This window comes from Sphingomonas sp. SP6 (assembly GCF_058313435.1).
This window is the reverse complement of record NZ_JBZFLG010000002.1, coordinates 335,625-393,295: the sequence shown is the minus strand read 5'-3', so window position 1 is coordinate 393,295 and position 57,671 is coordinate 335,625. Positions and strand designations below refer to the sequence as shown.

Here is a 57,671-nt window from a genome sequence, read left to right as displayed (position 1 = left end):
CCAGTGACCGGTCAGGCGGTCTCGCGCGTCGCCGCGATCAGCGTGCTCCAGCGCTCCTCCTGCCGGGCGCGGCGCGCGCTACCGCGATCGGCCATCGCCGCCGCATAGGCGTTGAGCAGCACCGCGCCGCCGCAGAGCAGCGCGATCAGCATGATGTCGAACATCGGACCCTCCTCGTCTCGCGGGTGACGGGGCCGCGTTGACGGGCGGCGCGCCGCCCCGCAATCCGTCGAAGACGAAGCTGCGACCAATCAGTGGAAGGCGGCGACCGGTGCCCCGCCGTCGTCCTCGACCGCCGCGATCCGCGGGATCAGGAACTGGACGCATGCGAGCGCGAGCAGGTACGAGACCGAGCAGACGCCGAGCAGCGGGCCATAGCCCCAGCCGTGCGCCAGGCTGACCGCGGCGAGTTGGATCAGCACGATCGACCACAGATTGCCGCAGAACGCGGCGATACCGATCGTCGAACCGACTGCGCGCGCGGGCACGACGTCGGTCGCGAGGCCGAAGACGTTGGTCGAGAAGCCCTGATGCGCGAACAGCCCGAGCCCCAGCAGCAGCGCCGCCGCCCAGGGCGAGGACACGAGCATGACGAGCGACACCGGCAGGATCAGCAGCGCGTAGATCAGCAGCGTCGTCTTGCGCGCGCGATCGAGGCTCCAGCCCGCCGCCATCAGCCGGGTCGGCAACCAGCCGCCGGTCAGCGCTCCGCCCGCCGCCATTGCATAAGCGAGCGCGACCGGCAGGCCCACGGTTCCCTGCTGGAGCCCGAACATGCGGTGGAACAGATCGGGCAGCCAGGCGAGCATGAAGAACCACACCTGGTCGGACAGCACCTTGGCCAGCGCGATCGCCGCGGTCTCACGGCGACGGAACAGGTCTCGCCAGCGGATCGGGGCCGGGCGCTCGCCGCTCGTCTCGACCGCGGGGACGCGGATCATGAACCAGAAGGCGACCCAGATGAGGCCGAGCCCGCCGGCCAGCAGGAACGCCGCCTGCCAGCCGAACGCGACCGCGAGCGCGGGGATGACCAGGGGAGTGACGATCGCGCCGACGTTGGGCGCGGTGTTGCCGATGCCGAGCACGACCGAACGCTCGCGCGCGCTGAAGTAGGTCGCCGCCGTCTTCACCGCCGCAGGCGTCCCGATCGACTCGGCCGCCCCCAGGACGACGCGGCTGGCGATGAACCCGCCGAAAGTGCTGACGAAGGCGTGCGCCATCCCAGCGAGGCTCCACACCGCGACGCCGAGCGCGAAGCCGCGCCTCAGCCCGACCCGGTCGATGAACCAGCCGGTGCCGAGGAACGCCACCGCGGCGGAGACCTGGAAGGCGGACAGCATGTTCGCGTAATCGCCGTCGGACCAGTCGAACTCGCGCTCGAGCGTGGGCTTGAGGAGCGCGAGGATCTGGCGATCGACATAGTTCAGCATTACCGCGGCGAAGACCAGGGCGACAATGCCCCAGCGGGCGCGAGTGGGGTGGGCGGGCATGTCCTCTCCTCTGTGATAGCGTTGTCACAGACACGAGCGTCGCGCTAGGGTGAACCGATGACGACCGAACGTCCACGCCCCGTCGCCGCCGATCTCTTTGGCGACATCGAGCCGAGCCCGTCGGCGACATGGCATGCCACGATCCCCGGCGTCGCGGTCGCCGCGATGGGGACGCTCGCGGCCGGGTTCGTGTCGGATCATTACGGTGCGCCGCTGACGCTGATGGCGCTGCTGTTCGGGCTGTCGCTCAACTTCCTGTCGGCCGACGCGCGGCTGACGCCGGGACTGGCGTTCGCGTCGCGCTCGCTGTTGCGTTGGGGAATCGTGCTGGTCGGAGTGCGGGTGACCTTCGCGCAGATCGCCGCGCTCGGGCCGGTGGCGCTCGCCGCCGTGGTGGCGATCGTCGCGCTGACCATGGCCGCGGGGCTGCTGGCCGCGCGGCGACTGGGACTCGGCCCGGCGTTCGGCGCGCTGGCGGGCGGGGCGGTCGCGATCTGCGGCGCGTCGGCGGCCATGGCGCTCGCGACGGTGCTCGGCGAGAAGCGCGTGGGCCAGACCCAGCTGACCTTGGTGCTGGTCGGCATCTCGGCGGCGTCGGCAGTGGCGATGGTCGCCTATCCGCTGGTCGCGCATGCGCTGGCTTTCGCCGACCTGCGCGCGGGATTCTTCCTCGGCGCGTCGATCCACGACGTCGCGCAGGCGCTGGGCGCCGGCTATTCCTATTCCGACGCGGCGGGCCAGATCGCCGCCATCGTCAAACTCACCCGGGTGGCGCTGCTGGCGCCGGTGCTGGCGATCGTCGCCGCGTTCCTGCCGCGCGGCGAAGGCGGGCGGCGGCAGGGGCTGCCGTGGTTCGTGGTCGGGTTCTTCGCGCTTGCGGGGATCAATTCGCTCGGCGTCATCCCCGTCCTGGCGGCGACCGCGGCGGAGCGGGCGGCGACCGCGCTGCTGGCGGTGGCCGTCACCGCGACCGCGATCCGATCACCGATGGCGCAGCTGCTCGAAGCGGGGCCGCGGCCCTTGCTGGTGATCGCCGCCGCGACGGCTGTCGCATTCGGGCTGTCGCTCGGCGCGGCGGCGCTGTTTATCGGCTGACGCGCGCGGTCGAATCGCGGATGACCAGCTCGTAATCGAGCTGTCGTCGCTCCTCCTCGCCCTCGGCGTCGCCCAGCAGCAGGTCGGCCGCATTCCACCCGAGGTCGCGCACGGGCTGGCGGATGGTCGTGAGCGGCGGCCAGACGTAGCCGGCGAGCGCATCGTCGCCGAACCCCGCGACGGAGACCTGCCGCGGCACCGCCTTCCCGGCGCGGTGGGCGGCGACCAGCGCGCCCGCCGCCATGTCGTCCGACGCGGCGAAGATCGCGGTCGGCGGATCGGCGCGCGCGAGCAGCGCGGCGGCCGCCTCCGCCCCCGAGGCGAAATCGAAGCGACCGGGCACGAACAGGTCCGCGTCGTAGGTTCCCGCCGCTTCGAGCGCCGCGCGCGTGCCGACGGCGCGCTGGATGCTGGTCGGATATTCGGGCGGCCCGGCGATGTGCGCGATCCGGCGATGGCCGAGCGCGATCAGATGCGCGGTCATCTCCGCGGCCGCGCGGGTGTTGTCGATGAACACGCAGGGGCTCGCCTCGAGATCCGCTCCCGGCGAGACGCGGACGACGCGCACGCGCCGATCGGCGAGCAGCGCAAGCACCGCCTGACTGTCGCTCGCGGGCGGGGTCAGCACGACGCCGTCGAGGTGGGTGGTGTCGACCAGCGCCTCGATATCGCCCAGCAGGCGGTCCGAGCCGCGGTCGTAGGGCTGGGCGATCATCCGCACGCCGTCCGCTTCGCAGCGGTCGCGGATGCCCGACTGCATCTCGAACACGTAATAAGGACTGGGATTGTCGCAGACCAAGGCGACCTGAAAGCTCCTGCGTCCGGCGAGCGAGCGCGCGGCGGTGCTGGGGCGGAAGCGGAGCGCGGCGACCGCCGCCTCGACCCTGGCGCGGGTCTCAGCGCCGACGTAGCGCTCGTTGTTGAGGACGCGGCTGACCGTCTTGATCGACACGCCGGCTTCGCGCGAGACGTCCTTGATCGTGGCCCGCAAGTCTCGGCAACTCCCTCGGCGCCCGCGTCGACGCCCGCCGCCGCCTGTGGCATGGCGCGGACGCTTGCCGCAACTGTTGTAGAGTAGTAATACACATGGGTCCGATGCGCCCAGACCCGTTCGACCTCGACCGTATCCGCTACAAGCACGCGCCGGCCGACGCGGGTGCGCCGCTGCCGACGTTCGACGACTGGCGCGAGCCGGCGTCGGCGACGGACGGCCGGCACGGCGGCCAGCCCCCCGCGCCGCCGCGCCGCCGCATCCGTTGGGGCCGATGGATCGTACGCGGGCTCGCGGTGGGGATCGTCCTGCTGGTGCTCGCGATCGGCTGGCTCGCGGTGACCGCTCCACTCTCCAAGTCGCTCCAGCCGCCGACCCCGCCCTCGATCACGCTGACCGCGCGCGACGGCACGCCCATCGCGCGGCGCGGCGCGATCATCGGCACGCGGGTCGACGCCGCCAAGCTGCCCGCGCACGTGCGCGAGGCGTTCATCGCGATCGAGGACCGCAGCTTCTACAGCCATTGGGGGATCTCCCCGCGCGGGATCGCGCGCGCGGCCTGGCACAATGTGGGCTCGGGCGGCGTCCGCGAGGGCGGGAGCACCATCACCCAGCAGCTCGCCAAGAACGCCTTCCTCGATTCGGACCGCACCGCGGCGCGCAAGCTGCGCGAGGTCATGATCGCCTTCTGGCTCGAGGCGTGGCTCAGCAAGAACGAGATCCTGTCCCGCTATCTGTCGAACGTCTACTTCGGCGACAACGTCTATGGCCTCGACGCCGCGTCGCGCCACTATTTCGGGCGCGCGCCGGCGGACCTGAACGTCGGCCAGGCGGCGATGCTGGCTGGCCTCGTCAAGGCGCCGTCGCGGCTGGCGCCGACCGGCAACCTGGAGGGCGCGCGCAAGCGGCAGGCGGTGGTGATCGGCGCGATGGCCGACGCCGGTTATCTCTCCAAGGCCGAGGCCGCCGACGTGCGGCCGCAGCGCGTCAAGGCGAGTCGGCCCGAGACCTTGCCCAACGGCACCTATTTCGCCGACTGGGTGCTGCCGGTCGCGCGCGACCAGGCCGGCGAGATCAAGGCGGAGGCGACGGTGAGGACCACGCTCGACCGCCGATACCAGCGGGCCGCGGAGCGGGCGGTCCGGCGTGCGGGGCTCCGCCAGGCGCAGGTCGCGATCGTCTCGATGAAGCCCGACGGCGAAGTGCTGTCGATGGTCGGCGGAAAGGATTATTCCGCCTCGCCGTTCAACCGCGCGACCCAGGCGCGGCGGCAGCCGGGCAGCGCGTTCAAGCTGTTCGTCTATCTCGCGGCGCTGCGGAGCGGGCTGACGCCGGACTCGACGGTCGAGGACAGGCCGGTGGACATCGCCGGGTGGAAGCCCAGGAACTCCGACGGCCGCTACCTCGGCACGATCACGCTGCGCCAGGCGTTCGCGCGGTCGTCGAACGTCGCGGCGGCGCGCCTGACCCAGCAGGTGGGCGTCCGCGCCGTCATCAAGGCGGCGCGCGACCTCGGCATCTCGACGCCATTGTCGAACGAGGCGACGATCGCGCTCGGCACGTCCTCGGTCTCGCTGCTCGAGCTGACCGCCGCTTATGCCGCGGTGGCGGACGGGCGCTACCCGGTCCGCCCGCGTGGCCTGGAGGCCCAGCCGGACGAACCCTGGTACCAGACGCTGACCGGGGGCTCGTCCACCCTGCCGCAGCGCATCCGCGACGAGATGCTCGACCTGCTGTCCTCCTCGGTCCGGAGCGGGACCGGTCACGGTGCCAACCTGTCGGTCTCGACTTTCGGCAAGACCGGGACGACGCAGGACAATCGCGACGCGCTGTTCATGGGCTTCGCCAACGGAGTGGTGACGGGCGTGTGGGTCGGTAACGACGACAACACCCCCAATCCGGGATTGTCCGGCGGCGGCATCCCGGCGCGGATCTGGCGCGACTTCATGACGGACGCGCTCGGCATCGCGCCGGCGGTACGGCCGCAGGCGATCGAGCAGGTCGATCCCGACGCGGAGGACCCGGTCGGCGATCTGATCGGCAACATGGTCGATCCGGTGGGCGAACAGCTCCAGCAGTTCGGCATCGACCTGCGCCGCGGTGAGGACGGGTCGATCTCGATCGGCCCCGGCGACCGCGACCGGCCCCGCCGCGAACCGCGTCGCGAGGAGCGCGAGCCCGCGCCCTCTGACGAGTCCGGCGACCAGTCCGACGACCCGGGCTGACGCCGCCCGGCCGGACATGGCATGATGCCCAGATGGCGGACATCCGAATCGGGATCGGCGGCTGGACCTACGAGCCGTGGCGCGGGACCTTCTTTCCCGAAAAGTGGCCCATCAAGCGCGAGCTGGAATACGCCTCGCGCCGGCTGACCGCGATCGAGGTCAACGGCACCTATTACAGCGGCTTCAAGCCCGCGACGTTCGCGTCGTGGCGCGATCAGACGCCCGACGGGTTCGTCTTCACGCTCAAGGCCTCGCGCTTCTGCACCAACCGCAAGGTGCTGGCGGAGGGCGGCGAGTCGATCGCGCGGTTCTGCTCGCAGGGGATCGTCGAGCTGGGAGATAAGCTCGGGCCGATCCTGTGGCAGTTCATGGCGACCAAGAGGTTCGACGCCGACGATTTCGCCGCCTTCCTCACGCTCCTGCCGGAACGGCAGGACGGGGTCACGCTGCGTCACGTGGTCCATGTGCGGCACGAATCGTTTGCGGTGCCGGAGTTCGTCGCGATGTGCCGCGTCGCCGGGGTGGCGATCGTCTATGCCGACTCGGCCGACTATCCGGCGATCGCCGACGTGACCGGGCCGTTCGTCTATGCACGACTGGAGAATGGGGTCGAGGAGGAGCCGGCGGGCTATTCGCCGCCCGCGCTCGACCGCTGGGCGGCGGCGGCGAGGACCTGGGCCGACGGCGGCGCACCGGAGGGGCTGCCTTATGTCGAGACGGTCCCGCCGACGCGGACATCCCGCGACACGTTCGTCTTCTTCATCGCCGGCGCGAAGGTCCGCGCGCCGCACGGAGCGATGGCGCTGATCGCGCGCGTCAGGGGGTAGGGGCGGGGGCCGGCGCGGGCGTCGATGCCGCAACCGGCGGCGTGACGAGCGGCATCGTCAATGCGGTGCTTTCGATCAGGTCGAGCGCGTCGCGGGTCTGGACGTAACGGCGCGCGGCCGACATCCAGCCGCCGATCGCATTCGCACCGGGCAGCCGCGATACTTCGGCGAGCGCGCCGTCGACGCGGCCCGCGCTCAGCAGCCGCCGAGCGCGGTCGATTCGCGCCGAGGAGAGCGACGAAGGCGCGCCTTCCCTCCGAAGCACCACCAGCGTGCGAAGCTCGCGCGAGAGGCTCGACAGCAGGTCGCGGTCGCCGCCGGCGCGGAGTACGTCGGCATTGGCCTCGAACCCGGCGCGCAGGTCGTCGAGCGTCTGCGGCTGGCGGGCCGACTGGATCAGCACCGCGACCGCGCGCGGCTGGGCGGCCCCGAAGCGGGCGCGGAGCTGATCTTCCAGGCTGCCGAGCGGCGCGCCGCGGTCCACCGCGCGGCGGACCGCGGCCGCGACGAGCAGCGCCTCGGCGCGCGTGGCCTGACTTGCCGCGCCCTGCGCATCGAGAGCGACTGCGGCGGTTCGGGCCTCCAGCGCCGACAATTGCGTGGCGAGGCCGGTCTCACGCGCGGCGAGCGCCGATGGGTCGATCGCCGCCGTCTGCGGCACGACGGGGGCGGGTTGCGACGGGACGAAGGCGGCGGCGCGCGACGGTGTCTGCTCGGCGGCGGTCGGCTGATGGACGAACCATCCGCCCGAGCGCTGCACCGCATAGGCCATCAGCGCGACGCCGAGGACCAGCGCCAGAACGACGAGCGTGGCGAGCACGCCCCACCGCGGTCGGCGCGTCGCGGCGTCGGATCGGCGGTCGCTCATGCCTTATTATCCCCGGCCATGCGGGGCGGGTCAATCGCGAGCGCGAGCGCGGCTTCGATCATCGCCGCGTCGTCGGGCGCGCCGGCGACGCGGGCGGCGCCCCAGCCCTCTGCGGCGGCGACGAGGACGGCGGTGCTGATCGCGACGATCCCCACGCCGCCGCGCGCGATCGGCGCGGCGGCGAGCGCCCGGGCGGCGCGCGCGGAGTGGAGGAGGACGATCGCGCCGGATGGGACGACGGGCGTGGCGACCGACACACTCTCGTACACGATCGCCGCCTCGACGCCTGCGGTCGCCTCGGTCCGGTCGCGCCCGGCGAGATGGAGGAGACGGGTGAAGCCCGCGGCGGCCGCTCGGGCCAGCGCCTCGCCGGCGTCATGCTCGCCCGTGATCGCGACCTGGAGGCCCGCGGCGCGCGCTGCGGCGGCCGTGCGTGGACCGACCGCGACCGCGGGGAGGTGGGCCAGCGCCGCTAGCCCCGGCCCGGCAAGCGCCGGCGCCTGAGCGCTGGTGACGAGCAGTGCGTCGAAGCGCGCGGGGTCGGGCGGGGTCCAGGCAAGGGCGCGGATCGCGAAGATCGGCTGGCGGATCGCGGTCAGCCCCGCGGCCTCCAGTCGCGCCGCGGTGGCGGCGTTCCCCGGCTCCGGGCGGAGGACGACGACCGGGCTCACCCGCGAGACCGTGCGCGGGCGCGGGAGTCTGGCGTGGATCTGATCACCGGCGTCCTATCGGCGGCAGCGCGCCCTTCGACAAGCCGCGGTCGAGGGGTTAGGGGTCGGCCATGTTGATCCTCGGTCTGGAATCCTCGTGCGACGAGACCGCGGCGGCGCTCGTCACCGACGGCCGCGAAGTGCTTGCGCACCGCCTGGCCGGGCAGGAGGCGGCGCATCGGCCCTATGGCGGCGTGGTGCCCGAGATCGCGGCGCGCGCGCATGTCGAGGCGCTCGAGCCGCTCGTCGCCGCCGCACTCGCCGACGCCGGCGTGACGCTCGGCGAGGTCGACGCGGTCGCCGCCACCGCCGGGCCGGGGCTGATCGGCGGGGTGATGGTCGGGCTCGTCACCGGCAAGGCGCTCGCGCACGCCGCCGGAAAGCCGTTTGTCGCGGTCAATCATCTGGAGGGACACGCGCTCAGCCCACGGTTGAGCGATCCCGACCTCGGCTTTCCGTACCTGCTGCTGCTCGTGTCGGGCGGGCACTGCCAATTGCTGCTGGTCGAGGGGGTCGGGGCGTATCGGCGGCTCGCGACGACGATCGACGACGCGGTGGGCGAGGCGTTCGACAAGACCGCGAAGATCCTGGGGCTCGGCTTTCCCGGCGGCCCCGCGGTCGAGCGCGCCGCCGCGCTGGGCGACTCGAAGGCGGTGCCGCTGCCCCGCCCGCTCTACCGTTCGCCCGAGCCGCATTTCTCCTTCGCCGGGCTGAAGGCGGCGGTGGCGCGGCTGGACGGCAGCCACCGTGCGGAGGATGTCGCGGCCTCGTTCCAGGCGGCGGTGGTCGACTGCCTCGTCGATCGGACGCGCGGGGCGCTCCAAAAGTCGCGCGGCGCGACTGCGCTCGTCGTCGCCGGCGGGGTCGCCGCCAATGGCGCGGTGCGGGCGGCGCTCGCCGCGCTCGCGGCGGAGCACGGCCTGCCCTTCGTCGCGCCGCCCTTGTGGCTCTGCACCGACAATGCGGCGATGATCGCCTGGGCCGGCGCCGAGCGGTTCGCCGCCGGCCTCACAGACCCGCTCGACACGCCTGCGCGACCGCGGTGGCCGCTCGATCCCCGCGCCGAGGCGGTGCGCGGGGCGGGGGTGAAGGCGTGAGGATCGGGGTTCTCGGTGCGGGAGCCTGGGGCACGGCGCTGGCGCAGGTGGCGGCGCGGGGTGGAGCGGTGACGCTCTGGGCGCGCGAGCCCGAGGTGGCGGACGCGATCCGCGAGCGCCGCGAGAACCGACTGTTCCTTCCCGGCGTGCCGCTGTCGCCGAAGATCGCGGTGACGACCGACCTCGCCGATCTCGCCGGGCATGACGCGCTGCTCGTGGTCGCGCCGGCGCAGCATGTCCGCGCCGTCCTCGTTGCCGCGCCGGTCGGAGCGACGCCGCTGGTGCTGTGCGCGAAGGGGATCGAGGCGGGGTCGAAGGCGCTCGTCGGCGAGGCAGCCCGCGCAGCCTGCCCGGAGGCGCCGATCGCGGTCCTGTCGGGTCCGACCTTCGCGCACGAGGTCGCCGCCGGACTGCCGACCGCGGTGACGCTGGCGTGCGAGGATGCGGCGCTCGGCCGGCGGCTGGCGGACCGGCTCGGCGGGCCGGCGTTCCGGCCTTATCTGTCGAGCGACGTCGTCGGAGCCGAGATCGGCGGCGCGGTCAAGAACGTGCTCGCGATCGCGTGCGGGGTCGTCGAGGGGGCGGGACTGGGCCAGAACGCGCGCGCGGCGCTGATCGCGCGCGGGTTTGCGGAGATGACCCGCTTCGGACTGGCACGCGGCGCGCGGGCGGAGACGCTCGCCGGCCTGTCGGGGCTGGGCGACCTCGTGCTGACCTGTTCGTCGACTTCGTCGCGCAACTTCTCGCTCGGCGTCGGGCTGGGGCGCGGTGCGGCGGCGGGCGACCTGCTCGCCGATCGCCGCACCGTCGCCGAAGGCGCGTTCACCGCGCCGGTGCTGGCCGAGGCGGCGCGCGACGCCGGGGTCGAGATGCCGGTGACCGACGCGGTGTGCCGCCTGCTCGCGGGCGATCCGGTGGCGGCGGTGATCGAGGCGCTGCTGGCGAGGCCGCTGCGGGCGGAGCATTCATGACCCGCTGGGCGGTGCTGCTCAAGGGGCTCAACATCGGCGGCAAGCGGCTGCCGATGCCCGAACTCAAGGCCTTCCTCGAAGCGCTCGGCGGACGGGACGTGAAGACCCTGCTCGCCTCGGGCAATGCGGTGATGACGATCGAGGAGGGCGGCGGCGCGGCGCTCGAACGCAGGCTGGAGACGGCGGCGGCGGAGCGACTGGCGCTCAGGACCGACTGGCTCGTCCGCAGCCATACCGAGCTGAGGGACGTCGTCGCCGCCAACCCCTTTCCCGACGAGGCGCTCGAGCGCCCGAACAAGCTGGTGGTGACCTTCCACCGCGATCCGTTTCCGACCGAACGCATCGCCGCGCTCGATCACGACGGACCGGAGCGATGGGTCGCGTTCGGGCGCGAGCTCTATATCGACTTTCCGGAGGGTCAGGGTGTGTCGACGCTGCCGCAGGCGATGGCCAGGGCGAAGTTCCCCAAAGTCGCGACCGCGCGCAACTGGAACACGGTACGCAAGCTGCTGGACGCGACGGGCTGAACGCCGCCCCGGACGGAGGTCCGGAGCGGCGCAAGACAGTCAGGCCTTCGCGAACGCCAGCAGATCGGCGTTGATCACCGCGGCGTGGGTCGCGGGCATCCCGTGCGGGTAGCCGGGGTAGGTCTTGTATTCGGCCCCCGGGACCAGCTTCGACGATTTCGCGCCCGAGATCGCGATCGGGACGATCTGGTCGTCCTCGCCGTGAAGGATGAGCGTCGGGACGGTGATCGCCTTCAGATCCTCGGTGAAGTCGGTCTCCGAGAAGGCGGCGACGCCGTCGACATGGGCCAGCGCGCTGCCCATCATCCCCTGGCGCCACCAGTTGCGGCGGATGCCTTCCTTCACCTCGGCCCCGTCGCGGTTGTAGCCATAGAAGGGCAGGGTGAAGTCCCAATAATATTGCGCGCGGTTGGTGGCGGTCTGCTTCCGTATGTCGTCGAACACCGCCATCGGGACGCCGTCCGGGTTGCCCTCGGTCTGGAGCATCAGCGGCGGCACCGCGCTGATGAGGACCGCCTTGGCGACGCGGCCCGGCTTGGCGCGCGCGGTGTAGCGCGCGACCTCGCCGCCCCCGGTCGAGTGGCCGATATGGATCGCGTTCTGATGGTCGAGCGCGTCGGTCAGCGCGATCACGTCGGCGACATAGGTGTCCATGTCGTTGCCGGTCGCGGTCTGGCTCGAGCGGCCATGCCCGCGCCGGTCGTGCGCCACCGCCCGGTAGCCCGCCTCGACGAAGACCATCATCTGCGCGTCCCAATCGTCTGACGAGAGCGGCCAACCGTGATGGAAGTGGACGACCTGCGCGTCGCGCGGGCCCCAGTCCTTGTAGAAGATCTCTGCCCCGTCGGACGTGGTGATGAACGGCATGGTCTGTCTCCCTTTGTCGAGATGGTACGCGGGTACGGATCAGGCGGCGTCGACCAGGACGATCTCGGCATCCTCGATCGCGGTCACGGTGATACGGGCCTCGTCGGCGATCGCGGCGCCGTCGCGGGCGTCGATGCGGACGCCGTTGATCTCGACCGCGCCGGTCGCCGGGACCAGATACGCATGGTGGCCCGCGCCGAGTTCGTATTCGGCGGCCTCCCCGGCCTTGATCGTCGCGCCGAGCACCCGCGCGTCGGTGCGGATCGGCAGCGCGTCATCATCGTTGGCGAACCCGGAGGCTAGCGTCACGAACTTGCCCGAACGATCGCCCTTGGGGAAGGGCTTGGCGCCCCAGCCCGGCGCACCCCCGCGGCTCTTCGGCTCGATCCAGATCTGGAAGATGCGGGTCGTGCCGGGCTCGCGGTTGTATTCCGAGTGGCGGACGCCCGATCCCGCGCTCATCACCTGGACGTCGCCCGCCTCGGTCCGCCCGGTGTTGCCGAGCGAATCCTGGTGGGTGATCGCGCCCTCGCGGACGTAGGTGATGATCTCCATGTCGGCGTGCGGATGCGCGGGGAAGCCGGTGCCGGCGGCGATCGTGTCGTCGTTCCACACCCGGATCGGGCCCCAGCCCATTCGCGACGGATCGTAATAGCTGGCGAAGGAGAAATGGTGCTTGGCGTCGAGCCAGCCGTGGTTGGCGCCGCCGAGGCTGGCGAAGGGGCGACGATCGATCATGGCAGTGTCTCCTGTGAAGCGGTTTGGTTGCTTCGTTGCGACAGAGATGCCCATGATCTCGGTGTTTGGAAGGATGCGGGATCGCACCTCATCGTTTCGCGAAACGTCACGAACGAGTCGTCACCGCGCCGGCTACGCTCGCGCGATCCGCTGAAGCCTTGGTCGGACCTTGAGGAAAGCGAGGTAGGCACGTTCGAGCAGCGCCAGGACCCACGGCCGCCGTGCCGCGAGCCCCAAGGGCCGGAGCAGCGGGATCGCGCGCCACATCGCCGCGAACGCCGCCGCCCCCGACAGCATCCGACCGTCCTCGCAGGCGTGGAATCGGCGGAGCAGCTCGGCGCGATCGATCGGGCACGCGCCGTCGCCGCGCGCGTCGACGAAGCGGATCGCGCCACGGCGATCGAGCCGCCGCATCAGCGCGATCTCGCGGCGGCAGAGCGGGCAATCGCCATCGTGCCAGACGGTCAGGCCGGTCATGCCCGCGATATGGAGCGCGGCGCGGCCATCCGCGCTACTCACTCCGCGTCGAACAGCGCCGCGAGCTGCTCGATGATCGTTCCGCCGAGCTGGTCGGCGTCCATGATCGTCACTGCGCGGCTATAGTAGCGCGTCACGTCGTGGCCGATGCCGATCGCGATCAGCTCGACGGTCGAGCGCTTCTCGATCCAGTCGATCACCTGGCGGAGGTGGCGCTCCAGGTAGGAGCCGCTGTTCACGCTCAGCGTCGAATCGTCGACCGGCGCGCCGTCGGAGATGACCATTAGGATGCGGCGTTCCTCGGGCCGCGCGACCAGCCGGGAATGCGCCCACAGCAGCGCCTCGCCGTCGATATTCTCCTTGAGCAGACCCTCGCGCATCATCAGCCCGAGATTGGCGCGCGCACGCCGCCACGGCTCGTCGGCCTTCTTGTAGACGATGTGGCGCAGGTCGTTGAGCCGGCCCGGCTGCGGCGGGCGGCCTGCCTGGAGCCAGGTCTCGCGCGCCTGCCCACCCTTCCACGCGCGGGTGGTGAAGCCCAGGATCTCGGTCTTGACCCCGCAGCGCTCGAGCGTGCGGGCGAGGATGTCGGCCGAGATCGCCGCGATCGAGATCGGCCGCCCGCGCATCGACCCCGAATTGTCGATCAGGAGCGTGACGACGGTATCGCGGAACTCGGTGTCGCGCTCGACCTTGTATGACAACGACGAGCCGGGCGAGACGACGACGCGGGCGAGGCGCGCGGCGTCGAGCATCCCTTCCTCCTGGTCGAAGTCCCAGCTGCGGTTCTGTTGCGCCATCAGCCGCCGCTGGAGCCGGTTGGCGAGCTTCGACACCACCGCCTGCAAGTGGACGAGCTGCTGGTCGAGGTAACCGCGCAGCCGGACCAGCTCGTCCGCGTCGCACAGGTCGGTCGCGGCGACGACCTCGTCGAACTGCGTGGTCCACGCCTTGTAGTCGGTCAGCGGCGCGAGATCGGTACTGGGGCGATTGGGGCGGACGGGCTGCATGCCCTCCTCGCCTTCGTCGCCGGGCTCGCCGTCCATGTCGTCGAACTGGTCCTCGCCCTGCTCCTGACCTTCGCCGTCGCTGTCGTCCGACTCGCGCTGCTCGCCGCGCGCCTCGGTCTGCGCCTCGCCCTCGCCCGAGTCGCTCTGGCCCTCCTCGCCCTCCTCGCTCTGCTCCCCGTCCGAGCCCTCGTCCTCCTCGCCGCCGTCGTCCGCCTCGTCGGGAACCTGGTCGCCCTCGACCAGGTCCAATCGTTCGAGGAGCTTGCGCGACAGCGCCTGAAAGGCCCGCTGATCGTCGAGCGCGAGGCTGAGCGCGTCGAGATCGCCGGCTGCCTTGTCCTCGATCCACTCGCGGATCAGCGCCAGCCCCGGCGCGGCGGCGGCGGGCGCGGCCTCGCCCGACAGCCGCTCGCGAACGAGCAGTGCGAGCGCGGTCGACAGCGGCACCTCGTCCCGGGTGCGCGCGCGGGTGATCGGGTCGCTGCGCAGCCGGACGTCGAGCGCCGTGGCGAGATTGTCGGCGATGCCGCGATAGCCCTTGGAACCCAACGCCTCGACCCGCGCGCCTTCGACCGCGTCGAACACCGCGCGGGCGACCGCCTCTGGCGGGGCCGCGCGACCGTGCATCGCGGTGTCGTGATGCTTGAGCCGCAGCGCGAACCCGTCGGCGAATCCGCGCGCCTCCGCCACCTGGTCGGCCGGCAGCGCGCGCGCGGGCATCGGCACCTTGAGGTGCTTGCCCGATTGCGTCGGCGCATCGGCGGTGAAGGCGAGCTCCACCTCGGGTTCGTCCGACAGCGCGCGCGCGGCCCCGCCGAGGACGGACTTGAAGCGATCGAGGGGGGTGTCGGTGGCCATTACCAGAGGACCTTGCAGCCGAATGCGGCGAATTCCCCATCACCTGTCATGACGGGCAGTCGTTCCACAAGGCTCTGTGCCGCAATCGCCCGATCGAATGGGTCACGATGGATGCCGGGCATCAATCCCGCTTTCAGCGCGTGCTCGTAGTGGAGGTTCAGGTGTATGAACCCGTCCTCGCGAATCGCTTCGTGGAAGCTGTCAACCCTCGCTTCCATCTCCGGCAGCTTGCCCAGTCTTACCTTGATGGCGATCTCCAGCGCCGAAACTGCGCTGACGTAGACGGTCGTGTCCGTGTCTTCCAGAAGGTCGCGCATACCAGCGGGCAGCCGGGGATCGCCGCCCCACCACCAGATCAGCGCATGGGTGTCGAGAAGGAGCTGCATTTCCCGTCAGACGATGTTCGAATACTTGCCTTCCCAAGCGTCCAGCTCGTCGTCCGGCAACGGATCGAACCAGACGGCGGAAGGGATGTTGCGCAGTTCAGGCCAACGTCCGGGCTTGCGCCGCGGACGCGCCGGATCGCTGAACGGTACCAGCTTGGCGTAGGGGCGTCCGGCCTTCGCTAGCACGATCTCCTCACCGGCGTGGGCGCGATCGAGCAGGCGCGAGAAATGGGTCTTGGCTTCGTGAACGTTCACGAACGCATCGCGCGGATCGAAATCAGCCACAGCTAGCTCCAAAAACGGACTTAGTCCGCTTAGTCCATTCCTATGTGATTCTCAACCCTTCCCCACCACGCTCTCGGGCAGGTCCTTCCCGAACACGCGCTGGTAATATTCGGCGACCAGCGGTCGTTCGGCCTCATCGCACTTGTTGAGGAAGGAGAGGCGGAAGGCGAAGCCGACATCGCCGAAGATCAGCGCGTTCTGCGCCCAGGTGATCACGGTACGCGGGCTCATCACGGTCGAGATGTCGCCGTTGACGAAGCCCTTGCGAGTGAAATCCGCGACGCGGACCATGTTCTCGACGACCTTCTTTCCCTCGGGCTTGTCGTACTCGCCCGACTTGGCGAGGACGATCTGCGCCTCGGTCGCGGCGGGCAGGTAGTTGAGCGTCACGACGATGTTCCAACGGTCCATCTGACCCTGGTTGATCTGCTGCGTGCCGTGATAGAGCCCACTGGTGTCGCCCAGACCGACGGTGTTGGCGGTCGCGAACAGGCGGAACCACGGGCTCGGGCGGATGACGCGATTCTGGTCGAGCAGCGTCAGCTTGCCCTCGGTCTCCAGCACGCGCTGGATCACGAACATCACGTCCGGGCGGCCCGCGTCATATTCGTCGAACACCAAGGCGGTCGGGGTCTGCAGCGCCCAGGGAAGGAGACCTTCGCGGAACTCGGTGACCTGCTGGCCGTCGCGCAGGACGATCGCGTCGCGCCCGACCAGGTCGATGCGGCTGATGTGCGCGTCGAGGTTGATGCGGATGCACGGCCACTTCAGCCTGGCTGCGACCTGCTCGATATGGGTCGACTTGCCGGTGCCGTGATAGCCCTGGACCATCACCCGCCGATTGTGCGCGAAGCCGGCGAGGACGGCGAGCGTCGTGTCGGGATCGAACACATAGGCGGGATCGAGATCGGGCACGCGCTCGTCCGCCTCGCTGAAGGCGGGGGACTCCATGTCGGAATCGATCCCGAACAGATCGCGGACCTTCACCATCTTGTCGGGGGCGTTCAGCAGGGTGGTCTCGCGGCTGTCGGGCTGGATGTTGGGCAGATCGGTCATAGGAGCCGCCTTAGGCTAAGCCGAGCGCTTTGCTCAACCGTTCAGGCGATCTTCTCGGGCAGGTGGAACAGATCGACGAAGCGCTGCGCCGCGGCCAGGTCGCCCGACACCGCCATGCCGACCGGCGCGCCGAACGGCGCCTTGCCGTAGATCGTCATTCGCATCGCCATCGTGTCTCCGGTGAAGGTGGCGTCGACATCGGCCGCCTCGCCGCGGGTCACGTCGACTCCGCCGCCGTCCGCGCGCACCACGAACGAATCGGCAGGGAAGCGGAATTGGACCGTCACCGGCTCCCGCGGCGCGTCCGGCTGGACGAGCGTCTGGAGCGACATCATCGCCGACACGGGCGAGAAGAACAGCATCGGATCGTGTCGATGCGAGCGCGTGGCCCAGCGGCCCATCTCGCGCATCAGCGTCTGGGCTTCCAGCCCCCATCGGGTCAGCTCATAGACCTGGACGTTCGCCGGCGAAGGCAGCTTGCGTCGGACGACGATCCCCGCGGTCTCGAGCGCCTGAAGGCGTTGCGTCAGCACGTTCGCGCTGATCCCGGGCAGGTTCGCCTTGATCTCGCCGAAACGGCGCGGACCATAGACCATCTCGCGCATGATCAGCAGCGACCAGCGCTCGCCGACGAACTCGAGCGCCAGCGAGGTGCCGCACGCATCGTCGTACCACCGCCTCGTCTGATCCGTTTCAGTCACCTTTTCTAACTTCATCGTTGCTTTTGATAACTGCATAGGGCACTCCGCGCAAGTCGAGTCGGAGGAGGGGCGGGTGACCGAGTTGAGCAGCGCCGCGGACTTGGCGGCGGCGAACCCGATCCGCTGGCCGCACGAGAGCGCCGCATACCGCACTGCGCGCAACGCCTTGCTCGCCCGCGAGATTGCGCTCCGTCGCGAGATCGAGGCGGTCGCGGCCGAGCGGCGATCGCTGCCCCCGGGGCCGCCGGCGATGGGCGACTATCGCTTCCGCGGCGCGGACGGCGAGGTCGGTCTGACGGCGCTGTTCGGCGACAAGGAAACGCTCGTCGTCTATTGCTATATGTTCGGAGCCGGTCGCGAGCGGCCGTGCCCGATGTGCTCGTCGCTGCTCTCCGCCTGGGACGGCGAAGTCCCCGACATCACCCAGAACGTCGCCTTGGCGGTGGTCGCCGGGGCGCCGATCGCGCGGCTGCTCGCGTTCAAGGCCGAGCGCGGGTGGCGGCATCTGCCGCTCTACCAAGACGCGAACGGCGACTTCAGCCGCGACTATTCCGCGATCACCCCGGACGGCGAGGACATCCCGCAGTTCCTGGTCTTCTCGCGTGCCGACGGCGCGATCCGGCTGTTCTGGGCGGGCGAGATGGGCGGCTGGACCGCCGATCCCGGTCAGGACCCGCGCGGCGCGCCCGAGCCGATGCCGCTGTGGACTATCCTGGACGCGACGCCCGCGGGCCGCGACCCGCATTGGTATCCGCGCCTCCGCTACTGAAACGAGGGAGCTTCCATGCCCAAGATGATCTTCGTCAACCTGCCGGTGACCGACGTCGCCAGGGCGACCGCCTTCTACGAGGCCATCGGGTTCGAGAAGAACCCGCAGTTCAGCAACGAGCAGGCGTCATGCATGGTGTGGTCCGACACGATCCACATCATGCTGCTCGGCCGCGATTTCTACGCGACCTTCATCACCAAGCCGATCGCCGAGACGCATGCGACAAGTGCGGCGATCCTGTGCCTGTCGCGCGACAGCCGGGCCGAGGTCGACTCGATCAGCGCCGCCGCACGGTCGGCGGGTGGCCGCACGCTCCACGATCCCGAGGAGAACGGCTTCATGTACGGGGCGGCGTTCGAGGATCTCGACGGACACTCCATCGAGGCGATGTACATGGATATGGCGGCCGCCGCGCAGGCGATGGACACCGCCGAGCAGGTGGCGGCGTGACTCGCCCGATCATCACCGCCTTCGACTGGGTGCCGCCGTTCGCCGAGGGACAGGTCCGCGACCTGCGGGTGCGCTGGGCCCTGGAGGAGGTCGGCCAGCCGTACGACGTCCTTTATCTGAGCCAGGGCGCACAGAAGGAGGCCGAGCACCGCGCGCGGCAGCCGTTCGGACAGGTGCCGACGTATGAGGAGGGCGACCTGATCCTGTTCGAATCGGGTGCGATCGTCCATCATATCGCCGCGACCCGGCCCGGGCTGCTGCCCGACGACGCGGGTGCGCGGGCGCGGGCGGTGGAATGGATGTTCGCCGCGCTCAACTCGGTGGAGCCGGCGATCATGGATCACGCCAATTGCGCGGTGTTCGAGGCGGACACGCCCTGGGCGAAGGCGCGGATGCCGCTGGTGCTGGAGCGGATCGACGCGCGGCTGGCCGACCTGTCGCGAAGGTTGGGCGACCGGGACTGGCTCGACGGCGACATGTTCACTGCCGGCGACCTGTTGATGGTCGCGGTGTTGCGGATCGTCGCCGCCGACGGGGTGCTCGACCGCCATCCGACCCTGACGGCTTATGTCGAGCGCGGGGTCGCCAGGCCGGCGTTCCGGCGTGCGCTGGATGCGCAGATGGCGGGATTCACGGGCGCGCCGCCGGCCTGGGCGCGCCAATGGCTGGAGAGGCAGCAGGCGCAGGGAGAGACCGCATGAGCTATATCGACGCGATCGTCGCCCCTGTGGCGGCGGGGGTGACGCGCGAGGACTATCGTGCCTTCGCCGCCGTCACGGCGGGCGTGTTCCTCGACCATGGCGCCACCCGTTCGTTCGACGCCTGGGCCGACGACGTGCCGCACGGCGAGGTCACCGACTTCTACAAGGCGGTCGCGATCGAGGACGGCGAGGGCCTGGCGGTCGGCTTCATCGAATGGCCCGACAAGGCGACCCGCGATGCCGGCATGGCGAAGGCGATGGAGGACCCGCGGATGCAGCCCGGCGGACCGATGCCGATCGTCGGCAAGCGGATGATCTTCGGCGGCTTCGAGACCGTCCACGACCAGAAGGGAGAATGAGCATGGGCACTCCGGAGGGAACCCCGGTCTGGTACGAGCTCGCCGTCGCCGATCCGGACGCCGCGAAGCGCTTCTACGAAGCGGTCGCGCCGTGGAGCGTCGAGGCGCGGCCTGCGGGCGAGATGGACTATCGGATGATCACGGTTACCGGCGCGGACAATGTCGGCGGGCTCGCCCGCTTCAGCCAGGAGCAGGCGCCGACGCCGGCGATGAAGCCCGGCTGGCGCGTCTATTTCGGGGTGGACGACGTCGATGCGACCGTCGCGGCGATCCGCGCGGCGGGCGGCGAGGTCCACCTGGGGCCGTTCGATCTTGAAGGCGTCGGCCGGATGGCGTTCGTCGCCGATCCGCAGGGCAATGCCTTCTACGTGATGCGCGGCGCGATCGAGGGGGCGACGAGCACGGTGTTCGCGCGCGGCGGCGAACCCGGCAAGTGCAGCTGGCACGAGCTCGTCACGAGCGACGCCGTGGCGGGCAACGCCTTCTACGGTCGGGTGTTCGGCTGGACCTATCCGCGCAGGATGCAGATGCCGGGGGAGATGGGCGACTACACCTTCATCGACTGTGCCGGGCAGGAGCTGGGCGCGACGATGAAGGCGAGCATGCCCGGCCAGCCGACCGGCTGGCACTTCTACTTCCGCGTCGCCGACATCGACGCCGCCGCCGCGGCGGTGACGGCGAACGGCGGGCAGGTCCACATGGGGCCGATGGAGGTCCCCGGCGGCGAGCGCGTCATCATGGCGAGCGATCCGGCCGGCAGCCCGGTCGGCTTCGTCGCCGGGACGGAGGCGAAGGCATGAGCGGACTCGTCACCTGCCTGTGGTTCGACCACGGCGAAGCGCGCAAGGCGGCGGAATTCTACGCTGCCACCTTCCCCGACACCCATCTCGATGGCGCGGATGCAGCGCCCGCCGACAATCCCAGCATGAAGGAAGGCGGCGAGATCACCGTCCGTTTCACCCTTCTGGGGCAGAAGTTCTTCGGCTTGAACGGCGGGCCGAACTTCAAGCCCAACGAAGCGGTCAGTTTCCAGGTCGTCACGGACGACCAGGAGGAGACCGACCGCTATTGGAATGCGATCGTCGCGGGCGGCGGTGCGGAGAGCGATTGCGGCTGGTGCAAGGACCGCTGGGGCTTCTCCTGGCAGATCACCCCGCGCGTCCTGATGGACTCGCTGGCGGAGGGCGGCCCGCGCGGGAAGGCGGCGTTCCAGGCGATGATGACGATGAGGAAGATCGACATCGCCGCGATCAAGGCGGCCCGCGAGGCTGCGTCCGCCGATGCGTAAGGTCAGGGGCAGCCTGTTCGTCTCGCTGGACGGGGTGATCCAGGCGCCGGGCGGACCGAGCGAGGATCCGACCGGCGGCTTCGCTTATGGCGGCTGGGTCGCCGGGGTGTTCGACGAGGGCGTCGGCGAGGCGATCGACCGGGTGCTGACCCCGCCTTACGATCTGCTGCTGGGACGGCGCACCTACGAGATCTTCGCCGCTTATTGGCCGTTCCACTCGGGCGGGGACATGCCGATCGCGACCGCGTTCAACGCGGCGAACAAGTACGTGCTCAGTCGCGGCGGCACCGACCTGTCGTGGGCGGACAGCCACGCGCTGTCGAGCATCGCCGAGGTCGCCGCGCTCAAGGCGAGCGAGGGGCCGGACCTGGTGATCCAGGGATCGGGGACGATCTACCCGGCGCTGCTCGCCGCCGGACTGCTCGACAGCCTGACGCTCATGATCCATCCGCTGGTGTTGGGCGAGGGCAAGCGGTGGTTCGACGACGATACCCCTGCGGGAACCCTGCGGATGACCGATCACCAGGTCTCGCCGCGCGGGACGGTGATCGCCACCTACGAACCCGCGGGGCCGGTCGAGTGCGGGACGATGGGGGATCAACCGCCCAGCGCGGCGGAGCAGGCGCGGCAGCGGCGGATGGCGGAAGGTTCGTGGTGATCGTCTATGGCCACCCCTTCGCGATGTTCGTGTGGAAGGCGCTGATCGCGCTGGAGGAGCGCGGTGTCGCCTACGAGTTGCGCATCACCGACGGCGAGCATCCGGAATATCAGGCGATCCTCGCCGAGCATCAGCCGGGCGCGCAGATCCCCGTGCTGATCGACGGTGAGCGCGTGGTGATCGAGACCAACGTGGTGATCGAATATGTCGACCGCACCGCGCCGGACGGGCCGAAATTGCTCCCTGCCGATCCGCTTGAAGCGCTGGAAGCGCGGCAGATGGCGGACGTGTTCGACGATTATGTCGCGATCAACATGCAGCGCGTCGTCTCGAACGAGCTGCGACCGGCCGAGCACCGCGATCCGTACGGCGTCGATCAGGCGAAGGCGGAGCTCGATGAAGTGTACACCTGGCTCGAACGCTGGATGACCGCGCGCGAGTATGCCGCGTGCGGGATGTTCACGATGGCGGATATCTCGGCGGCAGGGGCGCTGTTCTACGCCGACTGGGTCCACCCGATGGCGGGGCGCTTCCCGGTGCTGGCGGCGTATCGCGCCCGGCTGCTGGCGCGGCCGACGGTGGCGAAGGTGGTCGACGGGGCGCGGCCGTACCGGCATTTCTTCCCGCTGGGCGCGCCGGATCGGGATTGAGCCAACGCCCGGTGGTCACCGCATCGTGAACACCACCTGGTCGATCACCTTGCCGCCGAGGTCCGTCAGCCGGAGGCGGTGGCGGCCGGGCGGGCTGAGGATCGCTGGGCTTGACCCGGCCGCGCCGAGATCGCGCTTATCGAGCCAGAGGCGGTGCATCGACACGTCGCCGCTGGTGGCGATGGCGAGGCGCTGGCGGTCGGCGGGGATGTCGGGATCGAGCGCATAGACGCTGCCCGAGACCGGGCTGGTAATGCGTGGGCGGCGCGCTTCGATCGGCGCGGCGGCAATGGTGGTCAGCGCAGTGCCGCGGACGAACCATTCGCGGCGGGGCGGCTCCGCGCCGATGGCGAAGCGGACGGGGCGGTGCTCGACGTTCGGCGGGGCGGCGGGCGCGTCGTCGCCGCCCAAGGCCATCATCACGTCGCGCCACACCGGGGCGGCGCCGCTGGTGCCGGAGACCGCGCGCATCGGATCGCCCTCGACGTTCCCGACCCAGACCGCGACGGTGTAACGGCGGGAGTAGCCGACGCACCAATTGTCGCGCATCGCCTTCGAGGTGCCGGTCTTGGCGGCGGCCCAGAAGGGAAGGCGGAGCGCCGAATCCATCCCGAAGGTCGCGGCGCGCGCGCTCGGATCGGAGAGGATGTCGGACACGATCCAGGCGGCCGCCGGCGTGGTGATCGCGCGCGACGCCTCGCGCGGCGCGTCGGCGGTGAGGCGCAAGGGCGACCAGCGTCCGGCGTTGGCGAGGCTGCGATAGGCGTTGGCCTGTTCGAGCAGCGTCACCTCCGCCGAGCCGAGCGCGAGGCTGTAGCCGTAATAGTCGCCGTCCTCGACCAGATCCTTGTAGCCGGTGTCCCACAGCCGGTCGCGGAACGGCTCGACCCCGACCAGCAGCAAGGTGCGGACCGCGGGGACGTTGAGCGAGCCGGCGAGCGCGGCGCGGGCCGAGACCGGGCCCTTGAACTCGTGGTCGTAATTCTGGGGGACGTAGAGGCCGGAGGCGGTGTCGAGTTGGACGGGGCTGTCGTCGAGGATCGAGGCGGCGGTGAGATAGCCCTTCTCGATCGCGTCGGCGTAGAGGAAGGGTTTGAGGGTCGATCCCGCCTGGCGGTACGCGCTTGCGCCGTCGACCGCGGGGCTGGTCGAGGCCCCGCCGACCCCGCCGACATAGGCGAGCACGTCGCCGCTCGCGTTGTCGAGCACCACCACCGCCCCGTCGCGCGCGCGGGTGCCGCCGAGTCCGAGCAATTGGCGGCGCAGCGCGGCCGCGGCGAGACGCTGGAGGCGGGCGTCGAGCGTGGTGGTGATCTTGAGGCCGGGCGTCTTAAGGAGGCGGTCGGCGAGGTGGGGCGCGAGGCCGGGATCGAGCGCGAGGCTGCGGGCAGGACCGAGCATCGAGGCGGCCTGGGCCATGAATCGCCCACAGCCGTTCGTGTCGAGCGAAGTAGAGACACCTGGGCCCTTCGACTTCGCTCGAGACGAACGGAGGGTGGTGGCATGGAGCGCGCAGGCCCGCTTCGCCACCGCCTCTGCATCCGCCTTTGGCTGGGGGAGGAGCGCGGCGAGGAGCAGCGCGTCGTCGCGGGTGAGCGCAGCGGGAGTCTTGCCGAACAGCGACAGCGCCGCCGCGCCGATCCCCTGCGCCTCGCCGCGGAAGCCGGCGAGGTTGAGGTAGGCCTCGAGCACCTCGTCGCGCGACCAGCGGGCGCCTAAGGTCGAGGCGGCGCGGATCTGGCGAAGCTTGTCGAGCCAACCGCGCGCGCCGGGTCTCGCCAGATCGGGCGCGAGGAACCCCGCGACCTGCATGGTGAGCGTGCTCGCCCCGCGCGAGGGCTTGCCCTCGACCCGGTCGCGCGCCGCCCCGGCGAGCGCGAGCCAGTCGACGCCGTCGTGCTGCTCGAACCGCCGGTCCTCGGCGGCGACGATCGTCGTGCGGACGGCAGGGGAGACCTCGGCGAGCGGGGTCCACGCCAGCCGGCGTGCGGCGAAGTCGACGCGGGAGGAATCGAGCAGCGCGCCGTGACGGTCGTAGAGCCAGGCTTCGGAGGGATGCCAGGCGGCTTTGACCTGGGCGAAGCGGGGGAGCGGGGGCGGGCGGGTGAGCCAGTCGAGGGTGGCGTAGAGAAGGGCGAGGAGGAGGATGAGGGCAACACTTCGCGTCACCCCGGGCTTGTCCCGGGGTCCAGAGCCACGAACAGCGTCGCCTGTGGCTCTGGATGCCGGGACGAGCCCGGCATGACGGAGAAGGTTCACCGCCCGCCTACCTCGACATCCGCGATCGGCAGTTGCGCGCGGATGCCGGGCGAATACATCGCCTCGACCTTGCTCGCCGGCAGTCGGAAATGCCCGACGCCGTTGAGCCGCAGCATGTAGCTCGCCTGGAACCGCCCGCGCGGGACCCAGGCGTAATAGCCGCGCCACGCGTCGTTGCCGCGTTCGACATAGGCGGGGACGACGCCGACCTGGACGTCCCAGAGCTTGCCGCCGCTGTCGACCGCGCCGAACTGGACGCCGTTCCCCGCCTGCGCCTGGTCGGCGAGCAGCTTCGACTGGCCGCCGAGATCACCGACGATCGTCGCGCCCGCCGGGATCGGATCGTCGATCACCACCCAGTTGCGCTCGGCGGTGGCGTCGACGGTGATCGTCACCTTCATCACGTCGCCGCGGGTGAGGCGGCCGGGGTTGCGGCGCTGGACGATCTCGACCGAGCGCGACATCCGGTAGCCCGCGGCGAGCGGCTTCGTCAGCGGCACCGCCGCGCGCACCGCGACGTTCGCCCACGGCCCCGCCCCGCCGGACTGGCGCATTACTAGCGGCGTCTGCGTCGTGGGCAACGCGAACGAGGCGAGCCGCGCGTCGGCCGCGAGCGGCCACGCCTTCGCGATCGACTTGCCGCCGAGTGACAGCGTCGTCGTCCCGGCAATGGCGGTGGCGGGATAGACGTCCGCGAACCGCCGCACCGCGACCGCGCCCCAGGCGTTCGCCGTCGTCGTGTCCCAGCGACCCTTGAGCTGGCGCAGCGCGACGCCGACCATCAGCCGCGGCCCGTCGTCCTGCCAGCCCGGCCGCCCGACCACCGCGGCGAGCGCTTTGATCGAGGCTTCGTCCGCCGACGACATCAGCCACCAGGGCGCTTTCGACTGATCGGTCAGGTCGAGCCGCGTGCCCTCGTAGACGAAGCGCTGGCGCAGCACCGCCTCGCCCGCCTGGCGCAGGTCGCGGGCGTTGGCGAGGCCGGGGACCTTGTCGAGCGCCATGAGGTAATCGGCGAGCGTCGAGGTCGGCATCTCGCTGGCGTTCAGCCCGATCTGCCCGAGCATCGCCGGGGTCGCCGCCCCGGCGCGGGCGAGCGCGGCGAAGGCGGCGGCGCGCTGGAGGCGGACGTCGCCATACGCCTCGTGGCGGATGCGTCCGTCGAGGACGGCCTTCATCCCCTCGACCATCTTGGTCTTCGACGCCTCGGGGATCGCCAGCCCGGCCTCGCCTGCGAGGCTGAGGACATAGGCGGTCAGCGCCTCCGAGCCTTCGAGCCGGTCGCTCGGCCAGTAGCGGAGCAGGCCATCTGGAGCCTGATAGGTCGGGATTTCCGCCGCCAGGCTGGACCACGCGGCAGTGTCGCCGAGCGCGACCGCCTTGCTCATCCGTTGCTCGAAGCAGGTGTAGGGGTACGCCGCCATGAACGCGCGCACCCCCTCCATCGGCGGGGCGAGCGTGTCGGACAGCCGGACGTCGACCGAGCCGACGCCGGGGAGCGCGCCGGCGGGCGGGGCGATCGGGATGCTCGTGTCGTTCACCCGCGCAAGCGTCGCCGCCCAGGTGGTGACGGGCCAGAGCGGGACGACCGACTGGGTGGTGGTGAGCTTGTCGACCGCTTTGCCGTCGCTGCTCTTCGCCGAGACCTGCCACTTGAGCGTCCCCTCACTCGCCGGAGCGACGAGGTTCCACGCCACCGGTGCCGCGCCGCCCGCGGGAATAGTGACCGTGAGCGGTTTGCCGGTCGCGATGCGCGGGAACAGATCGACCGTCGCGGTGACGGTCATCGGCTTGTCCGAGCCGTTGCGGAGCGTGAAGCCCGCCGCATAGCGGTCGCCCGAGCGGACGAGCGGCGGCAGCCCGGCGTAGATCGACAGGTCCTGCGCGGTGCGGATGTCCGCCGTGCCGGTCCCGAATAGCTGAGCGCCGTCGGTGGCGATGGCGACGAGCTTGAACGACGACAGCGCATCGCTGAGCGGGACGGGAACGCGCGCGCGCCCGTTCGCGTCCAGTGGCACGTGGCCGCGCCAGAGCAGGACGGGCTGGAAGTTCTCGCGGTTGAGCGCGCTCATGTCCGCGCCCCCGCCGCCGCCCGCCTCCACCGCCTTGCGCCCATAATGGCGCTTGCCGACGACCTGCGTCTGCGCGGTCGCGGTGAGGACCGAGAGGGGCCGATCGCCCATCATCGCGGTCAGCACGTCCCAAGACTCGTTGGGCGCGAGCTGGAGCAAGGCCTGGTCGACCGCGACGAAGGCGACATCGGCGGCGCGCGCGGGCTTGCCGTCCGCCCCGCGCACCTCGACCGCGACCTGCGCGGTATCGCGCGCCGCATAGCGTTCGTGGTCGGCCTCCACCTTCACCGCGAGCGTGTGCGCCTCCCAGCCCACCTTCACCTTGGCGATGCCGAGCCGGTAGGCGGGCTTGGCGAGATCGACCAGCGCGGTCGGCTCGGGGGCTTCCTCGCGCGCGCCGAACAGGCCCTTGAACCAGTCCCACCAGCCTTCGTGAACGCGCCCGCGCACCGCCAGCACCGAGACGAACACGTCGGGGGCGTAGCTGCCCGGCATCTTGACCGAGACGACCGGGTCGGTGCCGGAGAGTTCGGTGACGAAGCTCGACAGCACGCCCTCGCGCTCGACCGTGACGAGCGCGGTCGCCGAGCGGAACGGCATGCGGACCTGGAACTTCGCGGTGTCGCCCGCCGCATAGGCGGTCTGTTCGGGGACGAGGTCCATCCGGTCGCCGTTGTCGCCGCCGAACCACCAATCCTCGTCGCCCGCGAGCCACACCGACTTGACCGCGCGCGCGACGTTGCCGTTCGCGTCCTCCGTCGTCGCGACGGCGTAGAGCTCGCCCGAGACGCCGGGGTCGATCGCGCAGATCGCGAGGCCCTGCGCGTCGGTGGTGGCGGTGCAGCTCGCATCAATCTTCTTGACCGTGACCTGATTGTCGTAGGCGTAGAAGCCGCCGATCAGCCGCCGCCGCGCGGTGAGGATCTTGCGGGTGTAGAGCGCGACCGCGATCCTTTGCCCCTTGATCGGCTTGCCCTGCGTGTCGAGCGCCACGAAGCGCAGGCGCAGATCGTCCTGCTTCATCAGCCAGCCGTCGGTCTTCACCCCCAGCTGGACGGCCGAGGGATAGACGGGGATCGTCTTCGTCGCGGTCAGCGTCTGGCCGTTGGCGTCCTGGTAATCCATCTCGACGGTCATGTCGGCGAGCCCGTCGAGCGCGGGGACCTCGACCGATTGGTGCGCGGTGCCGTCGCCGCCGAGCGTGGCGGGAAGCATCTGCACCGGGGGCAGCGGGGCCACGTCCTCCTCGCCGTCGCCGTTGAGCGGCTTGGTGCCCTCGGCGATCGGGCGACCGCCGAAGGTATAGCCTTCGTAGCCGTCGGGCGAGGCCGAGCGCTGCGACCAGCCGACGCGCAGGTCGACCGCGAGGTTCGACGCGCCGCCGCCCGACAGATAGCCGGCGTAGAGATCGAGCCGGATCGCTTTCGGCCGGACCGCGGCCTCCTTCGGCCCGGTCACGGTCGCGCGCATCGTCGGCAGTTTGTACTCGTCGACGCGGAACGATTGCTCGCCGTACACAACGCTATCGTCCGCGCCCCGGATCTGGACGTCGTAATCGCCCATCGGCGCGCCGGCGGGGACGGTCCACGAACTCTCGCCGATGCCGTTGGCGTCGATCGTCAGCGGCTGGTCGAACTGCGTGTCCGAGCCGCGGTGCGACAGCCGCAGCGTGCCGGTGAAGTTCGCCGGGATGCGGAAGCCGCCGCCTTCGGGCTGGCGGGCGATATGCTTCATGTGGATCGTCTCGCCCTGACGCACGAGCGCGCGGTCGAAGACGGTGTGGACGATCTCGCCCGGCGCGGAATAGCCGTAGGGCAGGTCGAAATCGTAGGGGCGGATGCCCTCGCCCCAGTCGGTCAGCGTGAAGCTCCAGTCGTCGCCGACGCTGGCCGAGACCATCAGCGCGTGGGCGCTGCCGCTCTCGCAATTCGAATAGGTCTGCGGTCCGGGGAGGCCGGCGGGGACCATCAGCCCGCCGCTCTTGTCGGTGACGCCGCGCGCGAGCTGCTCGCCGGTACAGCTGTCGGTGATCCGCACCTGCGCGTTGGCGGCGGGCTTGCCGGTGTCGAGCGTGGTCACCCAGGCGAGGCTGCGCTCGCGCCCCCATTTGAAATGGACCGACAAATTGGTGACCAGCGCCGCCGCGGCGACGTAGCGCGGCGCGTCGCGGCCGAGCAGCGCGCGGCCGAGGACCGGCGACGCGAGCTCGACGACGTAGAAGCCGGGCTGCGCCAAGGGGATGCCCACCACCTCAAAGTCGCGGCCCTTGCCGGGCAGCGCGACCGACAGCGGCTTGCCCATGCCTGCGCCCATCACCGACGTGTCGCCGGTGTGGTTGATGCGGCGGACGGTCTCTCCGGCCTTGTTGGTGATGTCCTCGATGTTCTCGTCGTCCGCCTTGTCGACCGTGCGTAGCCAGTCGGCGACCTCCTTGTCGCCCGAGACGCGCAGCGTCCGCCCGCCGATCGGCTGGGTGCGGCCCTGAAGCGCGGGCTCGACGTTGCGGACGGTGACGGGGAGGATGCCGCCTTCCTTCGCCTCGAGGATGCCGAAGGGCGCCGCGAACTTCACCAGCGGCGGCGCCTGATCGAAGCGGATCGCGAGCGGGAAGCGCTCGGCGTTCGACAGCGCGCGCCCGCTCTCGTCCTTGACGCCCGCAGGGACCTTCACCGTCGCCGCGACGCCGGGCTGGAACGGGGGCGCGAAGGCGATGTCGCTGATCGTCGCCTTCGTCTGGTCGTCCTTGTCGAACTTGGGCGCAATCTCCTTGCCGTCGGCAAGCGCGATGCGGATCGCGGCGGCGGTCGACATCGGCACCGGCGCGGAAAAGCGGACATAGGCCTTCTCGACCGGGCTGCACCCGGCGTGCGCGTTGACGCGGCTGCATTCAAAACGCGCCGCGAACGGCTTGCGGACGGTATAGTCGAAGCGCTGGTCGGCGCCGGCGGTCTTCCCCGTCGCGCCGGCGATGTTCGCGCCCCAGACAAGCGAGACATCCCGGCCCGGCGGCAGCGGGCGGCCGCACTGGAGCGCGGTGACGCTGGCGAACGCTTTCGCCCGCGCCTGGGCGTCGGCGGGCACGTCGGTGGGCAGACCCCCGGATTCAAGGAAGTTGCGCGTGATCCAGTCGTCCGCGCCCATCGCCGCGATCAGTTTGGCGGCGGTTTCGGCGGGCAGGACGCGGACGGGGATCTTCTCGCCGATGCCGTCGACCGCGCAATAGGCGTTGGCCGCGACCGAGGCGGGGGTCGCGGGCATGTTGGCGGCGACGAGGAACGCCTGATCCTCCTCGATCTCGTCGCCGCTCCCCGAGGGCAGCACCGCGCGCGCGGTGGGGCCGCCGGCGTCGACAGTGAAGGTGCGCTGGCTGGCGAGCGCGTAGCCCGCGGTCGAGCGCAGCCCGTCGCGGGTCTTGATCTCGCACTTGGTCCCGCCGGGGAGGCCGTTCGCGAACTCGTACACCCAGGTCTGCTGGTCGACCCAGCGGCCCTCGCCGCCGACGCTGCACTCGACCGTCGCGGGCGCGGGCGCGCGGGGATCGCCGAGCGGGACCATTGGCTGGCTGAAGCGAATCGTATAGCGCTCGATCGCGCCGTCCCCGACGCCCGGGGTCGCGAGGATGACCTGCGGCGATGCGTCGCCGAGCGCCGCCACCGGGGCGATGGCGAGCGCGAGCAGCGCAAGGCGAACGCCGAGCTTCATGTGATCCCTCCCCGGTGACCGGTCCACGCTAAACTGGCGGCAATCGCAGCGCCAGCGGGGATTGCGGAGCGCGCGAACCTCGGCAAGACTGTGAAAACGGGCGCGTCTTCGGGGGTTGAGCGCGGGTGGGGACGATGATCGCCGCGATCGACGCGGTCGCGCGCGAACTGATGCTGTTCGCCGCGGCGGGCTTCCTGCTGGGCGGCGTCGACGACCTGCTCGTCGACCTGGCGTGGCTGGGCGGTCGCCTGCGCGCGCGCTTCGCCCCCGACCTCTCGCTCGTCGATCTGCCACGACCGGCGACGCCGATGCGATTCGCGGTCTTCGTCGCCGCGTGGGGCGAGGAGGGCGTGATCGGGCCGATGCTGCGCGAGGCGATCCGCGCGATCGACCATGCGGATTACCGGATCTTCGTCGGCGCCTATCCGAACGATCCGGGGACGATCGGCGAGGTGCGCGCGGTCGCCGAGGCCGACGCCCGGGTGCGCCTGGTGATCGGGCCGGTCGCGGGGCCGACCACCAAGGGCGCGAACCTCAACGTCTTGTGGCGTGCGCTGCTCGCCGACGGTTGGAACGCCGACGCGGTGGTGATCCACGACGCCGAGGACGTGATCCATCCCGGCGAGCTCGCCGCGCACGAGACGGCGCTGCTCGACGCCGACGTCTCGCAGACCCCGGTCGTGCCGCTGATCGACGACAGCACGATCGCGACGCAGCTCGTCTCGGGCGTCTATGCCGACGAGTTCGCGAGCAGCCACCGAGCGACGCTGCCGGTGCGCGTCGCGATCGGCGCGGGGTTGCCGCTCGCCGGCGTGGGCTGCGCGATCCGCATCGGCGCGCTGCGACGGCTGGCGGCGGGCATGGGCGAGCCGTTCGACGCGACGAGTCTGACCGAGGATTACGAGCAGGGGCTACGCCTGGCCATGCTCGGCTGCCGCGCGCGCTTCATGCGGGTGCGCGGCACGGACGGGTCGCTGGTCGCGACCCGCGCCTATTTCCCGGCGACGTTCGCTGCCTCGACCTCGCAGAAGGCGCGCTGGATGACCGGCATCGCGCTCGCCGGCTGGGACCGGATCGGCTGGGCGGGCCCGTTCGCCCTTGCCGAACATTGGATGCGGATGCGCGACCGGCGCGCGCCATTGGCGACGCTGGTGACTGCGGCCGGCTATCTCGCCTTCGTGCTGGTGGCGGGGTCGTTCGCGCTGCACGCGGCCGCGGGCGGCGCTGCGCCGAGCGTCGGCCCCGTCCTGCGCGGGCTGTTGCGGATCGATCTTGCGCTGCTCGTCTGGCGGATCGCGGTGCGCGTGATCCACACGGTCCGCGTCTATGGCTGGGAGGAGGGCGCGTGGGCCGTTCCCCGCGCGCTGGTCGGCAACGCGGTGGCGGCGGTGGCGATCTGCCGGGCGCTCGCGCGGTACGTCCGCGTGCTCCGGGGCGGGGTGCAGCGGTGGGAGAAGACCGAGCACGTCTTCCCGGACCTGAGCGCGGAGGAAGCCCGGTGAACGGACGCGGGCGGCCGCTCTACTTCCTGGCGGCCGTGTTCGGCGGATGGACCGGCGCGCGCGCCCTGCTGCTGTGGCCGTCGTCGATCGCGCCGGCGCTGGTCCATGCGGTCGCGCCGCCAGCGGCGGCGACGCCTGCTGCTCACATGGCTTGGCCAGTTGCGTCGGGCTGGCCGAAGGTCGCGTCGCCGCCCGCGCGTTCGGATCGCAGCGCCGGTCTGGCGGTCGCCGCGTCGCCGCGGGCGGAGCGGGCCTGGTCACCCGCGATCTCGCCTTTCCGCCTCGATCCGGCCCCGATCGCCTTCGCACTTCCCGCGTCCGACCCGCTGCCGGCCGGCGTCGATCCGCTGCCGGCCGGCGTCGATCCGCCGCCGGTGTTCCGGTCGTCCCGCTGGTCGGGGAGTGCCTGGGCGATCCTGCGTCCCGACGGCCGCGCGACGCCGTTCGCGAGCCAGCTCGGCGGCAGCCAGGCGGGCGCCCGGATCGCCTATGCGCTGGGCGAGGCGCGGCGGGTGTCGGTGTACGCCCGCGCCTCGACCGCGATCGACGCGGCGGAGCGCGAGGCGGCGTTGGGGTTGGACTGGCGACCGACGCGGCTCCCGATTCACCTGGTCGCCGAGCGCCGGATCGGCATCGAGGGAATCCGCGGCGGAACGGCGCTGGGCGCGGTCGGCGGCGTCGGACCGACGAAGATCGTCGGGCCGGTGCGACTCGAGGGCTATGCGCAGGGCGGGGTGATCTTCCGCGCACGGCAGGAGGGGTTCGCCGACGGCGCGCTCCGCCTCACCGCGCCGCCGGTCGCCCGCGTCGACCTCGGGCTGGGCGCGTGGGGCGGCGCGCAGCGGGACGCCGCCCGGCTCGATATCGGCCCCACGGTCGGCGTCGCCGTCCCGATCGCCGGCCGCACCCTCCGCCTCACCGCCGACTGGCGCCAGCGCGTGGCGGGCGACGCGCGCCCCGGTTCGGGCCCCGCGGTGTCGCTGGGAGTGGACTTCTGATCCAATCCCCACCGCCGACGGTGATTTTCGCGGAGGCCCCGCCGCTTTAAGGCGTCCCCATGCACCTCTACCTCCCGATCGCGAACCTGTCGGTCAACGCGCTGGTGATCGTGCTGCTCGGCGCCGGCGTCGGCCTGCTGTCTGGGATGTTCGGGGTGGGCGGCGGGTTCCTGACGACGCCGCTGCTCATCGTGTACGGCATCCCGCCGACGGTCGCCGCCGCCTCGGCCGCGAGCCAGGTGACGGGGGCGAGCGTGTCGGGCGTGTTCGCCTATCTGCGGCGTGACGCGGTCGATATCCGGATGGGGACGATCCTGGTGATCGGCGGCGTCATGGGATCGCTGTTCGGGGCGTGGCTATTCAAATTGCTCCAGGCGACCGGGCAGATCGATACCGCGATCGCGATCACCTATGTGCTGCTGCTCGGGTCGATCGGCGGGCTGATGCTGAGCGAGGCGGTCGGCGCGATCGCGGTCGCGCGGGGGCGGCGCGCCGCGCCGGCCAAGCGCCGACGCCACCATCCGCTGGTCGCCGCGCTGCCGCTGCGGATGCGCTTCTACAAATCGGGCCTCTACATCTCGCCGCTCGCGCCGCTGATCCTCGGCTTCGCGACGGGCATCCTGACGATCCTGCTCGGCGTCGGCGGCGGCTTCGTACTGGTGCCGGCGATGATCTACGTGCTCGGGATGGCGACGGGCGTGGTCGTGGGCACCTCGCTGTTCCAGATCCTGTTCGTCACCGCCGCGGCGACGATGACGCATGCGCTGACGACCAAGGCGGTCGACATCGTGCTGGCCGCGCTGCTGCTGGTTGGATCGGTCGCGGGGGCGCAGGTCGGCGCCCGCTTCGCCAACAAGGCGCGGCCGGAGTATCTCCGGCTGGCGCTGGCGATCATGGTGCTGCTGGTCGCGATCCGGATCGCGGTCGGGCTGACGTGGCGGCCGGGGGACCTCTATTCGATCGAGGCGGGATGACGCGCGGGGCGGCCGCGGTCGCGCTCTCGCTCGTCGCGCCGGCGCTGCTGGGCCAGGCGAAGCCGGTGCTGGTGCCCGACGTGTCGCAACGGCGTATCGACATCGCCTATTCGTTCACCGGCGCCGAGCTGTTGCTGTTCGGCGCGATCCTCGATCCCGGCGGACGCATCCCCACCGGCCGGACCGACGTGGCGGTGGTGGTGAAGGGCCCGGTCCAGTCGATCCTCCTTCGCGAGAAGGCGCGGGTCGCGGGGCTTTGGGTCAATGCGGATTCGCTACCCTATCGCTCGGCCCCGTCCTTCTATGCGGTGGCGTCGTCGCGACCGATCGAGAGCCTCGTCGATGCGCGGACGCGGGCCATCTACGAGCTGGGGCTCGACAGCCTCCAGCTCTCCCCCGCCTCTGCCGCCGCACCCGAGGTCCAGTCGCGTTTCCAGCGCGGGCTGGTCGCGCTGAAGGCCAAGGCGGGGCTCTACTACGAGGCGCCGCATGCGGTCGGGATTACCGGCCGCGTGCTCTACCGCGCGCGCATCTTCATCCCGGCGCGGGTGCCGGTCGGGCGGTTCACGGCGGAGACCTTCCTGATCCGCGACGGGCATGTCGTGGCGGCGGCGGTGCGCGAGATCGAGATCGCCAAATCGGGGTTCGAGCGCTTCGTCGCGATCGCCGCCGATCGTGCCGCGCTCGTCTACGGGCTGGTCACGGTGGCGCTGTCGGTGCTGCTGGGTTGGGCGGCAGGGTGGATCGCGCGGCGGTTGTAACCATCGCAACGGCATCTTTACCGGATCGGTCCTATGCCCCCGGGTCCGAGTGACCGGGGGACTTCGTTCGTCATGATCCAGATGCCGGGATCGCACGCTTTCGCGGCCGCCGCGCACGTCGAGGCGGATGTCGCGCCCGAACTGCTGCCGATCATCGGCATGGTGCTCGAGGTGTCGGGCTCCGCCAGCCGAATCGTGCTCGATCTCGCCGCGCTCGAGGCGATGGCGGGGAACGCCGATCCGGTGCTCGTCCAGGCCGGGCAGGTCGGGAGCCAGATCAAGGTGCGGGTCGGCCAATCGTGGCTGATCGCCGGCATCCGGTCCTTGAAGCTCGCCGACGACATGGGCGACCGGGTCAGCGCGCAGGTCGACTTCCTGGGGGAGGGCGACGAGGAGAAGCTGACCGGCAAGCTCTACAACTTCCGCCGCGGCGTCACCCGCTATCCGACGCCGGGTGCGCCGGTCTATCCGGTGTCGACCGCGGACCTGAAGCAGATCTACGCCGCCGACGACCGCGCGCACATCGAGATCGGCACGGTCTATCCGACGAAGGACATCCGCGCCGCCTTGTATGTCGACGCGATGCTGGGCAAGCATTTCGCGCTGCTCGGCTCGACCGGCACCGGCAAGTCGACCAGCGCCGCGCTGATCCTCCACCGCATCGTCGAGATGGCGCCGCAGGGTCATGTCGTGATGATCGACCCGCACGGCGAATATGCCGCCGCCTTCCGCGGGAACGGCGCGATCTTCGACGTCGGCAACCTCCAGCTCCCTTATTGGCTGATGAACTTCGAGGAGCATTGCGAGGTCTTCCTGACCACGCAGGGCGCCGAGCGGCAGGTCGACGCCGACATCCTGGCCAAATGCCTGCTCGCCGCGCGCGCCAAGAGCCGGCAGGGGCAGGAGATCCCGAAGCTGACCGTCGACGCGCCGGTGCCCTATCTGCTGAGCGAGCTGACCAACCTCATCAGCCTGGAAATGGGGCGGATGGACAAGGCATCGAACACCGCGCCGTATCTCAGGCTCAAGTCCAAGATCGACGAGGTGAAGAACGATCCGCGCTACGGCTTCATGTTCTCGGGCATGCTGGTTGCGGATTCGATGGCGGCGTTCATCCAGCGCATCTTCCGCCTGCCCGGTGACGGCAAGCCGATCTCGATCGTCGACGTGTCGGGCGTACCGAGCGAGATCACCTCGGTGGTCGTCGCGGTGCTGAGCCGGATGACCTTCGATTTCGCGATCTGGAGCCGCAACGAGCCGCAGCGCCCGATCCTGCTCGTCTGCGAGGAGGCGCACCGCTACATCCCGTCCTCCGGCGAGCAGCACTCGTCGGTCGGCCGCATCCTGGGGCGGATCGCCAAGGAAGGGCGCAAGTACGGCGTGTCGCTGGGGCTGATCACCCAGCGCCCGTCGGACCTGGCCGAGGGCGTGCTGTCGCAATGCGGCACGATCATCGCCATGCGCCTCAACAACGACCGCGATCAGGCGTTCGTCCGCGCGGCGATGCCGGAGGGAGCGCGCGGCTTCCTCGATTCGATCCCGGCGCTGCGCAACCGCGAATGCATCATCTGCGGAGAAGGCGTCGCCATTCCGATCCGCGTCTCGTTCGATGGGCTGGAAGCGGCGAAGCGACCGGCATCGGCGGACCCCTTATTCTCGCAACTCTGGGGCGAGGTGGGGGACGAGGAGAACATCATCGCCCGCACGATCCAGAAGTGGCGAGCGCAGGGGCGGTAGGTCCGGACGCGGTCGTGCCGCGGCTCCGCCGGCAAGTTCCGAAACGTAGTGCCGATCGGCCGTTCCCTTCGTCCGCGCCGTCGCGCGGCTGACGAGGAGCTTCAGCGGCGGGAAACCGCACCCAGCAACCCGTCGAGCTTTGCCCGGAACGCGCGCATCGCGTCGCCCGAGAGCCGGACGACGCGCGAGAGCGAGACGCGGCGGGGGTCGATCGCGACGCCGCGGCGCATGACCTCCCAGTGGAGGTGCGGGCCGGTCGACAGGCCGGTCGAGCCGACATAGCCGATCACCTGCCCGCGCGCGACGCGAGCGCCGGGGCGGACGACGATGCGGCTCATGTGGCCATAGGCGCTCTCGATGCCGTCGGCGTGGTTCAGCTCGACGAAATTGCCGTAGCCGCCGCGCCGCCCCGCGAAGCCGACGACGCCGTCCATCGCGGCGTAGATCGGCGATCCCCAGGGCGCGCCGATGTCGACGCCCTTGTGCATGCGCATCGTGCCCAGCAGCGGGTGCATCCGGTAGCCGAACGACGAGGTGATCCGCCCGTCGACCGGCATCGCGAAGAAGCCGCGCCGTTCGTAGGTGGCGCTGCGATCGAGCCAGCCGTCGACGCCGTCGCCGTCCCAGCGGACGAGTTCGAGCTTGCGACGGCCCCGGTCGAGCCCGGCGTATTGAAGCTGGCCGATGCGGACCTCGCCGGTGGCGGCGCGCTCCTGCTCGGCGATCAGGTCGAAGCTGTCGTTCGCGTCGACGTCGCGCCCGACCGAGAGGCGGGTGGCGAGCGCCTTGATGTACGCCTCGACCAGCGTCGCGGGTGCGCCGGCGGCGCGGGCGGAGCGGTAGAGCGAGGCGCCGACGAGGCCGTGGATGCGCAGCGGCGTATGGTCGACCGCGATCGGCTGACGCTGGAGCGTCAGCGCCTCGCCCGCGCGCGCGACGGTGAGGTTCAGATCGAACCGCGCGCGGAAGGCGAGGCGTTCGAGCGGGCGGGCGACGCGGCGGTCGGCGCGACGGCCGAGCGTCAGGTCGATGCGCGTGCCGGCCGGAAGGTCGCCGAGCGCGACCGCGTCCGCCACCAGATCGGCGGCGCGCGCGGCGTCGCCGCGGCCGACGCCGGCGCGCGAGAGCAGGCTCTCGAAGCGGTCGCCGTCGCCGAGCGTCGCGCTGAGCTCGACGACCGGGCGCTCGGGCGTCTCGGCAAGGGGACGGACGAGGTCGGAGGCGGCCATCCGCCGGCCGGTCGTGGCGCCGAGCGCGAGCGGGGCGATCGCCTGGGTCCGCGCCTCCTCCAGCGCCTCGCCCGCGACCGGGACCGGAACCGCACCGGGGAGCGGGCGGGTGACCGGCGGATGGAGTGACCAGGCGGCGGCAATCAGGCCCGCCAGGGTCGCGAGGCCGCGCCACCACTCGCGGCTGCCGATCCGCGCGCCGAGATCGGGCGTCCAATCGATCCGCCAGGCGACATCGCGGGCGCGGTCGAGCGCGCCGGAGCGGGGGAGTGCGGGCGCGCGACCGATCGCCGATCCGCCCGCGGCGGCGAATTGCAGCCCCTCAGGTTCGCGCAGGAACACGGCGAACGATCCCCCCGATACGCGGCGCCGAAACACTCCCGACGTGGCGGCAAGCGTTGTGGAAGCGGGGTGCTAAAGTCAAATTAACCCGAAGCGACCCTGTCGCGCGCTGCGGCAAGGTGGTTCGGGCGCGCGACGGGCGGGGTAAGATCGTGGGGTCCGCCTCCACCGTTCGTCCTGAGTAGGGCCTGAGCGTAGCGACGGCCCGCATCGAAGGACCGCAGCCAGGTCCTTCGATACGAGCCTTCGACTTCGCTGCGCTCCGCTCAGTCTCTACTCAGGACGAACGGAGTGTGAGGGGCCAGTCCTCAGCCGGCCGCCCCGCCGGCCGCCAGCGCCGCAAGGAGCAGCAGCGCGACGATGTTGGTGATCTTGATCATCGGGTTGACCGCCGGGCCGGCGGTGTCCTTGTACGGATCGCCGACGGTGTCGCCGGTCACCGCGGCCTTGTGCGCTTCGGAGCCCTTGCCGCCGTAATTGCCGTCCTCGATGTACTTCTTGGCATTGTCCCACGCGCCGCCGCCGCTCGTCATCGAGATCGCGACGAACAGGCCCGAGACGATCACGCCGAGCAGCATCGCGCCGAGCGCGGCGAAGCCTTCCGCCTTCCCCGCGACCGCGGCGACGATGAAGTAGACCGCGACCGGGGAGACGACCGGCAGCAGCGAGGGAATGATCATCTCCTTGATCGCGGCGCGCGTCACGATGTCGACCGTGCGTGCGTAATTGGGGCGGCTGGTGCCTTCCATGATGCCGGGGTTGGAGCGGAACTGCTCGCGCACGTCCTCGACCACCGAGCCCGCCGCGCGGCCGACCGCGGTCATCCCGAACGCGCCGAACAGATAGGGCAGTAGCGCACCGAGCAGCAGCCCGACGATGATGTACGGGTTGGAGAGCGAGAAGTTGACCACCGGCACGCCCGGCGTCTGCTCCAGCCCCAGCGCGCCGGCGTAGCGCTCCAGGTCGGTCGTATAGGCCCCGAACAGCACCAGCGCGGCGAGCGCGGCGGAGCCGATGGCGTAGCCTTTGGTCACCGCCTTGGTGGTATTACCGACCGCGTCGAGCGCGTCGGTGCGGTGGCGAACGTCGTCGGGCAGCCCCGCCATCTCGGCGATGCCCCCGGCGTTGTCGGTGACCGGACCATAAGCGTCGAGCGCGACGACCATCCCGGCCAGCGCGAGCAGCGCGGTGGCGGCGAAGGCGACGCCGATGATGCCCGCCAGCTGATAGGTCGCGACCACCGCGACCACGATCACGAGCGTCGGCAGCGCGGTCGATTCGAGGCTGATGGCGAGGCCCTGGATGACGTTGGTGCCGTGGCCGGTCACCGACGCCTTGGCGATCGACTTGACCGGCCGGTAGTTCGTGCCGGTGTAATATTCGGTGATCCAGACCAACGCGCCGGTGACGGCGAGCCCGATCATCATGCACCAGAACAGGCTCATGCCGGTGAAGTTGAGCTGACCCGCGACGCCGGCCGCGGTCTCGCCGCCGAGCGTGTCGGGCGCGAGCAGCCCGCTGTCGATCGCGGCGGTGGCGAGGTTCGAATGCATGTCGCCGCCGAGCGCCCACCACGTCACGCCGTAGATCGCGGGGACGGCCAGGATCACCGTCGTCCAGAAGCCCTTGTAGAGCGCACCCATGATCGAGCCGGTCGCACCGAGCCGGACCATGTAGGTGCCGATGATCGAGGTGATGATGCACACGCCGCCGACCAGCAGCGGCAGCGCCATCAGCTGGAACAGCTTGGCGGCGTCGGGGACGAGCAGCGCGATCGATACCATCGTCAGCCCGAGCGTGACGACATAGGTCTCGAACAGGTCGGCGGCCATGCCCGCGCAGTCGCCGACGTTGTCGCCGACGTTGTCCGCGATGACGGCGGGGTTGCGGGGATCGTCCTCGGGAATGCCCGCCTCGACCTTGCCGACCAGATCGGCGCCGACGTCGGCGGCCTTGGTGAAGATGCCGCCGCCGAGCCGCGCGAAGATCGAGATCAGCGACGCGCCGAACGCGAGCGCGGTGAGCGCGCCGGTGATGACGTGGCGGTCGGCCTCGACCGTCAGATCGAGATGACGCGCGGCGAGGAGATACCAGAAGATGCCGGTGATCGAGAGCAGGCCGAGCCCCGCGACGAGCATTCCGGTGATCGCCCCCGAGCGGAACGCCATCGTCAGCCCGCCCTGGAGCGAGGTGCGCGCGGCCTCCGCCGTACGGACGTTGGCGCGCACCGAAATGTTCATGCCGGCGAAGCCCGCCGCCCCCGAGAGGATCGCGCCGATGAGGAAGGAAACGGTGGAGAGCCCGCCGAGCGTGAAGAACAGGATCACCGCGACGACCGCGCCGACGATCGCGATGGCGGTATATTGCCGCGTCAGATAGGCCCTCGCGCCCTCCTGGATGGCGGCGGCGATATCCTGCATCCTCGCATCGCCTGCGGGCGCGCGCAGCACCTGTTGACTGGTGAAAACGCCATAGAGCACGGCGATGACGCCGCACGCGATGGCCAGATAGATGAACTCCATCGGCTCTCCTTCCCTACATCCGCGTCATGGGGCGGGGCCGGTCCTCTGACGGAGCCGGTCCCCTCGCGGTTCGCAGGAAGGCTAGAGCGCAGGGCTTGGGGTGGCAAGCGCGGCGTCGCAGACCTCGATCAGCCGTGAAGGAAGCCCAGTCGGGCGGGGAGCGGCACCGGCGCGCCGGCATCAAACAGCGTCAGCCCGCTGCCCGCTGCGACGCGGCCGATCACGGTGGCGAAGACCGGCGGCGTGAAGCCGGCGGGGGCGGCGAACAGCAGCTCGTAATCGTCGCCCGCAGTGGCGGCGGTCAGCGCGTCGTGGCCGAAGGCGCGGAGTTCGGGGGACAGCGGCACGCGGTCGAGGTCGAGGCTGAGCGCCACCCCGCTGGCCGCCGCCATCCGGGCGGCGTCGATCAGGAGACCGTCGGAGACGTCCATCATCGCATGGACGTAGGGGGCGAGCGCGCGGCCCTCGGCGAGGCGCGGCTGCGGGCGGCGGTAGGCGGCGAGGAGACCGGCGGGTCCGGGCGCGCCGCGGGCGATGGCGAGGCCCGCGCCTGCGTCGCCGATCGTGCCGGTGACCCAGAGCGTGTCGCCCACCTTTGCCCCGCCACGCGGTGGCGCGGCGGCGTCGCGGCCGATCGCGGTGACGCCGAGCACGCGGGGCGCGCCCGCGGGCAGCGACACGGTGTCGCCGCCGATCAACGGACAGGCGAAGGCGGTCAGCACTTCGGCGAGCCCCGCGAGGAAGGCCTGGTCCCAGCCGTCGTCGCCGAGCGGGTAGCCGAGCAGTACGCCTTCGGGCGTCGCGCCCTTGGCCGCGAGATCGGAGAGGTTGGTCGCGATCAGCTTCCACGCGACGTCGGCGGGCGGATCGCCGGGGAGGAAGTGGACGCCCTCCACCAGCGTGTCCGCGGTCATCACCAGCCCGGCGACGACCGCCGCATCGTCCGCCAGCCCGCGCGCCCCGGGATGGAGCGGCAGGCGGCGGAGGCGAGCGAGGAACTCGGGCTCGTTCATCTCAGCGCCCGAACGGCACTTCGCCGCGCCGGCGGAACGCTCATCCGATCACGCACGCGGTCACCCCGTGTTGTGGTCCTTGTCCTGCGGCTTGCCGTTGCTGCCGGCGGGGTAATCGTCGGGCGTCACGCTGGACTGGTTCTTGACCGCCTGCTCGTCGCCGGCGTCGCGGGTCGTCTCGTCGTCCTTGAAGTCGCCGCGGGGTTTGTTGGGTTGATCGACCATCCATGTTCTCCTTGCGCGGACAACGCGCGGCGGCCGGTGACGGGCTCAGCCTCCGACCTCAACCATCGCGGCGGCGCTCGATCAACCAGGGGCGCGGGAGGCCGGTCGGCTTGGGCGCGCCGTCCATGCGGATCGCGCGGATCACGGGGACGCGCTTCGCCAGCAGCGTCCCCTTCATCGCCGCGGTGGTCGGCATCGCGAGGATGCGCCGCGCCGTCGCCTGCCCGGCGACGACGCGCCCGAACGCGGCATAGCCGGGGTTCTGCGGCGACCAGTCCATCCACGGCTCCGCGCCGATGGTGATGAAGAAATTGCCGTTGGCGGAGCCCGGATCGCCCATCCGCGCCATCGAGATCGTCATGTCGAGATGCCTGATCCCGGTCCGCCGCGTCGATTCGTGCGGGATGGCGCGGAGGAAGCGGCGCGGATCGGTGCGGATGCCCGATTGGATGAAGCCCTGGCGCGGATCGCGCTTCTGCCGCGCGACGCGGTAGAAGCTGATGCCGTCGAACCGCCCGTCGTCGACGTAGCGCAGGAAATTGGCGGTGGTGATCGGCGCGCGCTTCGCATCGAGCGCGAGGACGATGGGCCCGGCGGCGGTCTCCAGCCGCACGCGGACGAAGCCGGGCGTGGCCCGGTCGGCGCGCTGCGCGGCGGCGGGGAGGGAGGCGAGCGCAAGGAGAAGGGCGAGGAGGCGGAGCATGGGCGATCGTAACCCCAACCGTTCGTCCAGAGTAGCCGCTGAGCGACACGGAGTGGCGGATCGACGGGCTGTCTTGCAGGATGTCCTTCGATACGAGTCTCCGCTGGCGGCTCAGCCTTCACTCAGGACGAGCGGAGGCGCATGGCCGGGCATCAGTCGGCCGACAGCCCCCAACGCCCATAAGTGTAAGCGTTCGGGCCAAATCGGAAATGCGCGCCGTCGGGGTCGGCCGCCAGCACCTCGGGCTTGTCCTCCGGCCGGACGCCACCCGCCATCCAGTGCGGGATGCGGACGCGGTGGACATCTTCGCCGAACGGTCCGGGAAGCGGCTCCGAGAAGTCGACCAGCAGGTCCTTCGCGCCGAGGCGCGTGGCGACGCTCTCGCTCATGTCGGGGAAGACGAGATCGCGGAACTCGGTCGACAGGTCGAGCGAGAGGTCTTCGCCGGTCCGTCCGTCGGCGAAGGCGATCGTCCGGCAGGCGTTGTGATGGTTCTGCCAGGCTGTTCCGAGTTCGTCGGCCAGCGCCTTGAGCACGTCCGGGTGGAGCGCATGTTCGACGAGGCGGCGATTGTCGGCGGGGATCGTCGCCTCCGGGGTCGCCCCGATCACGCGCAGCGTCGCTTCGAGCTGGAGCAGGTTCGGGTATATACCGCGGCCGTCCGCCATCGGACCGAGGCCGTGTTCCGCTCGGTCGAGCAGCGGGGTCAGATCATCGGGGCGAAGCACGATCGCGCGCGCCTGGGCGAACGGGCCGCGATCGCGCCGGTCGTGCCGGTGCAGGCGGCCGATGCGCTGGAGGAGGACGTCGATCGGCGCGAGATCGGTGATGAGGAGGTCTGCATCGAGATCGAGCGACTGTTCGAGCGTCTGGGTGCCGACCAGCACGCGCCCCGCGGCGGTGCGCGTCTTGCCGAACGCGGCCTCGACGGCCTTGTCGAGCAGCTGACGATCGGTGGGCGCGAAGCGGCCGTGGTGGAGCGTCGCGGTTCCGTTCACGCGAAAGGCGAGCTCGGGGGCCAGCGCCTCGAGCGCCTGCGCGACTGCGATCGCGCCGGCGACGCCGTTGCGGACGACCAGCACCGACGCGCCCTGCCGCGCGGCTTCTACCGCCCGGATGGCGATGGCGTCGGCGTCGCCGATGATCGCAGCGGTCTTGAAGCGGACCGTCTTCGCGCGCGTCCCGTCCGACGAGGCCTGACGCGGCGGCGTGTCGCTGCCGGCGAGCGCAGGATAAGGGATCGCCGCCGCCGCCGCGAGATCGGGCAGGGTCTGCCCGAGCAGCCGTGCCCGCGCATCCGCGCCAAGCGTCGCCGACAGCAGCACCGCGCGTCCGCCGGCCTTAGTGTGGTTGGTCAGCAATCGGCGCAGCACCGCGCCCATGTAGGCGTCCGAGGCGTGGACCTCGTCGACGACGAGCAGGCTGCGCGCGAGCGCGGCGGCGCGGAAGGGCGCGTGTTTGACGCGCAGCGCGCCGAGCAACGCCTGGTCGATCGTCCCGACGGTGACGCGCGCGGCGAGGTAGCGGTTGCTGCGTTCGGCCGCCCACCGCGCATCGCTGCCGCCGTCATCCCAGCGGGTCGCGAAGCCGGGGAGCGCCTGCCCGGTGGCGTCACCGGCCTGGAGGTAGCCGGGCACCGCCAGCACGGCCTCGACCGCGCCTTCGCCGAAGACGCGGTCGAGCATGTTCTGCACGCGGGCGTGAAGCTGGACGGCGGCGGTACGGGTGGGGAGCGCGAAGAACAGCCCGTCGACCTCGCCCTGCGCGCGGAGTTGCAGCCAGCGCCACAGCGCCGCCTCCGTCTTGCCCGACCCCGTCTCCGCCTCGATCAGCGCGACCGGGCCGAGATCGGGCGCGTCGGCCTCCTTCTGCACACCGCGCGGCGCGAAGCCGAACGCCGCATCGAACGGGACGAGCGGCATGTCGAGCGGGGTCAGCCCGCGAGCCGCGACCGCGCCGCGCGCCCGCTCGCCACGGATCGCGTCGCGCGTCTCGCCATAGGGGCCTTCGATGGGGAAGAGGGCGGTGTCGGAGCCGAGCCAGTCGGCGAGCGTCACCAGCCCGGCGAACAGCGACGAAGCGGGGATCGGTCGGGAGCGTGTCGCCTTCGTCCCACGCCTGCGGGTAGCGGGCGCGGACCTGCGCGATGACCTCCTGGGCCGCGGCGAGGGGGTCGTAACCGTCCTTCGCTTTCCAGAGCGGGGCGTGCCTCGCCCAGCTGGTGTTGCGTCCGCCGGTCGGGTGCGGGCCGCGGAACTCCTCGCGCGGGCGGCCGTGGTGCGCGAAGAGCGCGGGGATCAGTTTGGCCGCGCCCCAGTCCCGCTGGAGCGAGAGCAGCGCCTGCGCCGCCGGCGAGGCCTTGAGCCGGTCGTCCTTGATCAGCGCCGCAACCTGCGGCTCGTGCCCGATCCGCTCTGCCTCCGGCTTCCACCGCGCCTGGAAGCCGGTGTTCACCTTGCCGATGTCGTGGAGCGCCATCAACACGACAATGCGGGTGAGGTCGAGTTCGGTCAGCGCCCGTCCGGCCGTCGTCTCCAACGCCCGCCGCCACGCGCCGCCGGTCAGCAGCGCCTCGCCGCAGGCGGCGACGTCGAGCGCGTGCTCGATCAACGGGAGGGCGGCGGCGACGGCTCTGCCGTCCTCGGCATAGGCGAGCTTCGCCCAGGGCAATGCGATTGGCGGCATCGAACGGAACTCCCCCGCCGTTATGGTGACGACGTCTCTCTCCCGCGTGAAGCCGTAAGCGCCGCTGACGCATCCGAACTGGATCATAACAAGTCGACTTGACCGTTTCGGAGAGAACTCCTTTCGGAGCACGCCCCTAACGCCGGAACCCGCCGTCCAGATAAGGGGGATCCGGAATGGTGACGACGCTTTCGGCGCACGAGAAGCGGCTGACGCAGCTGTTCAACGACGAATACGAATTCCACATTCCCGGCTATCAGCGACCCTACGCCTGGACCGGGCAGCAGGCGGGCGAGCTGGTCGACGACCTGGTCGACTTCATGCGCGCGCAGCCCGGGACGGTCGACACCATGTCCCCGTATTTCCTCGGCAGCATCGTCCTCATCAAGCAGGACGGGCGCGCGCTCGCCGAGGTGGTCGACGGGCAGCAGCGGCTGACCACGCTCACCATCCTGCTGTCGGCGCTGCGCGCGACGCTGCCCGCGGACAGCGCGGCGAACCTCACGCCCTTCATCATGCAGGAGGAGAACGAGTTCACCGGCGCCAAGGGTCTGCCGCGGCTTCAACTGCGTGAGCGCGACCGGCAATTCTTCCGCGAACGCTTTCAGAAGAACGGCGGCTTCGCCTCGCTCCTCGCCGGCGACGATTGGCTGCCGGACGCGCAGGAGCGGATGCGCGCCAACGCGCGGCTGATCCACGGCCAATTGGCCGAGCTGGACGAGGAGGAGCGCAAGCGGCTGGCCGGCTTCGTGCTCCAGCGCTGCTTCCTGGTCGCGGTGTCGACGCCGGACCTCGATTCCGCCTATCGGATCTTCTCGGTGATGAACAGCCGCGGCCTCGACCTGAGCGCGGCCGATATCCTGAAGGCGCAGTTGATCGGGCATGTCCCCCCGGACGAGCGCGGCGCCTACACGCTGTTGTGGGAGGATGTGGAGGAGGACCTGGGTCGCGAGACCTTCGTCGACCTGCTCGGCCACATCCGCATGATCGCGCGCAAGCAGAAGCCGAAGGCGACATTGCTGGTCGAGTTCGGCGAGCATGTCGCGAAGGGCCGCGACGCGCGCGAGGTGATCGAGGGCACCGTGGCCCCGCTCGCCGGCTGGTACGCCCAGATCCTCGCCGCGGCCTATGCGAGCACCGCCGACGCCGGCACGATCAACGAGCGGCTGCGCTGGCTCAACCGGCTCGAGTTCTCCGACTGGACGCCGCCCGCGCTCGCCTTCCTCCAGCGCCACGGCGGCGACGCCGCGGCGACCGGTCTGTTCCTCGCCAAGCTCGAGCGCCTCGCCTATGCCATGCTGATCGCTCGCTGGGGCGTGAACGACCGGATCGAGCGCTTTTCCGACCTCACCCGCGCGATCGAGGAAGGACGCTGGGCGGCCGCGGACGGGCCGCTCGCGCTCGATGCGGCCGAGCGCGCGGAGGTGCTCGAGACGCTGGCCGGCCCGGTCTATCTGACCCTGTCGGCGCGCGCCCGCTCGACGTTGCTGTTGCGGCTCGACGCGCTGCTCGCGGGCGGCGGCGCGACCTACGATTATCCGGTGGTCACCGTCGAGCATGTCCTGCCGCAGACTCCGGCGGCCGAGAGCGAATGGCTCGACTGGTTCCCGGACGAGGAGGCACGCCGCGCGCGCACCCATTGTCTCGGCAATCTGGCGCTGCTGACCCGCAAGAAGAACAGCGCGGCATCCAATTACGAGTTCGAGCGCAAGAAGACCGCCTATTTCCTCAACGGCGGGGTCTCTCCGTTCCCGCTCACCACCCAGGTGATCGGCCACGCGGCGTGGACGCCCGAGATCGTCGACGCGCGCCAACGGGCGCTCGTCGACGCCTTCGTCGCGCACTGGACGCTGGACGCGGCGGCCTGACCGCCGATGCCTGCACCTCTCCCCCGCACCGGCCAGTTCGTCTCCCTGCGCGGCCGACTTTGGCTGGTCGAGGGCGAGCCGGATGCGCCGCTCGGCGGGCATATGCTCGCCTGCGTCGACGACGATGCGAGCGGCGAGGAAGCGCGGGTCCTGTGGGGGGCGGAAGTCGATCCACGGCTGCGCGACGAGGAGGCGTGGGGGTCGCTCGCGGCGCGGGGCGGGGACGATCCGCGCGCGTTCGCGGCGTATCTGCGCACGGTCAAGTGGCGCTCCGCCACCGCCGCCGAGCGCGACCTGTTCCAGGCGCCGTTCCGCGCCGGCATCCGGCTCGATCCCTATCAGCTGCTGCCGCTCAGGAAGGCGCTGCGGCTGCCGCGGGTCAACCTGCTGATCGCCGACGATGTCGGGCTGGGCAAGACGGTCGAGGCGGGGCTGGTCCTGCGCGAGCTGCTGCTGCGCCGCCGGGTCGACTTCGCGGTCGTGCTCGCGCCCGCGGCGATGACGCTGCAATGGCAGGAGGAACTCAGGACCAAGTTCGGGCTTGCGTTCGACATCGTCGATCGGGCGCATCTGGAGGCGCTGCGGCGGCGGCGCGGCTGGGGTGCGAATCCCTGGGCGGCGGGATCGCGCTTCATCCTGTCGCATTCGCTGGTGGGCGAGGAGGCCTATGTCGCGGGTCTGCGCGACGTGCTCCAGCCCTTCCGGGCGCGCTCGCTCCTGATCCTCGACGAGGCGCATCACGCCGCGCCCTCCGGCGGCGGGCGCTACGCGATCGAAAGCCAATTCACCCGCGCCGTCCGCGAGCTTGCCGAGCGGTTCGAGCACCGGCTGTTCCTCTCGGCGACGCCGCACAACGGCCATCCGAACAGCTTCGCGACGCTGCTGGAGCTGCTCGATCCGCAGCGCTTCACGCGCGGGGTCGATGTCCGGCCCGCCGACCTAGAGCCGGTCATGGTCCGCCGCCTCAAGAGCGATCTGCGCGAGCTCGGCGAGGCCTTTCCCGAGCGCGTGGTCGAGCCGGTCGCGATCGACGGGCTGCCCGAGGACGCGCCCGAGCTCCGGCTCGCGGCGATGCTCGCCGAGTATCGGAGCCTGCGCGAACGCCGGATCGGTGCGCTGGCGAAGGGCCGCGCGGCGCGCGCCCGGCTGGCGTTCGTCGGGTTGCAGCAGCGGCTGTTGTCGTCGATCCCGGCCTTCGCGAACACGCTCAAGGTCCATATCACCGCGCTCGACGCGCTGCTCGCGGGAGAGCGCGCGAAAGCCGCGATCGAGCCGGATGAGGAGGCGCCCGCGCGCGCGACGGACGAGGCGATGGCGCTGGACCGGCTCACCCGGGCGGAGGCGGACGTTGCGGCGCTCGCCGTGTTCGACGGGGCCGACCCGGCCGACCGAGCTCAGCTCGCCGCCGAGCGCGCGCACGCGGCGGCGATGCTGGTGGTGGCGGAGGCGGCGCGATACGCACCGGACGCGCGCGTGCGCTGGCTGCTCGACTGGTGCCGCGCCAACCTGCTCGACGGGGAGGGTCGCTGGCGCGAACGCCGGCTGCTGCTGTTCACGGAATACGAGGACACGCGGCGGTGGTTGCAGCGGCAGCTCGCCGTGCTGCTCCGCGAAGACGATCCGCACGAGGCGCGGCGGATCGACAGCTTCACCGGGGTCACCTCGCTCGAGCGGCGTGAGGCGATCAAGCGCGCGTTCAACGACCCCGCGCACCCCGTCCGCATCCTGATCTGCACCGATGCGGCGCGCGAGGGGATCAACCTCCAGTCGCAATGCCACGATCTGGTCCATGTCGACCTGCCGTGGAACCCATCGCGGCTCGAACAGCGCAATGGCCGGATCGACCGCAAGCTCCAGCCGAGCCCGATCGTCACCTGCCGGTACTTCGTCTATCGCCAGCGCGCCGAGGACGTCGTGCTCGACGCGCTGGTGCGCAAGACCGAGGCGATCCGGCGACAGCTCGGCTCGGCGGGCGAGGTGCTGGGCGACCGCATTTCCGCGCGGCTGGCGGCGGCGGGAATCGCGCGCGGCGAGGCGGCCGCACTCGCCGAGCGCATCCGCGACGCCGAGGCCGACGAGCGCATGCGCGCGGCGGCACACGGGCTGGGCGACGACGAGGACCGGCTGGCGCGGCTGCGGCGCGAGCAGGCGGAGCTGGCGGCGGCGCTGGGTCACGCGCGCGAGCGGGTGGGGGTGGAGCCGAGCGAGCTGGAGTCGGTGGCGGCGCTGGCGATGGAGCGGACTCGACCTCCATTCGCCCCGAGCGACGTCGAGGGGCGCGGTGCCTCGACTTCGCTTGGCACGAACGGACGTTTGGTTACGGCACTGCGTCCCGACGGTCGAGTCGGCGATACGCCCGTGTTCGCGCTCGACGAGGCGGCGCTGGCGGGCGATCCGACGTGGCAGCCGCTCCTCGACGAACTCCGCGCGCGGCCCGCGAAGCCCGGCGAGCGGCCGGCCGAGTGGCGGGCGAGCGAGGACGCGGCGGTGCGGCGGGTGAGCTTCGCACCGGCGATCCTCGCCGATGGGCGCGATGCGGGCGATGTCGTCCAGCTCCATCTCGAACATCGGCTGGTGCGGCGGCTGCTCGGGCGGTTCGCGACCGCAGGGTTCGTCGGTGGGCTCGACCGCGCGTGCGCGATCGCGAGCGACGCGGTGAGCCGGCCGCGGGTGGTGCTGCTCGGCCGGCTCGCGCTCTACGGCGATGGCGCGGCGCGGCTGCACGAGGAGGTGCTGAGCGTCGCCGCCGACTGGCGCGCGCGACCGCATGACGGCTTGCGCGCGCTGGCCGCGGGTCGCGAGGCGGAAGGGCGGGTGCTGGACGAGTTGCTGGCGGCGCTCGGCGAGGCGCGGCCGGCATCGGGCGAGGTCGTCGCGGCGGCGACGGCGGGCGCGCGCGAGGATGTGACGGAGTTGCGTCCGGCTTTGGAAACGCGCGCCGCGGTGAGGCGCGAGCGGGTCGAGGCCGAGCTGGCACGGCGCGCGGACAGCGAGGCGTCAGGGCTCGAACGCCTGCTGACCGCCCGAATCGAGCGCATCCGGCGGGAGCAGGGGGCGGATCATCGTCAGCTCGAACTCGGCCTCGACGACGCCGAAGCCCGCCAGCGCGCCGCCGACCGCCGCGCGTGGGACCGCGCCGCTACCCGCCTCGACGACGAGCTGGTCCGCGAGCCCGATCGGCTCCGCGCCTCGTACCGCATCCGCGCGACGCGGCTGGAGCCGATCGGCATCGTCTATCTCTGGCCGGGGGCGGCATGAGCGCGCGGCTCGACGCGGGGCAGCACGATTGGCTCGGCTATCTCCAGCCGACCGGGCTGGTCGTCGCGCCCGCGGTGTTGACGCGGCTGGGACTGTGGCCCGAGCCGCAGGGGCGGGCGGACGGCGAGCGTATCGAAGCGGCGCTGGCGAGCCTGGCGGCGGGGAACGCCTGGCCGCTGTTCGGCGGCGTGCTCGGCTGGTCGGCGGCGTGGGTGGCGGGCGCGCCGGGCGGGCCAGAGCTGCCGGAGGCGCTCACGGTCTCGCTTCGCGATGGCGAGACGCTGCTGACGCCGACGATGGCGGTTCGGGCGGTCGCGGGCGAAGGCGTTCAGCTGCTCGTCCGCGTCGAGGCCGCCGACACCGAACTCGATCGCCGCGGCGCGCTCGACGGATGGGAGGCGACGCCGCAGCAGCGGTTCGAGCGGTTGCTGCGCGAGACCGGGGTCGGCGCCGGGGTGCTGGTCGGGGTGCAGCCGACGGGGCGGGGCGACGCACCGCTCGAACCCGCGCTGCGGCTGGTGGTCGCGCCGCGGGGCGAGGCATCGGGGCATCTCGGCTGGCCGCTCGCCGCGCTGACCGGCGTCGCCGGGCGCGGGATGCTGGGCGGCCTCAAGCTGCTGCTCGACGCCCATGCGCTGGTCACCGGCCCGCCGACCCACCGGCTGACCACGCTGCTCGCCGAAAGTCGCGCGGCGCAGGCGGAGGTGTCGACCAAGCTCGCGGGACAGGTGCTGGCGAGCCTCCACGAACTCTTGCGCGGGCTCGACGCCGCCGAGCCTGCGCTGATCCGCGATCTCGCCGCGCGCGATCCGCAACATCTGTACGAAGGGTTGCTGACCGTCCTGCTGCGGCTGATCTTCATCCTCTACGCCGAGGACCGCGACCTGATGCCGTCGGCGCGCGCGGGCGGGGCGGCGGCGCTCTACGAGCAGGGCTATGCGCTGGGCGGGCTGCACGCGCGCCTCCTCGACGACGCGGCGGCGCACGCCGAGCTGATGGACGAGCGGCGCGGCGCGTGGGGGCGGGTGCTGGCACTGTTCGGGCTGGTCGAGCGCGGCCACGACGGCTTCATGCAGGCGCGCGGCGGGCGGCTGTTCGATCGCCGCGCCTTTCCGTTCCTGCTTGGGCGTACCGACCCGGATGCGCCCGAGCGGGTGATGCCGGTGTCCGACGGCTGCGTCTTCGGCGTGCTCGACGCGCTGCTGACGCTTGACGGCGAGCGCGTCGCCTACCGCGCGCTCAGCGTCGAGCAGATCGGCTCTGTGTACGAGGCGGTGATGGGCTTCACCGCGGTCGCGGCGACCGGACCGATGCTCGCGATCCGCGCGGGCAAGAACAACAAGGTGCCGGTGTGGATCGACCTTGCCGAGCTCGCCGGCGTCGGCGGCCCGGAGCGGGCCAAATGGCTCAAGGACCGCACCGGGCGCGGCACCTTCGGTGCGGCGGTGACCAAGGCGTTGCGCGCGGCGGCGGATGTCGCCGAACTGGCGGCGGCGCTCGCCCCGATCGTCGACGCGCGCGCCTGTCCGCGGGGTTTGGTGGTCGAGGCCGGGACGCCGATCCTCCAGCCGACCGACGAGCGGCGACGGACGGGCAGCCACTATACCCCCGCGTCGCTGACCCGCCCGATCGTCACCCACGCGCTGGAACCCGCCTTCGCGAGGATCGGCGCGGAGGCGACCCCGGCCGAGGTGCTCGACCTCAAGGTCTGCGATCCGGCGGCGGGGTCGGGCGCGTTCCTGGTCGAGGCGTGTCGCCAGCTCGCGACCCGCCTGGTCGCGGCGTGGGACCGCTGGCCCGTGCAGCGCCCGACGATCCCGGCGGACGAGGACGATCTGCTCTACGCCAAGCGGCTGGTCGCGCAGCACTGCCTCCACGGTGTCGACAAGAACCCGCTCGCGGTCGAGCTGGCGAAATTGTCGCTGTGGCTGGAGACGCTGGCGGCGGAGCACCAGTTCACCTTCCTCGACCACGTCCTGCGCACCGGCGACAGCCTGGTCGGGCTGCCCAATCCGAAGATCACCTCGGTCTCCTGGGGCAAGACCCACGCCCAGCACACGCTCGTCGAGTCGATCGTCCGCGATTGCCTGCGTGCCGCGACCGCGCTCGAGCGGCTGATGCGCGCGGAAGCCGAGATCGCCTCCTACGAGGTGCAGCAGGTCCGCCACCGCGAGGCGGCGACCGCGCGCGAGCGGGCGCACCTGATCGCCGACGCCGTGCTGGAGGCGTTCTTTGCCGGGAGCAACGCCAAGGCGCGCGAGCAGGGGCTCGCCGAGGTCCAGCGGCTGGTGCTCGCCCCCGATCGCGACAGCTGGCCGATGCTGGCGATGCTGCGCGAGCGGCTGCGCGCCTCGCCGATCGGGATCACCAGCTTCCACTGGGAGCTGGAGTTCCCGACCGTGTTCGACCGCCCGAACCCCGGCTTCGACGCGATCGTCGGCAACCCGCCGTTCGCGGGGAAGAACACGATCGCAAGCGGGCATCACACGTCCTATCCGGATTGGCTCAAGACGCTGCACCCGGGCGCGCACGGTAACGCCGATCTCGCCGCGCACTTCTTCCGCCGCGCCTTCGCGCTGCTGCGCCGCGGCGGCGCGTTCGGGCTGATCGCGACTAACACCATCCGCCAGGGCGACACCCGCGAGACGGGGCTGAAGCGGATCATCGACGACGGCGGCGTGATTTTTCGGGCGGTCACCCGCCATCGTTGGGAGGGAGAAGCGGCGGTGGTGGTGAGCCAGGTGTTCGTGCGGAAGGGCGGCGGAGAAGACGGTGCGGTGCTCGACGGAAAGCCGGTGCGGCGCATCTCGGCCTATCTGGTCGAGGGGGAGCTCGATGCATCGCCTGCGACGTTAAAGGCGAACGCGGGGAGGGCGTTCCAAGGGTCGATCCTGCTTTGCTTGGGCTTCACATTTGACGATGTGAATGCGGCCAAGGGCAAGGCGAACGCGATCGCCGCAATGGAGCGGTTGGTAGACGAGCACCCGTCCGCGTCAGATATCATTCAGCCATATCTTGGAGGGGAGGAAGTCGCGACATCCCCAACGCACTCGCACCGCCGCTATGCCATCAATTTTCAAGATTGGCCGCTACGGCGAGACTCCGTCGGTTGCTGGCGGTCGATGTCCGATCAGGAAAGACTGACGGCTCTCCGCGAAGGTGTCGTGCCCAGCGACTATCCTCGCACCGTGGCGGCCGATTACCCTCCATGTCTCGACATTGTCGATCGACTGGTGCGTCCCCTCAGGGCCAAAGACTCGCAGGAGATACGGCGCAGGCTCTGGTGGCGATATGCGGCACCCGCACGCGGTCTCTATGAAGCAGTCGGAACACAGACTAGGGTGCAGGTTGTCGTCCAAACCTGCCCACATCTGGAGACGACCTTCGTTTCCAACGGGTCGGTCTTTGACCAGAAGCTCGTTGTCTTAAGCTCTGAGAGCTACGCGCTGTTTGGTATTATCCAGAGCCGTGTCCATGAGATATGGGCGCGATTCCAAGGCGGAACGCTTGGGGACACGCTTAGCTACACCCCCTCCGACTGTTTCGAGACCTTCCCGCTCCCGTCCGGCTATGCCGACGCGCCGGAGCTCGAAGCCGCCGGCCAGGCGTATCACGACCACCGCGCCGCGCTCATGGTCGCGCGCAACCAGGGGATGACCCCGACCTACAACCGCTTTCACGCCGCGGCGGACACCGGGGAGGACATCGTTGCGCTCCGCCGCCTCCATGCCGCGATGGATGAGGCGGTGCTGCGCGCCTACGGTTGGCACGACCTCGCCGATCGTGCCGCGCCCGTGTTCCTGAGCGAAGAGACCGAGGACGACCACCAGTATCAGGGCCGGCTCCACTGGCCCGCGCCGTTCCGCGACGAACTGCTCGCGCGCCTTCTGCTCCTCAATGCCGAGCGCGCGCGGGCGGAGGCGATGCTGTGAGCGCCGCACAGGTCCGCGCCGGGCTGGTCGATCGGCTGCGCCGCAACCTCGTCGGACCGAGCGCGCCGGAGGACGCCGATCTCGCCCGGGAGGCCCTGCCCGCGGGGGAGACGCCGTCGCGCTGGTATCTGACCGGTTTCCTCGCGCCGTCGGGCGAGCTGGCGGTGGACGGTGGCGACCCGGAAGCCGACGACGAGGACGCGCTGTTTCCGGAGCCGGATGCGCTGACTGTCGGCGCGGCGACGGGCGACGACGACCTTCCCGATACGCCGCCGCGGCGCCGTTTCCTGCCCAGCTCGATCGGGCTCACCGCGATGGTCGACGCCGACGTGACCGCGATCGAAGCCGAGGTGACGTGGGGCGATTACGTCCCCGAACCGCCGCTCTCGCGCGAGACGCTGGAGGGCGGGCACGCCCGCGAGGTCGAAGCATGGCGGCGGGTTCCCCATGCGCGGACGGTGACGCTGCGCCTGCCCGGCGACGACGACGGGCTGGTCGCGCATCCGGTCCCCGCCTCCGGCGCGAGCGCCTATCCCGGCGGCGGGCTGGAGCTGGCGGTGCGGGCGCGGCCCTTCGCCTTGCGGCTGGCGACGGGGAGCGAGCGCCGGGTGCGGCTGGTCACCGTGTTCCTCGTCAACAAGCGGCGCGAACTGGCGTCGTCGTTCCGCGACCTGACCTACGCCTATCAGGCGACGCTGGCGCTGCGCTGCGGCAGCGGGTTCGTGCCCCAGCACGATCTGTCGCGCACCCGCCGCGACGATTGGGACGACCGGCTCGCCGACCTCCATTACCGCGACGCCGCGGCCTACGCCGCCGGGCTCGGCTGCGCGGCGGAGCATGTCGTCGAGGACGGATGCGTCCGGACGATCCGCACCACCCACCTGCCCCGCGCCGCGGTCGAGCGGACGATCCCCGCCGAGGTCGCGGGAGTCGAGTTCGGGATGGACCGGCTCGCGACGCTGGCGCGTGAGGGCGGAGAGGAGCTTCGGGCGGCGCTTGCCCCGCTGGGCGACGCCTACGCCATGTGGACCCGGTGCCAGCACGACCGCGCCGCCGACGACGACGGGATCGCGGGTTCTCCCCAACGCCGCGCGACCGCAGCCGAACTGATCCGCGGCCAGACGGAGGCGCGCACGCGGATCGCCGCCGGGATCGCGCTGCTCGCCGCCGACGCGCGCGCCCGCACCGCCTTCGCGATCGCCAACCGCGCGGTCGCCGACGCCGCCCGCGCGCGCAAGCCCGCCGCGCCCGACCCGGCGTGGCGGCCGTTCCAGCTCGCCTTCATCCTGCTCAACCTCGCCGGGATGGCGGACAGGCACCATCCCGATCGCGAGACCTGCGACCTCCTCTTCTTCCCCACCGGCGGCGGCAAGACCGAGGCGTACCTCGGGCTCGCCGCCTTCACCATCGCGCTGCGCCGGCTGGAGGCGCCGGGGCTGCTCGGCGCGGGGGTGAGCGTGATCATGCGCTACACGCTGCGGCTGCTGACCCTCGACCAGCTCGGGCGCGCGGCGGGTCTGGTCTGCGCGCTGGAGCTGCTGCGTACGGGGCCGGACTACCGCCTCGCCGACGGCCGCGCGGCGCTCGGCGACTGGCCGATCGAGATCGGCCTGTGGGTCGGCTCCGACGCGAGTCCGAACCGGCTCGGCGGCAAGGGCGACAAGAGCGACGACACCGCAGTCCGCCGCGTCCGCAACTTCCGGGCGAAGCGCGATCGCCGCGCGCCCGCGCCGATCAAGGCGTGCCCTTGGTGCGAGACCGCGTTCGACACCAACAGCTTCCGCTGTGTCCCGAGCGACGACGCGCCCACCAACCTCGAACTCCGCTGCGCCAATTCGGCCTGTGCCTTCACCGGCGACCGGGCATTGCCGATCGTGACGGTGGACGAGGCGATCTACCGCCGCCTCCCCGCCTTCCTGATCGCGACCGTCGACAAGTTCGCGGCCTTGCCGTGGAAGGGCGAGGCGGGGGCGTTCTTCGGCCACGTCGACCGCGCCGACCCCAGCGGCTTCTACGGCGCGGCGGAACCGGGACCGGGGCGCGCCCTGGACGGCGGGCACAGGCTCGGCCCGCCCGATCTGGTGATCCAGGACGAGCTGCACCTCATCTCCGGCCCGCTCGGCACGGTCGCCGGGCTGTACGAGGCAGCGATCGACCGGCTGGCGACGCGCGAGGATGCGGGCGGGCGCGTGCGTCCCAAGATCGTCGCCTCGACCGCGACCGTCCGCCGCGCGCAGGGGCAGATCGCCGCGCTGTTCGACCGCGCCGACACCCGCATCTTCCCGCCGCCGGGGATCGGCCGCCGCGACAGCTTCTTCGCGAGGACGCAGGCCGAGAGCGCGGCGGACCCGGCGCGCTGGTACGTCGGCATCGCCGCGGCGGGGCGCGGGCCGAAGCTGGTGTTCCTCCAGGCGCTGGTGACCCTGCTGGCGGGGGCGCAGGGGATGGCCGACCCTCCGCTCCGTTCGTCCCGAGCGCAGTCGAGGGACAAGCCCGGTACGAAGCCGCAAGGTGTCTCGACTTCGCTCGACACGAACGGTGAGGGAGAGGACCGTCTCCGTGATCGCGGCGATGCCGACGCCTATCTGACCGCGCTCTGCTACTTCAACGCGCTGCGCGAGCTGGGCGGCGCGCGGCGGATCGTCGAGGACGAGGTCGCGGCGCGGGTCGCGACCTATGGCGACGCGCGCCGGCGGCTGGAGCCCGGCGACCGTCCGTTCGGGAATCGTACGCTGGCCGAGCCGGTCGAACTCACCTCGCGTGTCTCGACCGACGACGTGGCGGCGGCCAAGCGGCAGCTGGAGACCGGCGGGGTCGACGTTGCGCTGGCGACGAACATGATCTCGGTCGGGCTCGACATCGATCGGCTGGGGCTGATGCTGGTCCAGGGCCAGCCCAAGACCGCCGCCGAATACATCCAGGCGACCAGCCGCGTCGGCCGCAGCCCCGCGCGGCCCGGCCTCGTGCTCGTCGTGCTCAACGTCCACAAGCCGCGCGACCGGCTGCATTTCGAGCAATTCGGGCACTTCCACGACACCTTCTACCGCGCGGTCGAGGCGACCAGCGTCACGCCCTGGTCGGCGCGCGCGCTCGACCGGGCGCTGGCGGCGGTGGTGGTCGCGGTCGCGCGGCACCTGCGGCCCGAGCTGACGCCATCTGGCGCGGTCGCAGCGCTGGAGACCTCGCCGGAGACGCGCGCGGCGGTCATCCGTCACTTCGTCGAGCGCGCGCCGGCCGAGGCGCGCGACCGGCTGGCGGCTCTCGTCGAGGGGCTGCTCGACGATTGGCTCACGGTCGCGCGCGAGCAGACGGCGGCCGGCGTCCGCTTCAGCTACGACGAGCGCCCGCACCGGCTGCTCCACCCGCCGCTCGATCCGGTGACCGGCAATCTGCGACCGGAGCACCGGCGCTTCCAGGCGGGCTGGTCGATGCGCGACGTCGAGCCGGGCGTGCTCGTCGTTTCGCGCGGGCCGAACGGGGAGAAAGGATCGGGAGACCTGGCATGAGCAAGCCCGTCACGCTGCGTCAGTCGCAGCTCGTCACCACCTTCGGCCCCGGCGCGATGGTCGATCTGCCGACGCGCTCGGTGGTGATCGGCGGGCTCAACCTCTGGCGGATGCGCGAGAAGGGGAGTTGGCGCACGATCGTCGAGCCGCGCGCCACCGCGGTGCTGGATGCTTTGCTCCGCCGCAGCGGGCGACTGGGCGAGGATGCGACGCTGACGCTCCGCACCCCGCCGGTCGACGACGAGACGAAACGGCGCGGCGGCAGCGAGGCCCCCGGCGTCGAGGCGCGGGTCTTCCCCACGTGGTTCGTCGCGCGCGACGCGGACGAA

At 71.3% G+C, this 57,671-nt stretch carries 46 protein-coding genes and 1 pseudogene (2 of these 47 cut by a window edge); 25 read left to right on the top strand and 22 right to left on the bottom strand.

What is annotated here, in order from left to right; genetic code table 11:
• Positions 1-7, top strand: the final stretch of a protein-coding gene (locus tag AC4GYY_RS07600; RefSeq protein ID WP_491119666.1) for an LptA/OstA family protein. 521 nt of this gene lie to the left of the window's left edge; the window shows 7 of its 528 coding nt (coding positions 522-528); its start codon lies off the left edge, out of view; it ends in the stop codon at positions 5-7.
• Positions 8-11: 4 nt separating this feature from the next.
• Here AC4GYY_RS07600 and AC4GYY_RS07595 read toward each other — a convergent pair whose 3' ends face one another.
• Both AC4GYY_RS07595 and AC4GYY_RS07590 read right to left on the bottom strand, forming a co-directional pair.
• A complete protein-coding gene (locus AC4GYY_RS07595; RefSeq protein ID WP_491119665.1) occupies positions 12-164 on the bottom strand; it encodes a hypothetical protein in 153 nt (50 codons plus the stop codon).
• 87 nt (positions 165-251) lie between these two features.
• The gene (locus AC4GYY_RS07590; protein ID WP_491119664.1) at positions 252-1,490 is read right to left on the bottom strand and encodes an MFS transporter; all 1,239 of its coding nucleotides are present in this window, start codon (positions 1,488-1,490) and stop codon (positions 252-254) included.
• Positions 1,491-1,547: 57 nt separating this feature from the next.
• On the opposite strand from AC4GYY_RS07590, the gene AC4GYY_RS07585 reads away from it, so the two are divergent.
• A complete protein-coding gene (locus AC4GYY_RS07585) occupies positions 1,548-2,585 on the top strand; it encodes a YeiH family protein (protein WP_491119663.1) in 1,038 nt (345 codons plus the stop codon).
• Here the strand turns inward: AC4GYY_RS07585 and AC4GYY_RS07580 are convergent.
• Positions 2,575-3,576 carry a LacI family DNA-binding transcriptional regulator gene (locus tag AC4GYY_RS07580; RefSeq protein WP_491119662.1) on the bottom strand — a complete coding sequence of 334 codons (1,002 nt, stop codon included), beginning with the start codon at positions 3,574-3,576 and terminating at the stop codon, positions 2,575-2,577. The two genes, AC4GYY_RS07585 and AC4GYY_RS07580, sit on opposite strands and share 11 nt — an antisense overlap.
• A gap of 104 nt (positions 3,577-3,680) precedes the next feature.
• Here AC4GYY_RS07580 and AC4GYY_RS07575 point away from each other — a divergent pair, with 104 nt between their 5' ends.
• The gene (locus tag AC4GYY_RS07575; RefSeq protein ID WP_491119661.1) at positions 3,681-5,801 is read left to right on the top strand and encodes a transglycosylase domain-containing protein; all 2,121 of its coding nucleotides are present in this window, start codon (positions 3,681-3,683) and stop codon (positions 5,799-5,801) included.
• 32 nt (positions 5,802-5,833) lie between these two features.
• Complete coding sequence (locus AC4GYY_RS07570) at positions 5,834-6,628, top strand: DUF72 domain-containing protein (protein ID WP_491119660.1); 795 nt, start codon at positions 5,834-5,836, stop codon at positions 6,626-6,628.
• On the opposite strand, the gene AC4GYY_RS07565 is transcribed toward AC4GYY_RS07570, so the two are convergent.
• Together AC4GYY_RS07565 and AC4GYY_RS07560 are read right to left on the bottom strand one after the other, a co-directional pair.
• On the bottom strand, positions 6,618-7,496 hold the full coding sequence (locus AC4GYY_RS07565; protein WP_491119659.1) for a hypothetical protein: 879 nt from the start codon (positions 7,494-7,496) through the stop codon (positions 6,618-6,620). The genes AC4GYY_RS07570 and AC4GYY_RS07565 overlap by 11 nt on opposite strands.
• The gene (locus AC4GYY_RS07560) at positions 7,493-8,167 is read right to left on the bottom strand and encodes a uroporphyrinogen-III synthase (protein ID WP_491119658.1); all 675 of its coding nucleotides are present in this window, start codon (positions 8,165-8,167) and stop codon (positions 7,493-7,495) included. The genes AC4GYY_RS07565 and AC4GYY_RS07560 overlap by 4 nt, the downstream gene beginning before the upstream one ends.
• Before the next feature lie 110 nt (positions 8,168-8,277).
• Here AC4GYY_RS07560 and tsaD point away from each other — a divergent pair, with 110 nt between their 5' ends.
• Genes tsaD through AC4GYY_RS07545 form a run of 3 tightly spaced genes read left to right on the top strand, consistent with a single transcriptional unit; the run spans position 8,278 to position 10,801 of the window.
• Positions 8,278-9,303, top strand: coding sequence for a tRNA (adenosine(37)-N6)-threonylcarbamoyltransferase complex transferase subunit TsaD (gene tsaD / locus AC4GYY_RS07555; protein WP_491119657.1), 1,026 nt, complete (start codon positions 8,278-8,280; stop codon positions 9,301-9,303).
• A complete protein-coding gene (locus AC4GYY_RS07550) occupies positions 9,300-10,274 on the top strand; it encodes an NAD(P)H-dependent glycerol-3-phosphate dehydrogenase (RefSeq protein ID WP_491119656.1) in 975 nt (324 codons plus the stop codon). The genes tsaD and AC4GYY_RS07550 overlap by 4 nt, the downstream gene beginning before the upstream one ends.
• Complete coding sequence (locus AC4GYY_RS07545; protein ID WP_491119655.1) at positions 10,271-10,801, top strand: DUF1697 domain-containing protein; 531 nt, start codon at positions 10,271-10,273, stop codon at positions 10,799-10,801. Before AC4GYY_RS07550 ends, AC4GYY_RS07545 begins: the two co-directional genes overlap by 4 nt.
• 39 nt (positions 10,802-10,840) lie before the next feature.
• On the opposite strand, the gene AC4GYY_RS07540 is transcribed toward AC4GYY_RS07545, so the two are convergent.
• The 8 genes from AC4GYY_RS07540 to AC4GYY_RS07505 form a co-directional block, all read right to left on the bottom strand.
• The gene (locus AC4GYY_RS07540; RefSeq protein WP_491119654.1) at positions 10,841-11,668 is read right to left on the bottom strand and encodes an alpha/beta fold hydrolase; all 828 of its coding nucleotides are present in this window, start codon (positions 11,666-11,668) and stop codon (positions 10,841-10,843) included.
• Positions 11,669-11,707: 39 nt separating this feature from the next.
• A complete protein-coding gene (locus AC4GYY_RS07535; protein ID WP_491119653.1) occupies positions 11,708-12,406 on the bottom strand; it encodes a pirin family protein in 699 nt (232 codons plus the stop codon).
• Positions 12,407-12,538: 132 nt separating this feature from the next.
• Positions 12,539-12,883 (bottom strand): thiol-disulfide oxidoreductase DCC family protein, encoded by a 345-nt coding sequence (locus AC4GYY_RS07530; RefSeq protein ID WP_491119652.1) that lies wholly within the window; start codon positions 12,881-12,883, stop codon positions 12,539-12,541.
• Positions 12,884-12,921: 38 nt separating this feature from the next.
• Complete coding sequence (gene cobT, locus AC4GYY_RS07525) at positions 12,922-14,751, bottom strand: cobaltochelatase subunit CobT (protein ID WP_491119651.1); 1,830 nt, start codon at positions 14,749-14,751, stop codon at positions 12,922-12,924.
• Positions 14,751-15,137: a type II toxin-antitoxin system VapC family toxin gene (locus AC4GYY_RS07520; RefSeq protein ID WP_491119650.1), complete on the bottom strand. Its 387-nt coding sequence runs from the start codon at positions 15,135-15,137 to the stop codon at positions 14,751-14,753. Before AC4GYY_RS07520 ends, cobT begins: the two co-directional genes overlap by 1 nt.
• A gap of 6 nt (positions 15,138-15,143) precedes the next feature.
• Positions 15,144-15,422 carry a type II toxin-antitoxin system Phd/YefM family antitoxin gene (locus AC4GYY_RS07515; protein WP_491119649.1) on the bottom strand — a complete coding sequence of 93 codons (279 nt, stop codon included), beginning with the start codon at positions 15,420-15,422 and terminating at the stop codon, positions 15,144-15,146.
• A 51-nt stretch (positions 15,423-15,473) separates the two neighbouring features.
• The gene (cobS, locus tag AC4GYY_RS07510; RefSeq protein ID WP_491119648.1) at positions 15,474-16,478 is read right to left on the bottom strand and encodes a cobaltochelatase subunit CobS; all 1,005 of its coding nucleotides are present in this window, start codon (positions 16,476-16,478) and stop codon (positions 15,474-15,476) included.
• 41 nt (positions 16,479-16,519) lie between these two features.
• A complete protein-coding gene (locus AC4GYY_RS07505; RefSeq protein WP_491119647.1) occupies positions 16,520-17,179 on the bottom strand; it encodes a winged helix-turn-helix transcriptional regulator in 660 nt (219 codons plus the stop codon).
• Positions 17,180-17,252: 73 nt separating this feature from the next.
• Between AC4GYY_RS07505 and AC4GYY_RS07500 the strand changes: the two genes are divergently transcribed.
• Genes AC4GYY_RS07500 through AC4GYY_RS07465 form a run of 8 tightly spaced genes read left to right on the top strand, consistent with a single transcriptional unit; the run spans position 17,253 to position 22,054 of the window.
• The gene (locus tag AC4GYY_RS07500; protein ID WP_491119646.1) at positions 17,253-17,948 is read left to right on the top strand and encodes a DUF899 family protein; all 696 of its coding nucleotides are present in this window, start codon (positions 17,253-17,255) and stop codon (positions 17,946-17,948) included.
• Positions 17,949-17,963: 15 nt separating this feature from the next.
• A complete protein-coding gene (locus AC4GYY_RS07495; protein WP_491119645.1) occupies positions 17,964-18,398 on the top strand; it encodes a VOC family protein in 435 nt (144 codons plus the stop codon).
• On the top strand, positions 18,395-19,099 hold the full coding sequence (locus AC4GYY_RS07490; RefSeq protein WP_491119644.1) for a glutathione S-transferase family protein: 705 nt from the start codon (positions 18,395-18,397) through the stop codon (positions 19,097-19,099). The genes AC4GYY_RS07495 and AC4GYY_RS07490 overlap by 4 nt, the downstream gene beginning before the upstream one ends.
• Positions 19,096-19,458 carry a DUF1428 domain-containing protein gene (locus tag AC4GYY_RS07485; RefSeq protein ID WP_491119643.1) on the top strand — a complete coding sequence of 121 codons (363 nt, stop codon included), beginning with the start codon at positions 19,096-19,098 and terminating at the stop codon, positions 19,456-19,458. The genes AC4GYY_RS07490 and AC4GYY_RS07485 overlap by 4 nt, the downstream gene beginning before the upstream one ends.
• 2 nt (positions 19,459-19,460) lie before the next feature.
• Positions 19,461-20,258, top strand: coding sequence for a VOC family protein (locus AC4GYY_RS07480; RefSeq protein WP_491119642.1), 798 nt, complete (start codon positions 19,461-19,463; stop codon positions 20,256-20,258).
• Positions 20,255-20,746 (top strand): VOC family protein, encoded by a 492-nt coding sequence (locus AC4GYY_RS07475; protein ID WP_491119641.1) that lies wholly within the window; start codon positions 20,255-20,257, stop codon positions 20,744-20,746. Before AC4GYY_RS07480 ends, AC4GYY_RS07475 begins: the two co-directional genes overlap by 4 nt.
• Positions 20,739-21,404, top strand: a complete 666-nt coding sequence (locus AC4GYY_RS07470; protein ID WP_491119640.1) for a dihydrofolate reductase family protein — start codon at positions 20,739-20,741, stop codon at positions 21,402-21,404. The genes AC4GYY_RS07475 and AC4GYY_RS07470 overlap by 8 nt, the downstream gene beginning before the upstream one ends.
• Positions 21,398-22,054 carry a glutathione S-transferase family protein gene (locus AC4GYY_RS07465; protein ID WP_491119639.1) on the top strand — a complete coding sequence of 219 codons (657 nt, stop codon included), beginning with the start codon at positions 21,398-21,400 and terminating at the stop codon, positions 22,052-22,054. The genes AC4GYY_RS07470 and AC4GYY_RS07465 overlap by 7 nt, the downstream gene beginning before the upstream one ends.
• 15 nt (positions 22,055-22,069) lie before the next feature.
• Here the strand turns inward: AC4GYY_RS07465 and pbpC are convergent, their stop codons facing one another.
• Positions 22,070-24,223: a penicillin-binding protein 1C gene (gene pbpC / locus AC4GYY_RS07460; RefSeq protein WP_491119638.1), complete on the bottom strand. Its 2,154-nt coding sequence runs from the start codon at positions 24,221-24,223 to the stop codon at positions 22,070-22,072.
• Positions 24,224-24,309: 86 nt separating this feature from the next.
• Entirely contained in the window at positions 24,310-30,087 is a 5,778-nt protein-coding gene (locus AC4GYY_RS07455) for an alpha-2-macroglobulin family protein (RefSeq protein WP_491119637.1), read from the bottom strand.
• A gap of 134 nt (positions 30,088-30,221) precedes the next feature.
• Between AC4GYY_RS07455 and AC4GYY_RS07450 the strand changes: the two genes are divergently transcribed.
• From AC4GYY_RS07450 to AC4GYY_RS07430, 5 genes are all read left to right on the top strand, one after another.
• On the top strand, positions 30,222-31,589 hold the full coding sequence (locus AC4GYY_RS07450) for a glycosyl transferase family protein (RefSeq protein WP_491119636.1): 1,368 nt from the start codon (positions 30,222-30,224) through the stop codon (positions 31,587-31,589).
• Complete coding sequence (locus tag AC4GYY_RS07445; RefSeq protein WP_491119635.1) at positions 31,586-32,587, top strand: hypothetical protein; 1,002 nt, start codon at positions 31,586-31,588, stop codon at positions 32,585-32,587. The genes AC4GYY_RS07450 and AC4GYY_RS07445 overlap by 4 nt, the downstream gene beginning before the upstream one ends.
• Before the next feature lie 59 nt (positions 32,588-32,646).
• Positions 32,647-33,561 (top strand): sulfite exporter TauE/SafE family protein, encoded by a 915-nt coding sequence (locus AC4GYY_RS07440; RefSeq protein WP_491119634.1) that lies wholly within the window; start codon positions 32,647-32,649, stop codon positions 33,559-33,561.
• Positions 33,558-34,322 (top strand): TIGR02186 family protein, encoded by a 765-nt coding sequence (locus AC4GYY_RS07435; protein ID WP_491119633.1) that lies wholly within the window; start codon positions 33,558-33,560, stop codon positions 34,320-34,322. The genes AC4GYY_RS07440 and AC4GYY_RS07435 overlap by 4 nt, the downstream gene beginning before the upstream one ends.
• Positions 34,323-34,394: 72 nt before the next feature.
• Entirely contained in the window at positions 34,395-36,059 is a 1,665-nt protein-coding gene (locus tag AC4GYY_RS07430) for an ATP-binding protein (protein WP_491119632.1), read from the top strand.
• A gap of 101 nt (positions 36,060-36,160) precedes the next feature.
• Here the strand turns inward: AC4GYY_RS07430 and AC4GYY_RS07425 are convergent, their stop codons facing one another.
• The 7 genes and pseudogenes from AC4GYY_RS07425 to AC4GYY_RS07395 form a co-directional block, all read right to left on the bottom strand.
• A complete protein-coding gene (locus tag AC4GYY_RS07425) occupies positions 36,161-37,630 on the bottom strand; it encodes a peptidoglycan DD-metalloendopeptidase family protein (protein WP_491119631.1) in 1,470 nt (489 codons plus the stop codon).
• Between the two features lie 308 nt (positions 37,631-37,938).
• Positions 37,939-40,152 carry a sodium-translocating pyrophosphatase gene (locus tag AC4GYY_RS07420; protein WP_491119630.1) on the bottom strand — a complete coding sequence of 738 codons (2,214 nt, stop codon included), beginning with the start codon at positions 40,150-40,152 and terminating at the stop codon, positions 37,939-37,941.
• A 128-nt stretch (positions 40,153-40,280) separates the two neighbouring features.
• Positions 40,281-41,165, bottom strand: coding sequence for a thiamine-phosphate kinase (thiL, locus tag AC4GYY_RS07415; protein ID WP_491119629.1), 885 nt, complete (start codon positions 41,163-41,165; stop codon positions 40,281-40,283).
• Between the two features lie 60 nt (positions 41,166-41,225).
• Positions 41,226-41,390, bottom strand: coding sequence for a hypothetical protein (locus AC4GYY_RS07410; protein ID WP_491119628.1), 165 nt, complete (start codon positions 41,388-41,390; stop codon positions 41,226-41,228).
• Between the two features lie 58 nt (positions 41,391-41,448).
• Positions 41,449-42,093, bottom strand: coding sequence for a peptidylprolyl isomerase (locus AC4GYY_RS07405; RefSeq protein WP_491119627.1), 645 nt, complete (start codon positions 42,091-42,093; stop codon positions 41,449-41,451).
• A 152-nt stretch (positions 42,094-42,245) separates the two neighbouring features.
• Positions 42,246-44,150 carry a CRISPR-associated helicase Cas3' gene (gene cas3, locus AC4GYY_RS07400; protein WP_491119626.1) on the bottom strand — a complete coding sequence of 635 codons (1,905 nt, stop codon included), beginning with the start codon at positions 44,148-44,150 and terminating at the stop codon, positions 42,246-42,248.
• Between the two features lie 124 nt (positions 44,151-44,274).
• A pseudogene (locus AC4GYY_RS07395) lies at positions 44,275-44,778 on the bottom strand (CRISPR-associated endonuclease Cas3''); the annotation flags it as partial.
• Between the two features lie 176 nt (positions 44,779-44,954).
• Between AC4GYY_RS07395 and AC4GYY_RS07390 the strand changes: the two are divergent.
• The 5 genes in view from AC4GYY_RS07390 to drmB are tightly spaced (at most 6 nt apart) and all read left to right on the top strand, a layout consistent with a single transcriptional unit that may run on beyond the window.
• Positions 44,955-46,646, top strand: coding sequence for a DUF262 domain-containing protein (locus AC4GYY_RS07390; protein WP_491119625.1), 1,692 nt, complete (start codon positions 44,955-44,957; stop codon positions 46,644-46,646).
• 6 nt (positions 46,647-46,652) lie between these two features.
• Complete coding sequence (gene drmD / locus AC4GYY_RS07385) at positions 46,653-49,904, top strand: DISARM system SNF2-like helicase DrmD (protein ID WP_491119624.1); 3,252 nt, start codon at positions 46,653-46,655, stop codon at positions 49,902-49,904.
• Positions 49,901-53,836 (top strand): Eco57I restriction-modification methylase domain-containing protein, encoded by a 3,936-nt coding sequence (locus AC4GYY_RS07380; RefSeq protein WP_491119623.1) that lies wholly within the window; start codon positions 49,901-49,903, stop codon positions 53,834-53,836. The genes drmD and AC4GYY_RS07380 overlap by 4 nt, the downstream gene beginning before the upstream one ends.
• Entirely contained in the window at positions 53,833-57,342 is a 3,510-nt protein-coding gene (locus AC4GYY_RS07375; protein ID WP_491119622.1) for a helicase-related protein, read from the top strand. Before AC4GYY_RS07380 ends, AC4GYY_RS07375 begins: the two co-directional genes overlap by 4 nt.
• A protein-coding gene (gene drmB / locus AC4GYY_RS07370) for a DrmB family protein (protein ID WP_491119621.1) crosses the window boundary here: on the top strand, positions 57,339-57,671 show its 5' portion. 1,530 nt of this gene lie beyond the right edge of the window; the window shows 333 of its 1,863 coding nt (coding positions 1-333); its start codon is at positions 57,339-57,341; the stop codon falls past the right edge of the window. Before AC4GYY_RS07375 ends, drmB begins: the two co-directional genes overlap by 4 nt.

Excerpts from the sequence above, each read along its gene's own strand:
- AC4GYY_RS07595 (WP_491119665.1), bottom strand. The coding sequence starts at position 164 with ATGTTCGACATCATGCTGATCGCGCTGCTCTGCGGCGGCGCGGTGCTG.
- AC4GYY_RS07590 (WP_491119664.1), bottom strand. The coding sequence starts at position 1,490 with ATGCCCGCCCACCCCACTCGCGCCCGCTGGGGCATTGTCGCCCTGGTC.
- AC4GYY_RS07585 (WP_491119663.1), top strand. The coding sequence starts at position 1,548 with ATGACGACCGAACGTCCACGCCCCGTCGCCGCCGATCTCTTTGGCGAC.
- AC4GYY_RS07575 (WP_491119661.1), top strand. The coding sequence starts at position 3,681 with ATGCGCCCAGACCCGTTCGACCTCGACCGTATCCGCTACAAGCACGCG.
- AC4GYY_RS07570 (WP_491119660.1), top strand. The coding sequence starts at position 5,834 with ATGGCGGACATCCGAATCGGGATCGGCGGCTGGACCTACGAGCCGTGG.
- AC4GYY_RS07565 (WP_491119659.1), bottom strand. The coding sequence starts at position 7,496 with ATGAGCGACCGCCGATCCGACGCCGCGACGCGCCGACCGCGGTGGGGC.
- tsaD (WP_491119657.1), top strand. The coding sequence starts at position 8,278 with ATGTTGATCCTCGGTCTGGAATCCTCGTGCGACGAGACCGCGGCGGCG.
- AC4GYY_RS07545 (WP_491119655.1), top strand. The coding sequence starts at position 10,271 with ATGACCCGCTGGGCGGTGCTGCTCAAGGGGCTCAACATCGGCGGCAAG.
- AC4GYY_RS07540 (WP_491119654.1), bottom strand. The coding sequence starts at position 11,668 with ATGCCGTTCATCACCACGTCCGACGGGGCAGAGATCTTCTACAAGGAC.
- AC4GYY_RS07535 (WP_491119653.1), bottom strand. The coding sequence starts at position 12,406 with ATGATCGATCGTCGCCCCTTCGCCAGCCTCGGCGGCGCCAACCACGGC.
- AC4GYY_RS07530 (WP_491119652.1), bottom strand. The coding sequence starts at position 12,883 with ATGACCGGCCTGACCGTCTGGCACGATGGCGATTGCCCGCTCTGCCGC.
- cobT (WP_491119651.1), bottom strand. The coding sequence starts at position 14,751 with ATGGCCACCGACACCCCCCTCGATCGCTTCAAGTCCGTCCTCGGCGGG.
- AC4GYY_RS07520 (WP_491119650.1), bottom strand. The coding sequence starts at position 15,137 with ATGCAGCTCCTTCTCGACACCCATGCGCTGATCTGGTGGTGGGGCGGC.
- cobS (WP_491119648.1), bottom strand. The coding sequence starts at position 16,478 with ATGACCGATCTGCCCAACATCCAGCCCGACAGCCGCGAGACCACCCTG.
- AC4GYY_RS07495 (WP_491119645.1), top strand. The coding sequence starts at position 17,964 with ATGCCCAAGATGATCTTCGTCAACCTGCCGGTGACCGACGTCGCCAGG.
- AC4GYY_RS07485 (WP_491119643.1), top strand. The coding sequence starts at position 19,096 with ATGAGCTATATCGACGCGATCGTCGCCCCTGTGGCGGCGGGGGTGACG.
- AC4GYY_RS07480 (WP_491119642.1), top strand. The coding sequence starts at position 19,461 with ATGGGCACTCCGGAGGGAACCCCGGTCTGGTACGAGCTCGCCGTCGCC.
- AC4GYY_RS07475 (WP_491119641.1), top strand. The coding sequence starts at position 20,255 with ATGAGCGGACTCGTCACCTGCCTGTGGTTCGACCACGGCGAAGCGCGC.
- AC4GYY_RS07470 (WP_491119640.1), top strand. The coding sequence starts at position 20,739 with ATGCGTAAGGTCAGGGGCAGCCTGTTCGTCTCGCTGGACGGGGTGATC.
- AC4GYY_RS07455 (WP_491119637.1), bottom strand. The coding sequence starts at position 30,087 with ATGAAGCTCGGCGTTCGCCTTGCGCTGCTCGCGCTCGCCATCGCCCCG.
- AC4GYY_RS07450 (WP_491119636.1), top strand. The coding sequence starts at position 30,222 with ATGATCGCCGCGATCGACGCGGTCGCGCGCGAACTGATGCTGTTCGCC.
- AC4GYY_RS07440 (WP_491119634.1), top strand. The coding sequence starts at position 32,647 with ATGCACCTCTACCTCCCGATCGCGAACCTGTCGGTCAACGCGCTGGTG.
- AC4GYY_RS07435 (WP_491119633.1), top strand. The coding sequence starts at position 33,558 with ATGACGCGCGGGGCGGCCGCGGTCGCGCTCTCGCTCGTCGCGCCGGCG.
- AC4GYY_RS07430 (WP_491119632.1), top strand. The coding sequence starts at position 34,395 with ATGATCCAGATGCCGGGATCGCACGCTTTCGCGGCCGCCGCGCACGTC.
- AC4GYY_RS07420 (WP_491119630.1), bottom strand. The coding sequence starts at position 40,152 with ATGGAGTTCATCTATCTGGCCATCGCGTGCGGCGTCATCGCCGTGCTC.
- thiL (WP_491119629.1), bottom strand. The coding sequence starts at position 41,165 with ATGAACGAGCCCGAGTTCCTCGCTCGCCTCCGCCGCCTGCCGCTCCAT.
- AC4GYY_RS07410 (WP_491119628.1), bottom strand. The coding sequence starts at position 41,390 with ATGGTCGATCAACCCAACAAACCCCGCGGCGACTTCAAGGACGACGAG.
- AC4GYY_RS07405 (WP_491119627.1), bottom strand. The coding sequence starts at position 42,093 with ATGCTCCGCCTCCTCGCCCTTCTCCTTGCGCTCGCCTCCCTCCCCGCC.
- AC4GYY_RS07390 (WP_491119625.1), top strand. The coding sequence starts at position 44,955 with ATGGTGACGACGCTTTCGGCGCACGAGAAGCGGCTGACGCAGCTGTTC.
- drmD (WP_491119624.1), top strand. The coding sequence starts at position 46,653 with ATGCCTGCACCTCTCCCCCGCACCGGCCAGTTCGTCTCCCTGCGCGGC.
- AC4GYY_RS07380 (WP_491119623.1), top strand. The coding sequence starts at position 49,901 with ATGAGCGCGCGGCTCGACGCGGGGCAGCACGATTGGCTCGGCTATCTC.